This window comes from Syntrophomonas zehnderi OL-4 (genome assembly GCF_000983115.1).
Lineage (GTDB): Bacteria > Bacillota > Syntrophomonadia > Syntrophomonadales > Syntrophomonadaceae > Syntrophomonas_B > Syntrophomonas_B zehnderi.
Map to the genome: position 1 here is coordinate 1 of NZ_CGIH01000031.1, position 57,671 is coordinate 57,671.

The following is a 57,671-nucleotide window of genomic DNA, read 5'->3' on the forward strand; positions in this document are numbered from 1 at the left end:
CATCCGCATTCAGGCCAAACTAACAGCCCTGGCGGTAAACTTAAAGCGGATAGCCAAACTGATATCCGCTTCAAAAGGGTTATCTTCGTTTATTTTGAGGTTTTTATTCTGTCGGGTACAGATTAACCTACCTGATGGGCTGTGGGTAGCCGCCAGGGCGGCTTAAAAGGGTTGCTTTTTCAGTGATCTCGAACCGTCCCCTTGACACCCTGTCAAAGGTCTCGAACGATCCTCTTGACACCGCTTGATTTTACCGAAATCCTTTCTCCGTCACTAAGGAAAATAACCGCCCCGTCTTGATCGGTACGCAGGATCTTGATGTTTTCCTGTTGCAGCGCAGCTAAAACATTAGGGTGAGGATGGCCGAATAGGTTGTCGGCGCCAACTGATATTATTGCGTACCGCGGCAGCGATTGCCGGTAGAATTCAGGCAACAAGGATCCTTGGCTGCCATGGTGGGGAACCTTCACCACCGTAGTTGCGGCAAAGGGTTCACGCGCCAGTATGGACTCCATAGCTTCTGCTTCAATATCTCCCGTAAGCAGCATGGAAAACGCCCCATAACTGACTTTTAACACTACTGATTGGTTGTTGTTATTATTCTTGACATAGGTTTCTCCCCCAGGATGCAAAACCTTAATACTCAGCCCTGGTTCTATGTTTACAGTCTGTCCAGCCTCCAGGCCAACGATTGGAATACGGTTGTTAACAGCGGTTTTCCTTAAGGTGCTGTATTCCCGGCAATCCAGCAAACTTTTCGGCAGAGCAAGGTTCTTAACTGAAATTTCCTCCGCCACCCTTTCTACTCCCTGCAAATGATCGTTATCAGGATGGGTGTTAACCAGCAGCACCAGTTCCCGTATACCCCGCCGGTGCAGGTATGGCAGCACCGTAGTCTTACCCACATCATAGAAGGTGTTGCCGCCCCCGTCTATTAACATGAATTTTCCCTGAGGAGTTTTGAGCAAAATTGCATCACCTTGACCCACATCGATAAAATCAACTTCCAGCCAGCCGCGATTATATACGCTGCCAGGCAAAAGCAGCCCAATCAAAAAAAACAGCACAAGACCTGCAGCGAATCCCGACCATTTATTTTTACCGTTTTGGGTTATCCCTAATAGGCCGCTTAAAATGCCGGTGTAGTAAAGGATTATGATTATAACCGGCGGGGTAGCTACCCAAATATAGGCATAAGGCAAGATCTGTACCCATTTGGTTATAAACAAAATCAGCTCAATAAATAACCCGGCCGGATATAAAAACAAACCGGTCAGGCCAGGAAGCAAATTAGCCAGCAACAGGCTTAGAAAGCCTAGTATTACTGCCGCACCGGAAAAATATGCGACCAGGATATTGGTCAGGATGGAAACCGGTGTTAATATATTAAAATAGTAGGCGACGAGCGGCAATACAGCCAGTTCCGCGGCCAAAGGCAATGCTATTAGATCCCAGGCCCGGCCCTTAAACGGTGGGGCAGTGCGCAGGCGGGGGAATATATATATAAGTCCCCAGGTAGCTATGAACGTCAGTTGAAATGATATGGTAAACAAAGCGGCCGGGTTTATAATCAGGGTAATTATCCCGGCAATCGCCCAGGCGTTCAGTAAACTGTTTTCCCGCCCGGAATAATAAGCCAACAAACCAATAATTCCCATCATAACTGAACGCATGACAGACACCGGCCAGGCAATCATAGTTCCATATATCAGGAGAGTTATGGTACCGACCCAAAACCGGCTGCGATTAGATAAGGAAAGCAGCGATGAAATCCATCCCATCAAGAGAAGCAAAAATCCCACATGCAATCCGGATACGGAAAAAAGGTGTATAATCCCGGTTTTCTGAAAATCTTCATACTGCTGTTCATCAATGCCTTCCCGACTGCCCAAAAGCATACCCAAAAGTATGGCGGCTTCATTATCCGGCAGGGTCTGTTTAATAATCTTTTCCCCCTGCCTCCTAAAATCATCCACTAGCCTCAGGAGGCCTTGCTGCTGCGAAACCAAGCTCAGGTCAGACGGTTTTTTAACGGTCATATTGTAATAGATACCACTATGGGATAAGTAGAGTGGATAATTAAACTCGCCTGGATTACCTGGACGGCGCGGCGGTTTAAGGTTACCCCGGATGGTGACCGTATCCCCCCGGGAAAAATTGGCCGGAAAATAACAGACCACCCGGATTTTCTTCTCCCAGGGTGAGGAATAAACGGTTTTTAATATAAAAGTCGTCTTGTCGCCGTCCGTGCTTGGAAAATCCTGTACCGTTCCTGTGCGGCTGGTTCCCTGGACAACCGGCAAATCATGAGGTATATCCCTAATTGAGAGCCCTGCATAAAATAGGCCCCCCAACAGCACCAGCAAACATAAAAAAGCTTGCCGATAAAATCTCTTGCACATCAATACGCTCAAAAAGAGAGCAATTATGACTAGCACATTAAGTATCCAAATATGATAATAAGCCAGTACAATTCCGGCGGCAAAAGAAGCAGCCGCGAGCGGCCATGTTTTGACCATATAATCTGCCTTCACTCTTTTTTATCATTATATGGAATATTTTGTAAATCAGAAAGGCTTTTCGGTAGTCTTGGGCACCGGTTGGACTTACGCAGGAGGTTAAAACCCACACTTTTATTAAAAAAATTATATAGGATACCTTTTAACGAAGCCGGATTCCATATTAAGCGGCAGATAAGAGCACTGCTGCGGCGAGTAAGCATAGCTTTTTTGATAATGTTTGATATTTTGAGCAATTTTTTTCAGATATTTCACCAGGATATCTATTTCCGCATGGGTATTATAAGGTGCCAGGCTTATGCGCACCATGCCTGGCAGCCGGTGTATTTCCTTCTTTTTGTAGGCCGATAGATATTTTATGTCTTCTTTTTCTCCCAGAAGTTTTCTGACATAACCCTGGGCACAAAAGCAGCCGTTGCGCACCCCCATGCCGGCTTCGTAACAGAGAATGGCTCCTAGCAGGGCATGGTTAATTCCTTTTATGTTAAAACTGATTACTCCTACCCGCGGTTTTGACCCGTATATAGAAATCCCGGGAACTTTTTTTAATTCCTGAAGGGCGTAGGTTACTAATTCTCCTTCATAACTTGATAAATGCTCCATACCGATTTCATCAATATATTGTAAGGTTTTAGCCAGAGCAAAAGCCCCCATCAGATTGGGTGAGCCTGCTTCCTCCCGATCCGGCAAATCTGACCAGAATACATTTTCGCGGGTAACCATATTTACAGTCCCTCCCCCTACATATTCCGGTTCACCGGCCAGGAATGTATCGCGCGGACCTATTAATACTCCGACCCCAAAAGGGGCGTATATCTTATGACCGGAAAATGCAATATAGTCAATATGCGCAGGATCATGGTTTTCTTTTATTTCTATCTGCTGATGCGGGATTAATTGGGCCGCGTCCACCATGATTCGAGCCTTGAAGGCATGAGCCAGCTCAGCCAGATAGTGAATGTCATTGATATGCCCGGTTACGTTTGATGCCCCGGTAACAGTCAAGAGCTTTACCCGCGGATAATTCTGCTTAAGTTTCTTCTCGATATCAGCTATGTCCAGTTGCCCTTTTTCATCCACTTCGGCATATTTAACTACAGCTTGTTTGCGCCAAGGCAGATCATTGGAATGATGTTCCATCACAGTACTGATAACGATATCTTTAGCTGATAGGGAAAGTCGGTAAGCTAACTTGTTAATAGCCTCGGTAGTGTTTTTCAGTAGGATAACAGCATTTTTATCCAAATCCGCCTTTACATACCGACCGATTATTTGGTGACAATCATCGTATACCTGGGTTGATAACAACGATTTATAGCCGGTTCCCCGGTGCACACCGGCATACCATCCCATAAATTCTTGCAGCTCCTTAAGAACCGGCATGAGGGCAGGAGTGCTGGCCGCATTGTCAAAATTGATGTAGCGCACTTTCTTTTTGTGGATGGTGGGTACTTCATGGTTAATCCCGACTATGTTTTTACGGAATTCCGCAAGCTTTTTTGTGGGTATTTTTATAATAAAAACACTACCTTTTGTTTACGTTTTTATCTATATACTATGTATGCCAGGTTTTTTTGCCACAAAAAGTTCCGGTATCGAAAACATCCTGTCATAATCCGTTGGGATTTGGTTTAAGCTATGCTATAACCCTTTTTAAGGAGGTCTCTGTTATGAGCGACAAACATTTGAATCTACTTATGTTTAGTGGTGATTATGATAAAGCTTTGGCAGCTTTAATCATTGCCAATGGAGCGAGAGATATGGGAACGAGTGTGACTATGTTTTTTGCTTTTTGGGGTCTTTTACTTTTAAGAGATCCAACGAAAATGTCCCTTGAGGATAAAACTGCCTGGGAAAAGATGTTTTCCACCATGGCCCCCCGCGGGCCTGAACAATTACCCCTTTCCAAAATGAATTTCAGCGGAATTGGTAAAAATATGCTCCTGGAAATGATGGATAATAACAAAGCCCCAAGTCTGAGCGATTTTTTACGCGGAGCCAGAAAGAAGGGGGTCAAGTTCTGTGCCTGCAAACTTTCCTTGGAAATAATGGGTTTTAAAACAGAAGAACTGATTCCTGAAGTTGAGGTTATGGATGTTCATAAATACCTCGCAGATGCCATGCAGGCAAATATGCAGCTTTTTATATAATAGGACGGTTACGATCTTTTTAATCATCGTACCGTTATCAGGTCTTTCAAGGCAGCGAACTTTTTCTCACCTATGCCGCTGACGTTGTTGATATCATCGATGGTCGCAAAAGGACCGTTAGCGGTTCGGTAGTCAATAATACGCTGGGCCAAGGCAGGGCCGATTCCAGGAAGCCCATCAAGTTCCTGGGCTGAGGCAGTGTTGATATTAACTAAGCCAGTCCCGGCGGGTGAAGCAATGGTCGGCGGGCGGCCCGGCAGGCTCGGTTTGTCCGCTGAGCTATTAACATCGCTCTCTCCCTCGGCCAGCAGTTCTATAGTCTCTCCATCCTGTAATTTACGTGCCGGCTGGACTGTTTTTAAGTCGGCCGCAGGCAAAATCCCGGCCATCATCAAGGCATCATAGACCCGGGCGCCATCCTTTAGTTTATATACTCCCGGGTTTTCTACTTCCCCACAGATATATACCTTGACTTCGCTGACTTCCGGTGCTTCCCTTTCACCCGCTGGGTTTGCAGTCACTATGCTTTCCCCGTCTATATCCTTATTTTTATGATCCCCATATTTTAACCCTGCGAAAAAAGCCATCAGCAGTATCAAAATCAGAGCCGCCATCCAATAACGTCTATCAATATTTGCCACCATCTTTCACCCCTGGATATTATTTCTATTTATTTATGTTTTTCCCTTTAGATGTGACCAAAATATTGCCTACATGGTGAAAAAATTGCTTGTTAAACTAATTTTGTAAGTACACAGCGATTCCTTCATCCGAATCTAAAGATTCCGCTCAATGAGTCGTTTATAAAGCGCTTTTCTTCTTATAATTTGTTGACTTTATAAAAAAACTATCTTATAATTGCTATTGTCAATTGAACAAAGGGGCTTTGATCCGGAGTAGTAAACAATTTCCAGGTGTAAGAGAGCTGTCGTCTGGTGCAAGGCAGCATATATTGTTGAACTCGCCGGGGAGCATTGCAGGTGAAATGATTAGCCTGTGACGGGACAACCGTTATCTGTTCAAGAGGACAAGTCGTGGGGCTATAGCGAAGTTGGGATCGCGCCTGAATGGCATTCAGGAGGCCGTGGGTTCGAGTCCCACTAGCTCCACCATAATTAATTTGTCAATAAGGGTGGTACCGCGGGAACAGCTCTCGTCCCTGTATAGGGATGAGAGCTTTTTGTATATAATAATACACGTTAGGCGTTTTAGGAGGTTTATATGGAGAACAGCTACCAGTTTAATCTTATTGAAAAGAAATGGCAGAAAATATGGGAAGAACAGCATGCTTTCCAAATCGGAGAAGATAGTAATCTGCCCAAATACTATGCTTTGGAGATGTTCCCCTACCCATCAGGGAATCTGCATATGGGTCATGTCCGCAATTACGCTATTGGAGATGTCATTGCCCGTTTTAAAAAGATGAACGGCTATAATGTCTTACATCCCATGGGCTGGGATTCTTTTGGCTTGCCGGCTGAGAATGCCGCCATAAAGCACGGAGCTCATCCTGCCAAATGGACGGCTGCCAATATTGAAAACATGAGAGAGCAGCTGAAAACCTTGGGGCTCAGCTATGATTGGGATCGAGAGTTGACTACCTCCCAGCCTGACTATTATAAATTTACCCAGTGGATGTTTCTTAAGCTTTATGAGAACGGCCTGGCCTACAAAAAAAATGCCGCTGTCAACTGGTGCCCTTCCTGCCAGACTGTTCTGGCCAACGAACAGGTGGTAGACGGTGCCTGTGAGCGTTGTGAAGCAACCGTGGAAAAGAAAAAACTTAGTCAGTGGTTTTTTAAGATTACCGACTATGCCCAGAGACTGCTAGATGACCTGGAAATGCTACCCGGCTGGCCGGAAAAGGTAAAGACCATGCAGCGCAATTGGATTGGACGCAGTGAAGGCTGCCAATTTGACCTGACTATTGAAGGCCATGATGAAACCATGACCGTTTTTACCACCCGACCGGATACGATATATGGAGTAACTTTTATGGTGTTGTCCCCCGAGCATCCTTTGGTGGAACAGCTTGCTGCCGGCACTGAGCAGGAGGCAGCCGTCAAGGAATTTGTGCACCGTATGCAGTTTGTCAGCGATGTCACCCGCACCTCCGCGGAAACAGAAAAGGAAGGGGTCTTTACCGGTGCTTACGCGATTAACCCTATGAATGATGAGAAAATCCCGGTATGGATAGCCAACTATGTGCTGATGGACTACGGTACAGGTGCTATTATGGCAGTTCCTGCGCATGATCAGCGCGATTTTGAGTTTGCCCGCAAGTACGATATTCCTATAAGAGTAGTTATCCAGGGTGAAGATACCCCGGCAGACGCAGACCAACTGACGCAGGCATCGACCGGCCCGGGTATAATGGTTAATTCCGGTAACTACAATGGCCTTAGTAATGAAGAAGGCCATAGACAAATCGTCTCCTACCTGACTTCCCAAGGAATCGGTGAGGCCACCATCAACTACCGCCTGCGGGACTGGCTGATATCCCGGCAGCGTTACTGGGGTGCGCCTATTCCTGTGATTTATTGTGATGATTGTGGGACGGTACCGATCCCGGAAAAGGATCTGCCGGTTCTTTTGCCGGAGGATATTGCTTTTAGGCCCAGTGGTGAATCTCCTTTGACTTATGTAAAAAGTTTTTATGAGACTACCTGCCCTGTATGCGGCAAAAAAGCACAACGGGAAACGGATACCATGGATACCTTTGTTTGTTCTTCCTGGTACTTTACCCGTTACCTGGATCCACATAATACCGAATTGCCCTTTGAAAAGAAGCCGGCCGATTACTGGATGTCGGTTGACCAATATATCGGCGGGGTAGAACATGCGATTTTACATCTGATGTATGCCCGTTTCTTTACTAAGTTCCTTTATGATATCAAGATGCTGTCTGTGCAGGAGCCCTTCATGAATCTCTTGACCCAGGGCATGGTATTAAAAGATGGCAGTAAAATGTCCAAAAGCAAGGGTAATATTGTCAGCCCGGAAGAGATCATTAAAACCTATGGGGCAGATACAGCCAGACTCTTTATCCTGTTTGCTTCTCCGCCGGAAAGAGATCTGGAGTGGAGCGACCAAGGTGTGGAAGGCTGCTATCGTTTCCTAAACCGGGTCTGGCGTATAGTCACCGAGTACGGCGATCTAATAAGGGAGGTTAATATTCCGCCCTCTTTTGCTGAACTGGAGCCGGCAGCTCGAAAATTACACTACAAGACCCATGCGACCATTAAAAAGGTCAGTGAGGATATAGAAGAACGGTTTAACTTTAATACGGCCATCAGTGCCGTTATGGAACTCTGTAATGCCCTATATGCATATCGGGATCAGGAAGAAAAGGATCTGGGCGTGCTCAAAGAAGCGGTTGATACCCTGCTCCTGTTGCTTTGCCCCTTTACCCCTCATATAGCGGAAGAATTATGGCAGCGCTGCGGTCATCAGGAAAGTGTTTATAGCCAAGCCTGGCCAAGATTTGATCCTGAAGCCCTGGTTCAGGATGAAATAGAAATCGCAGTGCAAATCCTGGGTAAGGTGCGTGAGCGTATTAAGGTGCCCAGTAGTTGTACCAAGGAGGATCTGGAGAAAGCGGCGCTTAGTAACCCCAAGATTCAAGAGTTGACCAAAGACAAGCAAATCGTGAAGGTAATAGTTGTTCCCGGCAAGCTGGTGAACATCGTAGTCAAATAAATGCAGCAGCGATTTTATGTCCAAAGGAACTTTCGGGTTCTTTTGGACATAAGCGCTTGTTGCAGGGATTGTCCCTGCGACGGGCAGAAGGACAGACGCACAAACCAATATGTTTTTGTAACTGCTTAAAATATGAACCGGGAAAATTATTGACTTTGTTTGACCCGTATGTCCTTGGCATCTCCCCATAATTTTTCCAAGCTGTAATAATCCCTTTCCTCCTGGGCAAAGATATGCACTATAATAGAGCCGTAATCCAGGACTATCCACTTGCCCTGCTCCATACCGTCCCGGCGCAGAGGCAATATTCCTTCCTTTTCCTTTAAAACCTCTTCCACATTGGCTGCTATGCTTTGAATCTGAATGGTACTTCTGCCATGACAAATCACAAAATAATCAGCGATGACAGTAAGTTCACCTACATCCAATATCACCAAATCAATAGCATTTTCTGCCGATGCCGCATCAGCTATCATCTTAACCAAGTGAGCCTCTTTACTCAATCAAAACCCTCCTAACACAGCTATATAAGCCCTTTAGGGGCGCGTTCTTATTCTTTAGTATATTGCAAAAACCTATTTCTTACCCTTATAGTTAGCGGATGCAGAATCCGTCCTTGTTCCAGGCAGTAGCGGATGGTCGAATCCAGCCCAAACAACATGGCGCGATCAAGATCCCTTTCGGCCAAGCACTGCAATCTCTGCAGACCTGGAAAATCCCGGCCGGGTTCAATCATATCGGCCAGAAAAATAATCTTGTCCAGGGCAGACATCTCCAAGGCACCCAGGGTATGCACCTTTACAGCCTGTAGTATCTCGGTGTCATCGATTCCCAGTTCCGTCTCCAGCAGATATGCACCAACGGGCGCGTGCAGCAAATCAGGTATGCAGGTGTCAACCTCATCCTCCAGTAAAAACTGCGCCCGGGCAATGGTCAACAACTCGGAACCATCCAAACCCTTGGCATAATCATGCAAAAGGCCGGTAATATAAGCCTTGTCAGGATCAACGCCGTAACCTGAGGCCAGTTCCCGAGCTACCCGGGCCACTTCCAAACTATGCTGCAAACGGCGGGAAGACAGTCGATTTTCCAGGCGGCTGATAATTTCTGCTTCATTCATATGTCTCACCGTTAATGTCCTGATATAAACAATTTTCCTTAATATATTTCTCAACCTGGGATGGCAGAAGATACTTTACGGTTTTGCCAACGGCAACCCGCCTGCGTATATCCGAAGAAGATATCTCCAGAGCCGGAATATACAAAAACTCGATTCGCTCCCATATTTCAGCCGGTACAGATTGAAAACAGGCGGCGTTTTTATCCAGCTCATACCCCGGTCGGGTTACAACTATAAACCGGCACAAGGTCAGCAGCCTGTCCAAATCCTTCCAGGTATAGATGATCTGGAGCGCATCTATGCCAATTATAAAATAAATCTTTATACCTGGATAGGTTTGCAGGTAGTGAGTAATGGTATCTACTGTGTAAGAATAACCAGCCCGTTCCAATTCAATCGGGGAAACGGAAAAATCCGGGTTATCCTCAATAGCCAGTTCCACCATCCGATACCGATGGTTGCTTTCCAATATCCCTTGCAGGTCTTTATGGGGAGGACGAGCCGCAGGGATAAAGATAAGCTCGTCCAATTTAAAATCCTCACGTGCCCATTCTGCAGCCAGCAAATGACCATTATGGATCGGATCAAACGTCCCACCCAGGATTCCGATTGTCCGGCCGGTTTCCATAAATGCCTCCTCTACCTAGTTAAGACTGATAAAAACCTAAAACTAATAATACCCATTGCCAATAGAAATTGCAAATAACTGTATAGTCATTGAATCAAAAGTCAAAATGGATTAAGCTTTTAGCTAGTGCTGCTAGTTCTATTAATCCGGTCAGGGAGGAGCCCCATGTCAAAAGAAATAACTCTGGTTTTTAACAATGAAGGTTTGCGCAGTTATATTGAAGTAGACCTCTGTGCTGAATGCCCCCGGCAGGATGATAAAGGCTGCTGTGGTTTCTATTCCCCGGTCTTTTATTCTGCTGATCTGGCTTATTTGATTATTAATAAACCCGATTTAATCGACCGGATTTTCAGCTTGGAACGATTGACCATCCTGGATCATTCGGTTACAGTCAACAACATTCCCGAAGGCAGAAGCTATTACTGCCGCTTTCACAGCAGAACTGAGGGCTGTTTGCTGGATCAGCCTTTAAGAGAGTCAATCTGCCGCCATTTTGTTTGTTCAGGAATAGCCTGGGAGGATGAAGAGGAACTGGTTGACTGGAAGAATTTTATCAAAGCATTGACTGATTATGAGATTAATTTAAATCAACGTCTGTCAGAGGCAATGGAGGCGCAGGGCCTGACCCTGCGTGACTCCCGGAGACGTAATTTATATTTGGAACGTCTGGTTCAGCTATACAGGCAAGAAACCGAACATCTGCCAGATTTTATCTCTAAAATGCCCCGCCAGGAGACATATAAACTGAAACGCACCTTACGTTTTGGGACGGATTGGGAGTTATAGACATATATTATACAAAGTTAATATATTCATTCAAAAATTGGTGGAGGGAATACGATGGATTGGACAAGAAATTGCCGGATACTTGATAATGTGCTGGAATCAATAGGTCAGACGCCTATGATTAATTTAAAAAGGCTTTATCCCGAACTTGATACCAAAATATGTGTAAAATTAGAGTATACTAACCCCAGCGGCAGTCTTAAGGATCGGGTCGTTTTTGAAATTGTGAGTCAAGCAGAGCGCCGAGGGCAGCTTAAACCCGGTATGATCCTGCTGGAAGGCACCACCGGCAATACAGGTATAGCTGCCGCCATGGTCGGAGCCACCAAAGGCTACCGGGTAATCATCGTGATGCCGGAAGGTATGAGCGAGGAAAGAAAAAAGACTATTCAGGCTTACGGAGCCGATCTGGTTTTAACTCCGGGGGCCGAAACCGATGTCGATCTGGTATTGAAGGAAGTTGCCAGCATTAAAGCTAAATACGGTGATCAGATTTTCGAGATAGGTCAATTTGCCCGCCAGGAAAACCTCCTGGCTCATTACGATCATACCGGTCCGGAAATATGGGAACAGACCCAGGGCGAGCTGGATGTCTTTATTATGAATCAAGGCACCGGCGGAACCGTAACCGGTACAGCCAAATACCTCAAACAGATGAACCCTAGTATTAAAATCTATGTTTCCGAACCGGCTGAATCACCCATACTGGCTTACGGGAAAATTGGCCGTCACAAAGTGCAGGGGATTGCTGACGGTTTAATACCGGAAATCCTTGATCTGCAATATATAGACGGCGTGGTTTTGGTTTCTTCAGATGAATGTATCGCTACCGCCCGGCAGATTGCCCGCCAGGAAGGTATCTTCTGCGGAATTTCATCCGGCTGCAATGTGGCGGCAGCCCGGAAGGTAGCTGCCACATATCCCGACACAAGGTTTATTGTCACCATGATCAACGACAACGGTCTGCGCTATCTTTCTACCCCTCTGGGCGGAAGTGAGGGCCAGCATCAGCAACTGGATCGGGTTTATGCCCTGAGTAAAGAAGATAAGGATAAACTGGCCAGATATGAATTAGAAATAATAAAATAGCAGCCAGACGATCCCAACATCCTGCGCGTAGCGCAAAGTAAACCCAGATAACACAAATCATCAGGATTCCCGCGGATTATCATTGAGGGTTTAGAATTGGGTTAATATTTTTTGTTATCTAATTTGACCATCGCCATAGATGACAAATTTGGTGGTGGTGAGTTCGCGTAATCCCATGGGACCCCGGGCATGCAGTTTTTGCGTGCTTATCCCCATCTCGGCCCCGAATCCAAAAACATTCCCATCGGTAAACCGTGTAGACGCATTGGCATATACGGCGGCGGCATCTACCCCGGCCATAAAACTGCGCACCGCATTGTAATTGTCACTGATAATCGCTTCACTATGCCCGGTTCCGTATTGATTGATATGGTCGATGGCTTCATCCAGACTGTCAACTATTTTCACGGCCATGATCAGATCCAGATATTCTGCCGACCAATCCTCTGGAGTCGCTTCTATTAGTCCAGGAACTATCCGGCGGGTTTTTTCGCAGCCTCTAATTTCTACTCCGGCTTCTTGGAGAGCTTTTATTATTCCCGGCAAATACGCCTGGGCTGCTGCCTGATGAACCAACAATTTTTCGGCTGCGTTACATACCGAGGGTCTTTGTACCTTGGCATTTAAGACGATGGGCAGAGCTTTCTCGTAATCGCCATATTCGTCAACATAAACGTGACAGTTGCCCATTCCAGTCATAATAACCGGCACCGTAGCATTATCCAGCACGGCTTTTTTTAAGCCTTGGCCTCCGCGCGGGATCAATACATCCAAATAATCATGCATCTTCATCATAAACACAGCCGCTTCGCGATCCTCACTGTCCACCAGTTGAATGGCACCATCCACAATACCGGCCTGCGTAGCTGCCGCCGAGATAATCCGGGCGATGATACGGTTGGAATTTAAGGCTTCTTCTCCCCCGCGCAGGATAATCGCATTCCCTGATTTCAGGCACAAACCAGCCGCATCAGCGGTAACATTGGGCCGGGATTCATAGATTATGCCGACAACCCCAATCGGTGTTCTGATTCGTCCGATATCCAGCCCGTTGGGGCGACGGGTCATCTCCAGCATTTCCCCTATCGGATCCGGCAGAGCCGCTATTTCCCTTAACCCTTGGGCCATATCATGGATACGGCTTTCATTTAAGGTAAGACGCTCCAGGAGCGCGCTGGTTAAACCCTGCTTGCGCCCTGCTTCCAGATCAATTTTATTGGCAGTAATAATTTCCTGCCCGTGCGCTTCCAATTGATCAGCCATTGCATACAGAGCTTCATTTTTTTTATGCGTTGGTGCTGTAGCCAGGAAGCGAGCCGCCCGCCTGGCCTTTCTGCCCTGGGCAATTAAAATAGTTTCCAACTCGGTTTGCATTTTTTACCTCCTTATCAATGTTTAACCCAAAGGTTATCTCTATGGATTACCTCATCATAGTCCTTCGATCCCAGCATCTGTTCAATTTCACCAGATTTTTTACCGGCAATCAGGCGAATTTCATCGGCACTGTAATTAGTTAATCCGCGGGCAATCTCCTGTCCATCAAGGGTTTCCACACCCACGACCGTACCCCGCTCAAAATCGCCCTCAACGGCGGCTATACCTGAGGAGAGCAGGCTTTTGCCCCGGTTTACCAAGGCTTGTTCAGCGCCCGCATCCACCTTAATCGTTCCATGCTGCATAGAACCAAATGCCAGCCACTTTTTACGGGCCTGCATTTTTTCTTCCCGAGGCACAAAAACCGTCCCCAGTTCTTCACTGGCAAAAATACGCCGAATTACATTTTTCTCAGCCGAGTTGGCAATCACCATCGGTATCCCAGCCGCCATACAGATGTCGGCGGCTTTTAATTTGGTAAGCATCCCGCCGCTGGCAAAGGTATTGCCGCGAGAAGCTGCGTTGACACGCATTTCAGGAGTTACCTCAAAAACTTCACTCATAAGGCAAGCCGATTTATGAACGCGCGGGTCACTATCGTACAAGCCGTCAACATCTGACAGGATGATTAACAAATCGGCGTTCACGATTCCCGCCACCATCGTAGAAAGCGTGTCATTATCACCGATTTTAATTTCCTCCACCACAACCGTATCATTTTCATTAATTATTGGGATAACCTTCATCTTCAAGATAGCCAAAAGGGTACTGGTAGCATTCAGATAGCGTATGCGCTCATCCAGATCCTCGCGGGTAAGCAAGACCTGAGCTACTGTCTTGCCATACTCAGCAAAGAATTTTTCATACATATGCAGCAGCCGTCCCTGCCCAATTGCTGCCAGGGCTTGCTTCTCCGGCAGGGTTTTCGGAATCCTTTTTAGCCCCATACTATTGGCTCCGGTTCCCACTGCCCCCGAGCTGACCAGAATAACTTCAATATCCCGGTTGTGCAAATCAGCCAGTTCCCTGACCAACCTTTCCATACGCTCCAGATTCAACTGTCCGTTGCCATATGTAAGGGTACTGGTTCCCACCTTAACCACTACCCGGCGACACTTTACAAAACTATCCCGTATATTCATAAACTCACCTCTAAATAAACAGCACAAGAGAACTGTCCCCTTGTGCGTCCCCCTTATGTCCTTGCGTTTTTTTTAACTACTGGCTGTATTCGAATTCCAGTTCACAGATTTTGACGGTGTCTCCATTTTTGATCCCCTTTTCCCGGAGGGCATCTTCCAGACCCATGCGTTCAATGGTGCGTTGGAATCTCTGCAAAGAGTCGTCCTGATCTAAATTGGCCATTTTGACCAGGTTTTCAATGCGTTTACCGGTCACCTCATAGATCCCGTTGACGATATTAATCTCAAAAGGCACTTCGTCATCGTAACGATGAATAACCTTGATATCAGTAAAAACCGGCTCTGGTTTTGGAATAAGCTTGAGCAGCTCATAGGTTTTATCCATTAATTCCTGCACACCATTGCCGGTTGCGGCAGATATTTTAAAAAAGCGCTCCTTATACTGTTCCTCTAGAACCCGGCAATTTTCTTCGGCCCCCGGAATATCCATCTTGTTAGCTACGACCAGAAAAGGTCTTTGGGCCAGTTCCGGATTATACAGGGCCAGCTCATTTTGCAGTGTATAAAGGTCTGACATCACGTCCCGGCCATCCACCTGGGCGGCATCCAAAATATACAGCAACAATCTGGTTCTTTCAATATGCCTTAAAAAATCATGCCCCAGACCTACACCTTGGTGAGCTCCTTCAATTAAACCGGGAATATCAGCTATAACAAAGGAATCATGATCCCGGGTTGATACCACCCCCAGATTGGGCACCAAGGTAGTAAAAGGATAGTCTGCAATTTTGGGGCGGGCAGCGGATACCTGGGAAATGAGCGTTGATTTACCCGCGTTAGGGAAACCCACCAATCCTACATCAGCCAGCAGTTTAAGCTCCATACTGATCCAGCGTTCCTGGCCTGGTTCCCCGTTTTCGGCCATGGCAGGGGCTTTATGGGTAGCATTGGCAAATCGGCTGTTGCCTTTGCCGCCGCGACCGCCTTTGGCAATAATCGCTTCCTGTCCGGCTGCGGTCAAATCAGCCAGTATCTCCCCATTATCATCGTCTTTTATAATCGTTCCTACCGGTACTTTTACGATCAGATCCTCACCCCAGGCACCATGCTGATTTTTACCTTTTCCGTGGGTACCGCGTTCGGCCTTAAAGTGTTTGCGGTATTTAAAATCCATCAAGGTGGTCAAGCCCTCATCGGCCACAAATATAACGTTGCCCCCCCGGCCTCCGTCTCCGCCAAAGGGACCTCCCATTGACACATACTTCTCGCGGCGAAAAGCCACACAGCCATTGCCGCCATCCCCGCCTTTTACATATATCTTGGCATGATCAATAAACATCGGTTCACTCCTTAGCTAAGCTGATCTTACGAGGGTTTTCCTCCCAGTCTTCACAGGAGAATAGGAGGTCAATCCCCGGGGCTTGCTCATAGATGGATAGATAAACGACCGTCTCATCATCACCCTTAAAATTCAGCTCGGTTTGCATTGCTGCTATACTATGGAAGGGCTCGTTATGTTCTTTCATCATTTCTAATGACGTAATTTCTAAATCTTCGTATGTAAGTATAATTCCCAAATCCTTAACCATTAAAAGCTGTTCATAAAAGTACAGCGCGGCTTCAGCATTAAGACTTTCAAAAATGATCCTCTCCTGGTTTAGCTCCGCGATTATTGCACTAACATACCCAGCCAGCCGTTTTTCCAGCCCCAGATCTATATAACCGCTTATTACCTGCAGGTGATTGGCAAAATCATGCCGCATCCTTCTAAGAAGGCCTACCATTTGTTCAGCATCCATAAACATTCCCCTTTAAGCTATTTTAGCTTCTTTCTGACCAGTCGTGGCCGGAGGTCACAACCTTAATAGCTGCCGCAAGTCAACATGTTGCCGCGTTATCCGCATCCCTTAGTTCTGCAAAATGGTTCTTATATAAGGTTGATTGCCCATCTGGCAAATATTTTATTAAAAAGTCTGTGTAAATCTGTCTGCCTGGGTTATCTGTGTCTATTAAAAATCAATTTTCTAACTAAATCATAACAAAAACCCCTGGATTACTCCAGGGGTAAGCTTTGACGATCAGTTCTGCAATTTACATAGTCAGGCTTTCTTCTAAAGGGTAAACACTAACCTGTTTTTTGGTTTTGCCTTTTCTTTCGAATTTAACCTTGCCATCTATTACTGCAAATAGGGTATCATCACGGCCAATCATAACGTTATTGCCGGGATGGATCTTGGTTCCTCTTTGGCGAACCAGTATGTTACCAGCTCTGACGACCTGACCATCGTATCTTTTAACACCCAGGCGCTTGGATTCGCTGTCGCGTCCGTTTTTGGAGCTTCCCACACCTTTTTTATGAGCAAAAAGCTGCAAATTAATCTTGTACATATTTCGCACCTCCCTGTATTACTTTAATATAGCGCGGATTGGTTTCCTGCAAAGACCTAAGCCCTGCCTCCATAGTGGTAAGTATAATCTGGGCATTGGCCATGTCCTCTTTTTTAATATCCAGAGGTAATTGGCATGATAACCAACCATCTTTCTCCTGGTATATGGGGGGATGGGTCAAGTGCTTCTGTAAGCCGATAAGGGCTGTACCGGTAATAGCCGATACGCCGGCACAATATATATCCCTGCCTGCCCGAGCATATCCCGCATGGCCTTCAGCCTTAAAACCCACTATATTTTCGCCATCGTAAATAATATTAACAGTGACCATTAACCTTCGATCTTTTCAATTAGAATCCTGGTATAGGGCTGGCGATGACCCTGTTTCTTACGCATATTCTTTCTTTTTTTGTACTTGTATACCGTAATTTTCTTGCCCCGGCCCTGTTCAACTACTTTGCCAACGATGCTGGCCCCGGCAACCAACGGATTGCCTATGCGGGTACCATTGTCATCCTTTAGCATTAGAACCTGATCCAGGGTAACTTTTTCTCCGACTTCGGCATTAAGTTTTTCTACTAATACCATTTGTCCAACGGCAACTTTATACTGCTTGCCGCCTGTTTGTACTATCGCGTACATCAATACACCTCCACATTTTATAAGACTCGCCGGTCATCAGGCAGGACTTGAGCCATTTGAAAGCCTGAACCGAGCGGTTGCAAAAACGCACAGCCCACGTTAGGTTAACATATTATTCAATTAGCGTCAAGGCTAGCTGCTATGCAGGTTATAGTCTTCCAGCTGCATCTCCTGTTTTGCAACCAATTTAATTCTTTTACCGGTTTTTTTCTTAATATAGTTTAAATTTTTTTCATCATTAGTTATATACTGCAAAAGCTCAGGGTGCGCCTCGCAAATGATTTCTTCGCCCTCCAGGTAATCCAAATTAGCCAGTTTCCTTTTTAATTCACAGGCCAGGGCAAAAACATTTATCGTTCTGCCTCGTCCATGACAGGCATTGCATTCATCGGTAAAAATTTCGGAGATTCCATAACGAGATTTCTTACGGGTCATTTCCAGAAATCCCAGACCAGACATACCCATAATCCGGGTATGGGCTTTGTCCTTTTCCAATTCCTGACGCAAGATAGAGATTACATTTTCCTCGTTGTACTTATCCTTCATGTCGATAAAGTCAATCAAAATAATCCCGCCTATACTGCGCAAACGAAGCTGACGGGGTATTTCCACAGCCGCTTCCAAATTGAGTCTATGTACCGTCTCCTCGAAATTATCCTTGCCGGTAAATTTTCCGCTGTTGACATCAATTACTGTCATAGCCTCAGTCTCATCAAATATCAGATACCCTCCGCTTTTAAGCCAGACTTTACGGCGCAGGGCTTTGCGGATATCTTTTTCCAGACCGTATTTTTCGAAAAGATCGCCTTTTACATACCTAATGTTTAGGTCATAGGACGTATTCTTGTTTTTGATAAACTGGTCGAATCTTTCTTTGAGCTTTAAGTTATTAATAATAACATGACGTATACCCCCGTCCAGGTAGTCCCGCAGGGTTCGTTCGATTACGTCTATATCCTCATAAATTACGCTGGGGGATTTGTTGTGTTGGTAACGTTTTTTAATCTTATGCCATACCTGAATAAGCTCATCCAATTCCGCTTTTATTTCGGCATCATCAGCTTCCAAGCAGGCGGTGCGCAGTATCACCCCTACATCTTCAGACTTATGCTCCTCAATTAAATTGCGCAGATAATTTCTTTTTTGATTGCCTACAATCTTGCGGGAAATTGAAATTTCCTTCTGCAGGGGCAACAACACCAATAGATGACCCGGAATAGTTAGATTTCCCGTTACCCGGGCTCCTTTTTCCGAAAAGGCTTCTTTTTTCACCTGTACCATAATATCCTGACCGCTTTTTAAATAATCGTAAATATTGGTTCCCTTGCGGTGCTCAGGAACGGCTACATCACCTACATATAAAAAGGCGTTTTTGGACAAACCAATATCAACAAAGGCACAGGACAGCCCCGGCAGGACGTCTTTTACCTTACCTTTATAAATCTTGCCCACATTTTCTTCCTGATTAGCCCAGAAAACTTCCACTAAGCGGTCATCTTCAATTATGGCTATCCTTGATTCCCAAGGATAGACCTCCGCAATAATATCTCTTACCATTGTTCTACACCTTCTCAAGCGGGGAATAATATTTGGATTCTTCTCTAATATAATTACCCCGACGGAAAAAATCCAGCAAATTTTCAGATTTTAGTCCGTTTTCTGCAAAAACAGCCAGCAGCTCATCAAATCTTATATTAAGCGGTTCGTTAACACTTACCATTACGGCCAACACCTCAAAGCCATCACCAGGCTCAACCTGCATATCATAAAGACCAGGGCGCAGATCCTTTAAAAGCTGCTTGTTTTTTCCCCGGCTTTGTACCAGGATTTTATCACAATCCAGCAGAGATGTGACCAAATATTCTGCATTTTGTCCCGGTTTTAGAATAAAATCATATTGGGCAGTATTTATAGTCTTCATCAGAGAAGCAGCCTGCATGGGCACAGCAATACATTGCTTGATTTGCATATCCGGCGGCAATACAACATTAATCCGGTTTTTAAAATCCTGCGGAGCCATTTCGTCAAGTTCCAGATCAAAATATTCGTTCTCTCCCCACAGACCAACCGGAAGAACCGTCCCCATGGATAGTTTGATATGGGGATTAAAACCTTCAGTCAGGCGATAAGGTATTTCTGCCCGCCGCAGAGCCCTTTCCAGCAGATGCATCATATCCAGATTACCCAGGAATTTTAAATTTGGGCCTACCCTATATTCTGCTCGCAACCTCATATCAGGCTTCCTCCTTGATATTTTCGGTCATGATATCCGCAGGCAGGTTTACGGGCTGGTTGGGCAGATGAAAAGGAGCCAGCCCAAAATGCGGGCACACACCGCAACCGACACAATCAGCCATACGACAATCAGGGGTAGATATCCCTTTTTTAGCACGTTCATTTTCCAGGCGCAGATAGGCTTGGCTTGCCCCCGTTGCAATGACATCCCACGGGAAAAGCTCACCATACTCTCTGGCCCGGGTATAAAAAGCAGGATCTATTTTAAAATTCGCAAAGGCCTCCATCCAGGTATCAAATTTAAAATATTCCGACCAGCCATCAAATTTGCATTCTTTTTGCCAGGCTAAATAAATAATATCTCCCAGTCTCCGGTCACCGCGGGCCAAAACCCCTTCCAGAAAACTGACGTGACTGTCATGAAAACTTACCTTTACATTTTTAATCTTATGTTTGAGCATATACTGGCGTTTGTCATCCAGCTCTGCAATGGTGGCCTGGGACTGCCACTGAAAGGGAGTATGCGCTTTAGGAACAAAGCAAGCCAAACTTGCCCTAATCTGCACCGGCCGATGAGAATAGCGGTTACCGATACCCTTTACCCGGTTTAATAAATCCAAAATTCCATCCAGGTCTTCATTGGTTTCGGTTGGCAACCCAAACATAAAATATAGCTTCAAACCCATCCAACCCGACTTAAAGGCTGACTCAGCCGCCTTGAACAGATCGTCCTCACTGATGTTTTTATTTATGACATCCCGCAAGCGCTGGGTACCGGCTTCCGGTGCCAGGGTCAGGGTGGTCTTGCGCACCTTTTGCACTTCATTGGCCAGATCAATGGAGAATGCGTCTACCCGCAGGGAAGGCAGGGAAACCCCAATCCCCTTGTCAGCATATGTTTCCACCAGGTGTTTGACCAGTTCATTGACCCCGGAATAATCCAGGGTGCTAAGGGATGCCAAGGAGACTTCATCAAAACCGGTATTTTTTAATTGGGCTTCTGCCTGCTTTTTTACTACCGCCACGCTCTTCTCCCGCAGAGGCCGATATACCATACCAGCATGGCAAAACCGGCAGGCCCGCTGGCAGCCACGCATGACTTCCAATACCGCCCGGTCATGGACGATATCCATGTAAGGAACAATCGGTTGGTCGGGATAATAAGAATTATCCAAGTCATGCACCAGACGTTTGCGTACCCGGGCGGGGATACCTTCCCTTATTGGCCGCATTTCTTTCAATGTGCCATCCTCACGGTAAGCAACCGTATATAGTGAAGGTACATACACTCCTTCAATCTCAGAAGCCAGTAGGTATAAAAGTTCTTCTCTGGGAAGATTTCTATGCTTGTACAGGCAATCCAAAAACTCAACGGTTATTTCTTCTCCGTCCCCGATCAGAAATGCATCAAAAAAATCCGTAAAAGGTTCCGGGTTAAATACGACCGGTCCACCCGCAATAACGATTGGATCTTGGGGGCCGCGTTCCTTACTCTTTACAGGAATCCCACCCAAATCCAGCATATTCAAAACATTGGTTATGGAGAGTTCATACTGCAAGGAAAAGCCTACCACATCAAAGTCACTCAGCGGCCGGAAAGATTCCAGCGCATAAAGGGGGATATTCTCCTGACGCATTAACCCTTCCATATCCGGCCAGGGGGCAAAACTGCGCTCCATTAAATGCGGGGTAGTTTCATTAATCAGTCCATACAGTATCTTGCCGCCGATATGGGACATCCCTATCTCATAAACATCCGGAAAAGCAAAAACCATCTTAATATGGCTTTGATCCCATTCCTTCTTGATCATATTCACTTCGTTGCCGATATAACGAACCGGTTTGGAAACCCGGGGCAGAATATCCCTAAAGAGCCTGTCCTTCATATTGCCTCCGCTTATTGAAAATCATAAGTATTATATTAGCACAAAAATCCCTACCAACGAAATCCAGGAAATAAACGGGAAGAAAACCCAATTATTATCGAATTGAATATTTGCACGTATTGTGCTACATTCGCATTGAGGTGAACAACTATGCAGCTAAGCAGTAGATTCCCGGTGGCTGTACAAATACTCATTATAATTGCCTGGTGCCCTGAAGATGTTAAGATAACCAGTGAGCTGATGGCACGCAGTGTGAATACAAATCCTGCCTTGATCCGCAGAATTTTGGGGTATTTAAAAAATGCCGGGCTGGTCAACGTTGCCGCCGGAACAGGTGGAACAACGCTAACGAGGGATGCCGAGAAAATAACTCTGCTTGATATTTACCGAGCAGTTGAATTAACGAATCAGAGCAGGTTGTTTGGCTTACATGAAACAACCAATTCTGAATGCCCGATTGGACGTAATATTAACGAAGTTCTTACGCCGCATCTGGAGCAAGCCAGAATGGCACTTGAAGCTTCCCTGGAGGAAGTGACCATCGAACAACTGAAAAAAGAATTTCCGCCATTTAATTTGGCATTTTGGAAAAATATTATGCCATCTGCGATTAATAGGTTGTGAGCATATGCGATGCTTAAGATAACGTTTAAAAAGACAAACTTCAGTGACTTTGGGTGTCCCCCGCCACTCAGCCCGACCTTAAACCGGGTTAGCGATAAATTGCCCTGCTGAGTGCCGGGCAGCTATTTAATTAATCCGTGAAATAAGCGTCTTTTATCTAAATCCCCCCTGAACGGGTGACACAACCACCTTGGAAAATAGTTGCGTGATACGAAACTTCCAAAGCTAGTCCCTGCAAATAATCGGCTCTGCTAATCTTTGTAACCTGTCTCTATTAAAATTTTTTTCTAATCTAATCCCAGCTATTATTTTCATCGATGAGTGCGCCTAGCCTACATATAGAAATTTATTTTTTAAAATGTAAAATACGCTTGACATTTACCCGTTCTTTAGTTAAATTATATGTAAAGCTTACTTTACTAAAGGTGGTGTACAATTGCAAAATCGCCTGCGTGAACTTCGAGAACAACATGAACTTACTCAAGAAGATCTGGCTGTACTGGTAGGTACTTCCCGCCAGACGATTATTTCGCTGGAAAAGGGAAAGTACAACCCATCAATTTTATTGGCCTATAAATTGGCCCGGGCTTTTAATTTGAAAATCGAAGAAGTATTTATCTTTGATGAGGAGGAGGACTAATATGACGAACGTACAAAGATCTGCCGTCTTTTTTATTACTATTGCTATTCTGGCTGGATTGGGAGTGTGGCAACTGCTTTATGTCAATCCCGGCTTGGGAGCAGGATTAATTGGCGCAACCATAGGCGCATCGGTTGCCCGCTATCTTAAACAAAAGAGAATCAAGGAATTGCAAGCTAAGGGGTTGAATCCCTATGATGAAAGAGCTTTTCATATTGCCGGTAAAGCATCATATGCTACCCTGGTTAGCGGTATATTATTGGCAGCCCTGGTTGTTCTCATCGGTTCAATTTTTGCTCCGGTAATGACGGTAAATCCCTTTGACCTGCTGGGTTATTGCATAGCTATAGTTGTACTTTTATATGTAGTATTTTACTATTACTACAATCGGAAACTATAGGAGATGATACTATGCTGAAAGAATTAAGCCGTTCACTGGGGAGTTTGTCTGTTTACCGCAATATTTTGCGTGATCCACTGGTTAGTGCTCTGCGTGATTGTCTTTCTGCTGCGGCCAGGGACTATGACGAACTGGAGATAACAGATGATTTTCACAGGTTTATGTTTACCTATTTTGCAACCGGTCAGGATTTTTCCGATTATTTAGTAAATTTGGTATTGCATGATGATAACCCGTTTAGTCGGGCTGCGGAAATTATGGACTTTAATGAAATAGACCCCCGCTTAATTCAGGCTGCAGAAAAAGATCTGCAAATATTGGGGTACATCAAAAATCTTGATATGGTTGACCTGGCAACCAACCTGGGGCTTAAACCGCTATGGAGAGAAACTGATTCCGGCAATAGAGCAACTGACGGCAGCGGGTACTCCTGGCCGGAATCAATCGAAGAACTGACGAGCTATTATGCCGCTAACTCTCGCGGAATGGTTTCTTCTTACCGGGCATTAAAGTGGGACCCTGAAAAAGGGCTATCCGGTATTAACTACCCGGATCCGGTGCAACTGGAGGATTTGATTGGCTGCGACTTACAAAAAGATCAACTGTGCCTTAATACCGAGAATTTTCTAACTACCGGTATTGCCAACAACGTACTGCTCTACGGCAGCCGGGGTACCGGTAAATCAAGTATGGTCAAGGCCCTTTTAAACCGCTATAAGAACCGTAATCTTAGCCTGGTGGAAGTAACCCGCGAGCAATTAAAAGACCTGCCTCGGCTGGTTAGCTATTTACGTGATTATCCTGCCAAGAAGTTTATAGTCTTTATAGATGATCTGTCTTTCGAAGATTACGAGACTGAGTACAAGGGGCTTAAGGCGGTAATGGAAGGGAGCCTGGAAGGGCGGGCACCCAATATATTGCTCTACGCTACTTCCAATCGCCGCCATCTGATACGGGAATACTTCTCCGACCGTTCGCATCAGGACGAGGAGATTCATGTCCGCGACACCATGGAAGAAAAATTGTCGCTGGCGGATCGTTTTGGCCTCAGGATTAATTTCCCGCCTCCAACCCAGACAGTTTACCTGGATATTGTGGAGAACCTGGCCGCCCAACGCGAAATACAAATAAATCCAGACCAATTGCGGCGGCAGGCGCTGGAATGGGAGCGTTCCCACCACGGCCCCTCCGGCCGAACCGCCCGCCAATTTATTGACTCCCTGGGATAATCTTATATGTATGCGAACCTCTTCGGTCAAAGGAAAAATAGCAGAATAATCTACTTGACAGAAATCTGCCATTTTGCTAGTGTTGTAACAGTATTAGTTACAACACTAGCAAGGCTAGTTTTAATGAGCGGGAGGTAGCGGAATTGCTAAAGAGCCTTCAATACAAAGATATTACGATTGGCCAGGGTGCATGTTCCCTTTTGGGGATGCAGATAATAATCTATCTCTACGTTGTAGACGGGCTTTTGATCGACTGCGGAGCCAAAAAGCTAAAACGTGAAGGAAGCCGGTTCTTTCTGGAACAACAAATTGAGCAAGTTGCCTTGTCACATCTCCACGAAGACCATTCTGGAATGGCCGCTTGGCTGCAAAAGGAAATGGGGGTGCCGGTTTACCTGCACGAAATGGCGCTGCCTGACGCTAGGGAGAAAGGTAAATACCCTTTTTATCGCCATCTGATGTGGGGGAATCGCCCGAGATTTGCCCCCGAACCGATTCCGGATGTAATCAAAACAGAAAAATACTCATTTGATATCATAGATAGCCCCGGACATACAAAATACCATAAAGTACTCCATGAAAAGAATCAAGGCTGGCTATTCAGCGGCGATCTTTTTGTCACCCCGAAACCGCTGGTGGCACTTTACGAAGAAGATATGCAAGACACTATCGCGTCACTGCAAAAGCTATTACAGCTCGATTTTGATACGGTATTTTGCGCCCATAAAGGGGTGGTTGAGAACGGAAAAGATGCGCTCCAACAAAAGCTTGATTTTCTCCTTAATCTACAGTTAAAAGTTGAAGAATTACGTCAGCAGGGTCTGACAGATCAGGATATTGATCGGAAGCTGTATCCGGAAATTCCATTGATAACCAAGGTATCCAAAGGCCAATGGTCATCGTACAATATCGTGAGCACGATATAGGAAATAATTTAAACAATAGCTCTCTTACGGCCATCTTTTTTAAAAGCCGGCCGATCACTTAGCTTGATGCGCCTTAGTTCTATAGTTAAACTAATCTTGCTTCCCACCGGAAACTTAAAGCATCCGCTACTGGTCTCTTAAAATAATGCCACGTTAAGCCGCGTCTATTTTTCTAATTAACAATCTTTCAGGCGGGTACGGGGGCCTTTTTCAAAGAGGCAATCGATGAGTTCGGCTTCACTGCGCAGGCCCAGCGGGCGGTGTTCTTCATCCAGGATGAGCACTATAGTATAAAAATTAGGACGGGTGGTGTCCAGTATAGATTTAATCAGGGCATCTTCCCCGCTCACGATTTGGCGCGAGGCCAGGAAGCCTTTGTGTGATAATTCGCTTTTTTTATGCACCAGATAGCGCATGAAGGCATAGTTTAACAGGTAGCCTTCACGGTGGGCGGCCCAAAACAACAACATGGCTATGAGCAAGAAATTAGCCCCGCTTTGTTGTTCGTAGAACAGGAACACCCCATAACCCGCAATCAGTACAGCGGCTAATTTCCCCAGCAGAGCGCTGCGGGCGGTGGCTTTTTTATAGCCTAGTAATCTGGAAAGGTAAGCCCTAAGTATCCGTCCCCCATCCAAAGGCAGGGCCGGCAGGAGGTTGAAAATACCCAGGAAAAGGTTAATCTGTATAAGCAACGGAGTTTTCGCCGAGTCAAGCACAGGCAGAAAATAAAAAACAGCCGCCAGACTCAAACTCATAATCGGTCCAGCCAGGGCTATATAAATTTCCTTATCCGGATCCAGGCCGGTGAAGTCCTCAATCTTAGCCTGACCTCCAAAAGGCAGTAATTCGATTTCAGCAACCTTGACCCTTAAAACAGCCGCCATGATAGTATGGGCCAATTCATGCAAAAGCACGAAGGTGAATATTACTAATATTTCCATCCCCAGGCCTACATAGGTATAAATCAGGCAAAGCAGTAAAAAAAGTATATTCACCCGAACCCGCACCCCGGCCAGCTTACCCAGCAGCATATTTATTTAAAAATACTCTGCGGATTTACCGGATCATCCTGGCTGCGCACTTCAAAATAAAACCGTTCCCCCGTTTTGCCCAAGGCCTGACCCTCAGCCAATCTGGTATTATTATCCACCATAATTTCTTTCAGCCCTCCATAAATAGACACCAGATTTCCTTCGTGTTTTATGCAAACTTTCCCATCAGCTTGGTCTTTTTGAACGTACTCCACCATTCCCGGAAGGATAGGTTTAACCAGGGTATTATCCGTTACCTTCAAATAAATTCCCGGGCAAAATTCCGTTCTCCCCGTTTGCTGGCTCCAATGCCAGCCGTAACTGCGCTCAATATCCACAAAATTGCAGGGCATTTTAATAACGTTTCCGGTCGTAACCGGCAGGTTTTCTATCCTATCCTCTCCGGGAAGGTTTATGTAAGGTGAAAAAACCTCTTTTATGTCATAGTCAGTATACATTATGTAATGTAATACCGGTTCCATTATCCTCTTGCTGCTATGTCCCGACTGCATGATCAGCCCTACCATGGCAGCTATTACTATAACCAGCAAAAATCTGATTTTAAAATTCCCCAACATCAACACTCACCACCTTTGTTTTTTAACAAATATATAGTAAGCCCGATTAATTTATGTCTGATTATCGACCGTCTGGTAATTTTGTCCATAAAAAAAGGTTGGCCTCTTTAACGCCAACCCAGTATAAAATATGCCTTATTCCATTTCATATTCCCCATTATTATTATCAGGAGGGGTCTCCCCTTATTTACTGACTACCTTGTCATATACCCCGCGGGGAAGAAAAAGCAAAACACAAACTCCCTAGCTGAAAATATCAGAAAACGATCTTTTTGCCTCGAATATTCACGCTTAGAACCAAACCCACCGCGATCATATTCGTAATCATGGCACTGCCCCCGTAGCTTAAAAACGGCAGAGGTATACCGGTAATCGGCATCACCCCTATGGACATGCCAATGTTTTCAAAGATATGAAAAAGCCACATGGCCGATATCCCCAACACCAGATAACTGCCATAAAGATCCTGGGCGTTAAAACTTATCACTACAGTTCTCCACAGGATTATGCCATATAATACTATAACCAAAGCAGCCCCGATAAAACCAAGTTCTTCCCCAATCACTGCATAAATAAAATCGGTATGGTGCTCCGGCAGAAAGTTTAGCTGTACCTGGGTTCCATGGAACAAACCTTTACCGGTCAAACCGCCCGAACCAATTGCCACCAGAGACTGGATAGTATTCCATCCGGCTCCGCGCCCCCCCTTGCCATCATTATATGGATCAGCAAATACGATTAAACGGTCTATCTGGTAATCATCCAGAGGCAGCCAGGTTCCAAATTGAAAATGCAAAAATAGAGCCAGGGCAATAACCCCCACTGCCGCTCCTATAATTTTAAGCAAAATACGCCAATTGGCTCCGGCGACAAACATCATCCCCAGGGTAAAAGCTATATAAACCAGGGCTGTACCCAGATCCGGCTGCGCCATTATAAGCAGGAAAGGGACTCCCATGAATATGAAACAGGGAAGCATCTCTCCCAGGGTATCCAATGCCCCCTTGCGTCTGGCCAAAAAATCAGCGAAAGCTAAAATTAATAATATCTTGGTAAACTCAGCCGGTTGTATCATGGGCAAGGGGCCTATAGCAATCCAGCCGGTGGTACCCCTTACTTCCTTTCCAAAGACCAGCACGGTCACAAGGATGATAACCGATATACCATATATGTATTTCCAATACCTCTCCAGTTGAGTATAATCATAACGGATTATCAATACCGCCAAAAAAGTCCCCGCCGCCAGCCATAAAATCTGCTTTTTAACATAGTAAAAGGAATCATTGCAGATAGCACTGCTGGCACTCAGCAGAACCACCAACCCCAGAGTAATTATTAGTACAATAGCAACAATAAATGTTTTATCAATAAACTTGAGCCTTTTTATATTCAATGTTAAAACCCCCTGCTCCATTATAGGGGTATAAAAAATATTATGTCCAGCAAGTAAATTAAGGATGTTCGGACGCGGGGCTTATAAAAACTTTTGGGAAGAATGGCTCGTCAATCTCCGGCGGCCCTTTTTAAACCTTTAATCGGAATATTGGCAACCAGGGCCACCGAGTTGTCCTCGCCTTCAATACTAACCAACAGACCCTCCATGTCGATATCCATATATTGCTGGATAACCTTTATCAGATCCTCCTTTAAGGCATTTATGAATTCAGGAGATGCTACGCTGCGATCGTGTACCAGCACCAGCCGCAGTCTTTCACGGGCTATATCTTTGCTGGATGTCGATTCTTTGCCAAAGAGTCTGGCTAATAAATCTAACAATTCCAACCCTCCTTACCTGGCCAATTTAAGCATTTTTTTAAACCTGTCTACCAGATTGGATGTGTCCTCCTGGGCATTAATGGGTACTTCTTCCCCTAATAAACGTCGGGCCACCCTGCGATAAGCTTCACCGGCCCGGGAACTGTTTTCCAATACAGCCGGTTCACCCCGATTGGTTGAAACGACAATCGTTTCATCCTCGGGTACAACCCCCAATAAATCAATAGATAATATATCCAAAATATCCTCAATATCCATCATATCGCCTCTTTTAACCATTTTATTGCGGAGGCGGTTAATTATCAGTTTTGAGTTGCTTAAACCGGCTGCTTCCAGTAATCCAATGATACGATCCGCATCCCTTACCGAAGAAACCTCTGGCGTAGCTACCACAATCGCATCATCAGCCCCGGATATGGCGTTTTTAAAACCCTGTTCAATTCCGGCCGGACAATCCACCAGGATAAAATCAAAGTCTTTACGCAGTTCATTGGTGAGGTTTTTCATTTGATGAGGTGTAACCGCACTCTTATCCTTAGTTTGGGCGGCAGGAAGCAGACACAGCCCTTCAAACCGTTTGTCCCTGATTAAAGCCTGTTTAATCTTACAGTTGCCATTAACCACATCTACAATGTCAAATACGATGCGATTCTCCAGACCCATTACAACATCCAGGTTTCTTAAGCCAATATCTGTATCCAGCATAACCACTTTTTTGCCTTGCATAGCCAATGCTGTGCCCAGGTTGGCGGTTGTTGTAGTTTTACCAACACCACCCTTTCCGGAAGTAATCACCAATACCCTACTTTTCATCTTTTAGCCTCCAATCATATTTTTAGCTTTTCGATAACTACTTTGCCAGCCCGGATTTTAGCTAATTCAGGGTTATTAACAACAATCGATTCCCCATCGGGAGGGCGAGTAATATGGTTGGCAATCCGCAACTGGGTGGGACTAAGACGAAAAGCGGCTATAATAGCTTTTTCGTCGCCCAAAGCACCGGCATGAGCCAGACCCCTTAATGCCCCCATGACCAAGATATTGCCGCCGGCTATCACCTCAGCACCCGGATTGACATCACCAAGTATTACCATATTGCCTTTGTTAAATATTTTTTGTCCTGAACGCAGGTTACGGCATATCAGAACTGTATCTGCACTATCAAGGATTTCTGCGTTATTCTTGTTGATGGAGATGCGATTTTGTCCTTGGGCAGAATGGTTGTTAATCAGGTCTTTAAAGTGAAAGCCATGATCCAGTAAAATATCCTCCATTTCCCTAAGCTGTCTTTCGCTAATACTTTTGCTGCCTACATCAATGCTGATAAAACTACCCATTAAATAATTGTCTATGGCATGCAGGTTCTTTTCCAGTTCAGCCTTCATATCCGCGAAACTGTCCCAGGCCGTAAGGTCAATAACCAGTTCGGTGTCCACTCCTGCCGCCATTATCTCCACAGACATCCCCCAGCCCCCCATCTGTCCTGCCATAAGCATATTCTATATTTATGGTTCTGTTTTTTACATTTTTTACCTCTAAAGAAAAACAAAAAAAAAGAGGTTTTACCCTCATATTTCCTCTTTTCTAGTCGTCCGGAAGCAAGAAAATTAATTAATTATTCGTCATTAGCTTCGACTTTTTATGCTTATATTATTTCGTTAGCTAAATATCTTAACTATAATCCTCCCCCAACTTAAGGAGCTAAACCAGGTATCTCCTCGATAGCATCGGCTTTCTTCCTGTCTTCCTCGGCTTTAATGGCTGCATAATGATCAACAATACCAAAATATTGTTCAAAAACTGCCTTGGCCACCCATCCGGCAGATTCACTGCCATGCTGACCATATTCCACCACTCCGGCAAAGGCAATTTGAGGATTTTCTGCTGGAGCAAAGGCAATAAAAGTACCATGGTATTCCCTGTCTTTATGATCCCCGGCGCGCCCGGTTTCGGCGGTTCCTGTTTTTGCCGCCACATGGACTTCAGGCGGGAAATTGGTGAAAAGAAACGCAGCCGTTCCACCTCTTTGCGTAACTGCCATCATGGCTTGCCGGGTTAAAGCCAGAGTTCTTGCTGAAACGGATGTTTCGTGCATTACGCGAGGTTTTATTTCCTGCGTTTTTTTCTTGTCTGGGGTAGTGATGCTTTTTAACAGATGCGGTTGCATTAGATAGCCGCCATTAGCTATGGTAGCCGCATAATTGGCCAACTGAATAACAGTGTACTGGTTGCCGCCCTGACCGATGGACATATTAAAAGTGTCAAATGCCTGCCAGGTCGTTTCAAAATTATATTCAATCTTATACTGGGCTTCTAATCTGGCACGTTCGTTTTTTTCGGCTCTTTGGATTGACTTCTTTTTCTCCTCGTCAGCGGCATCGGCCAGCAGTTGAGCGTATTTTTCATCTAATTGCTTGCGCAGGTAATCATATTTTTGGTTAATTAACAAACTATTAAGTTCTTTTTTCCAGGCAGGGGTGGGTACCAGTCCGGTCGCTTCACCCGGCAGATCAATACCGGTTTTCTTACCTAAACCAAAGTCTTGAGCCACCTTGATAATGTTATCTTTTCCAGCACGGCGACCGGCTTCCTGAAAATAAGTATTGCAGGATACCGCCATACCTTTAAAGTAATCTAAATTTCCATGTACACCGGTACACTTGATGTAGGGGCTGATCCAATAGGCCCCTTTGCAGTTGACTTCTTGAGCGAATGGATCAATTGTACCAGATTCCAAAGCGGCCATTCCGGTTATCGGCTTAAAGGTTGAGCCGGGTGGATAGGTGGCCTGAATGGCACGATTGGTGGCGGCACCCGGCTGCAGCGGGTCATATCTATTCCCAGAGGGAAAATAATACGGTACAATATCGTTGTCCAATTGACCTTTGAAATCATCCGGCCTTAAGACAGGACTGCTGGTCATGGCTAAAACTTCACCGGATTTTACATCCAGCACAACCGCTGAACCCACCTTGGCTTTAGGATATTTTTTTTGCAGCCGGAGGAGATTATCTTCCATACTTTTTTCCATGACCTTCTGTAGTTTTAAATCCAGAGTCAAGGTAAGATTACTGCCCGGTTGCGGCTGCAGGGTTACCAGCTCACCGACCGGCCTTCCCTGGGCATCCACCTCTACCCGGCGAGCCCCATCTTTACCCCTTAATTCTTTTTCAAATTGTTTCTCAATTCCCGATTTTCCAATCAGACTGTTGATACTGTACTGGTTTTCATTTTCAGCCAGTTCTTCGGCATTAATGGAGTGAATATAGCCCAGGATATGGCCGGCAGCGGTATCCTGGGGATAGACTCTAAGCGGCTCGGTATTAACAGTTACCCCGGGCAGATGCTGGCGATTCTCTTCTATCTTTACCACCAGATCCCAGGGAATATCGCGCATCACAACGACCGGTTCAAATAGGCGAAATTTCTGCAGTTCAATCTTTTCCTTGATCAGATCAGCCGTAACATCAGGATAATACGGAGACAAAATGTTAATCAGATTTTCGATCATGGCGTCTTGACCTTCCTTACCCAGGTAAGTAAGGCTTAAAGTATAAACCAATTCATTGGCGGCCAGCGGAGTACCATCGCGAGTATAAATCTCCCCGCGGGATGCTTTTATTGGAACCAAACGGATGCGGTTTTCGCTGGCCTTGATCTGGTATTGATCGGTATAAAAAATCTGCACAACCGCCAACCGAATCAGCAATATGCACAGCAATCCCATCACAAAATATGTATAAACTTTCATGGCGGACTTAAACTGACCTTGTTTCATTTGTATCTCCTATATCTCCCCTGTACCTTTTAACAGCCCCCGTCTGGAAGATTGATAAAACCAGATATAAATCGGCGCTGCCACCAGGGCATTATAAAGAGTCTGATACAACATATCCATAAATAGAAGTTCGTTAACGTTAAAAGCGGAAAAGTTAAGCAATACTAAGACTAACAGCAGACCGGCATTAATAATAGAACCTAGTATAACACCTATTATCCCCACGATTACATTTTCTTCAAAGACTCTCCCCTGCAGAATTCCTATAACGTATGCGGTAATTGCTTTAGCAATAGCATTAATGCCGATGAACCGGCCGATAAAGAGATCCTCGAGCAGTCCGCAGCACAAACCGTAATATGCACCTTTTCGGCCGCCATTTAACAAGGCGTAAAAAATAACAAAAACCAGTACAATATCAGGTACTGCACCCTTTATACTATAGCTATTGAAGAATGTCGATTGCAAAAAGATTGCCAGAAAAGGCAGAATTGCCAACAGAAAGTAGCGCACCGGGTTTACTCCCCTTCATTAATTCCGGATTCAGATACAGGATTGTACTTGGCAATCACCATCACTTCCTCCAGTTTATCGAATTGAACAGCTGGTTTTACGGTAGCAGATAACAATAAGCCGTTGGACTCCCTTTTGACTGATTGGATAGTACCGATTTGAATCCCTTTGGGATAAAACTCAGACAATCCTGAAGTGATAACCTTCTCTCCTTTTTTAACTTTGGCATAATAGGGGATGTTTATCATAGCCAAACTGTAAGAATCCCCGGTTCCTTCAATAATACCCCGGGTTTCCCGGGAATCCTGCAATATAACTCCTACTGCCATTTCACGATCGGTTATAAGCGTGACCTGGGCTGAATGTTGACTGGTATTGCTGATCCTGCCGACCAGCCCATCAGGACTGATAACCGGCATTCCTTGGGCGATGCCATCCTCTGCCCCTTTATCAATCGTAATTACTTTAAACCAGTTATTAGGACTGCGGGCAATAACCCGGGCATACTCCAAACCAAACTGCTCCTTGTTTTCTTCTCCAAAATTGAGCAGTTTTCGCAATCTTAGGGTTTCCGCTTCGTATTCTTGAAGACGCTGGTTTTCCATAGTGAGTTGGGCCTTTTCGCGGTTAAGTTGTTTAATTTTGGCGTTCATATTCTTTTTTTCAGCAAAATGCAACCCGAGCCCATTAATACCCCTTCTCATTTCGTTCAGGCCGCTCTGAAGAGGCGCGTAGCTATCCCGGAGCAGTTTTTCCGCCACCGTAATTTCAGCCCTGGTACTGGAGGTATATCGCATGGTTGCTAAAAGCACGATGGTTACTCCTAAAACAATCCAAAAACTCTTTTTTTTTATTAACTTAATCAAGTTTCTCACCTGGTTATAGTGTTTTTTTCATGGAAACCAGCATCTTTTTTAGTTCTTCAATGTTTTCCAGCACGGCTCCAGTTCCGCGGGCAACCGCCAATAAAGGATCATCACATACGTATACCGGCATATGGGTTTCCTGGCTGATTATTTTATCCAGACCGCGCAAAAGGGCTCCTCCGCCGGCCATGACGATTCCGCGATCCATGATGTCGGCCGCTAGTTCCGGCGGGGTTTTTTCCAGACATACCTTAATTCCGTCCAGTATTTGGTCAACCGTTTCCTTGAGTGCCATTTGAATTTCCTCAGAAGAAACCTCTATAGTTTTAGGCAGACCGGATACCAAATCCCGTCCCCGCACATCATAATACTCTTCGGTTCCTTCCCACAGTGCCGATCCAATGCTCGTTTTAATGTTTTCAGCAGTTCGTTCCCCAATCAGCAGGTTATAGGTCTTTTTTAAATGATTAATAATGGCATTATCCATATTGTCTCCGGCTACCCGTACTGATTTGGCTGTTACTACGCCTCCCAGGGAAATTACTGCCACCTCGGTAGTACCGCCGCCAATGTCAACGATCATGTTGCCGGTTGGTTCATGAACCGGTAGACCCGCACCAATAGCAGCGGCCATAGGTTCCTCAATCAGATAAGCTTCCTTGGCTCCCCCCGCAAGAGCCGCTTCCCGAACTGCCCTTTCCTCCACCGTGGTACATCCGGTAGGTATACTAATAACCACCCGCGGTTTGACAAAGGGGCTTTTAGACTCCAGGGCTTTATTAATAAAGTACTTCAACATAGCCTGGGTGACATCAAAATCAGCGATTACACCATCCTTCATGGGACGAATGGCCACGATATTGCCCGGTGTTCTGCCAATCATCTGTTTGGCTTCTTCCCCGACTGATAAGACCTTTCCGGTATTATTCTGTATCGCTACAACGGAAGGTTCTCTTAATACCACCCCTTTACCTTTAACATGCACCAGGGTATTAGCTGTTCCTAAATCTATGCCCATATCTTTTCCAAAAACCACTGTTTTGTGTCCTCCTTAGATTAAATTAAACCCTTTTCTTTCAGGCTGCAGTATTTATCCTGCCCGATGATTAAATGATCAAGTACATCAATTCCCATTATATTGCCTGCTTCAACCAGGCGACGCGTGATATCTACATCTTCGCGGCTGGGAGTCGGATCACCACTGGGATGGTTGTGAACTAATATTATGGAAGCTGCGCTGCATTTGACAGCCGTCTTAAAAACCTCCCGGGCATGAACGATAGAGCTTGACAGGCCACCGACCGACACCTCTTCCTTGATCAACAACCCACCTTTGCGATCCAGGTACATTGCACAAAAATGTTCCCGATCGTGGTAACGCATCTCTTCCATCAACAGCCGGCTCACATCTGCCGGAGAATTAACGTAATCACGGATTTTTACATCCATGGCTGTTCTGCGCCCCAGTTCAATAGCGGCTTTAATGCTTACGGCTTTAGCCGGCCCGATACCTTTAATCCTGGTTATATCCTCCAGACTGGCTTCTCTAAGATTGCGCAGGCCATCGTAAGTAACCAATAACTGCCGAGCCAGATCCAGGGCACTTAGGTTTTTAGTGCCATTGCCCAGAATAATTGCCAGCAGTTCTTCATCAGATATATATGCTTCTCCCCGAGCCTGCATTTTTTCCCGAGGGCGCATCCCGACTGGCATTTCTTTAATTCCAACCCTGTACTCCATTCGGCGCTTCCCCTCCCAGTAAATAAACGCCTTGTTTATACAAGAGCTGGTATAGTTTGCTTAAAGGTAGTCCAACTACATTAAAGTAACAGCCATCTATTTTTTCGATCAGCAAGGCTCCCAGTCCTTGTATACCATAACCTCCAGCTTTGTCCACCCATTCGCCGCAATCCAGGTAACCCTGAATTTCACCGTTTGACAGGTGGCGAAACCACACTTTGGTAACCTCAAATTCAGTTGAGTGACTTTCATTCTGCTGATTGACAACACAGATTCCCGTCATCACCTGGTGCTCCCTGCCGCTTAGCAGGGTTAGTTTTTGCCGGGCATCCTCCCGATCAAGTGGTTTTCCCATGATTACATCATCCAGAACAACCACGGTGTCGGCTGCTATAATGATATTCTGTTCAGTTCGCCCTGCCACCGCCTGGGCTTTTTGCCAGGCCAATTTTTTTACCAGATCCCCGGGATGAAGATTATAAAAGGCTTCCTCATCGACATCGGCTGTCATACAGCTGAATTCAAGCCCTACCTGTTCAAGTAATTGCTTGCGTCGCGGCGATGCCGAAGCCAGAATTATTTCCTGCATATGTTATCCCTCATAGTCTTTTTGCCACTGATTTACGCAGATAATTATGATTAGGCAATTTTCTTTTTTTATTATAAAAGCTTAATCATAAAAATCTGCGTCCTCTGGTCAAAATTTCCTTATTTTATTAAAGTCTTTTGTAAAACAACCATGCCAATATAAAACCCAGGATAGTAAAAAAATTAATATTTAACATGAAGCCAAAGCTTAATGTAAATACGTGCAAATCCATCGTAAAGGTAGGTAGTCCAACACTTTGCACCCTTCCTAATATGGAAAGGCCCGGCCATAATTTAATAATAGCGTCCCCTATCCAACCCCCAATAATTCCACCCAAAGCCAGAAGCAATAATAACAACTGCCAGCCGGGGTAAGTACGACTCCTATTCGTCAAAATACTACCTCCAGCATATATTTTTTCAAGTGTAGCATTCCCCTTGTTTAAAAACAAGGACGTCCCCCGGCATCCTAACTTAACTGTTAAGGGCCAGATTAAAACTCAAAACTTCCAAATTAACGGATAAATCAACATTGCGCAGGGTAACTTCATGCGGCACCCGCAGAACTTTAGGAGAAAAATTTAATATAGCGGTAACCCCGGCCGTAATTAACCTGTCGGTTACCTCCTGAGCCACCTGAGCCGGAACCGTAACAATGCCTACTTTAATATTATGCTCCTTAATCCTTTGATCCATCTGTTCCAGTGGTTCGATCGTTGTTTCACCAAGTTTTTGTCCGATTCTACCCGGGTCATTATCCAAAATAGCGCAGACCGAAAACCCACGGTCTTTAAATCCCTGATACAGCGCCAGTGCGGATCCTAATTTACCCGCCCCGACAATAATTACATTCCACTGCTGGTCAAGCCCCAGTATTTTAATTAAATAACCATAAAGTTCCTCCACTTTATAACCTACTCCGCGTGTTCCAAATTCTCCAAAATAAGCCAGATCTTTGCGCACTTGAGCAGAACCTACCCCAACCCCGGCAGCTATCTCACCAGACGATACCGTATCTACCCCTTCATCAATCAGTTGATGAAGGTAACGCGAGTAAATAGATAATCTCATTACCGTAGCTTCGGGAATCTTGTAGACCTTCAAAACTTCCAACTCCTTTTGGATCAGATAATCTACTTAACTATCAACACTTTCATTGCAAGTTTTCTTCTAATGCTGCAAATATTGTTTTTTATCTTAGAATAAAAGATTAAATCCATTATACATTACTTGTGAAAAATGCATCAAATATTTGCACATAAAAAACCCTTTTCCAACGAGTAAAAGGGCAAACAGGCAGGGGAGGATCTTTTGGTTTGATTTTTATGTAAGCTAAAGCCATCAATTAAACGTAAAAATCACTTTCTTACAGAATGAAACCTGCAATCAAGCGATAAAATACTACCGCTACCACCGCCGCTGAAGGAATGGTTACAAACCAGGCGATAATTATTTGGCGGGCAATATTCCAGCGTACACCTTTTAGCCTTTTGGCGGCACCGACACCCATAATCGAAGAAGATACAATATGGGTAGTGCTGACCGGAATACCTAATTTACTGGCTCCGAAAATAACCATGGCCGAGGTAAAATCCGCTGCGAATCCATTGATGGGTTCAATTCTGAATATCTTCCCTCCCATGGTACGGATGATTCTCCAGCCACCGAAAGCAGTACCCAGTGCCATCGCCAGGGCGCAGGCAATTTTAACCCACAGCGGAACTGAGAAGCTGCTAATCATGCCGGCACTAAAAAGACTCATGGTGATAATACCCATTGATTTCTGGGCATCGTTGGATCCGTGGGCAAACGAAGCCATACATGCGGTAACGATTTGTAAGTGTCTAAACTGGCGGTTGGTTTTGGCAGGTGAGGAGTTTTTAAAGAGCCAGAATAAAATGGTCATTACTACGCTTCCGGCTATAAGTCCGATAACAGGCGAAGCCAGTAAGCCGGAAAAAATCTTAAAAAAACCCAACCAATTTACTTCCTGAGGCCCAAAACCGGCAATCGCTGCGCCGATCAGACCGCCTATCAAGGCATGGGAAGAACTGCTCGGGATTCCAAAAAGCCATGTAAAGAGATTCCAGAATATAGCCCCAATCAAGGCAGCGACTATAACCTCAGGGGTAACCACCTCCGGATTTATAATTCCCTTGCCTATGGTTGCGGCGACTGCAGTGCCGCTTAAAGCACCCAGGAAATTAAGGACGGCAGCTATTACGATGGCTGTACGGGGGCTTAGTGCTTTGGTTGATACTGAGGTGGCGATGGCATTGGCGGTATCGTGGAATCCATTGATATAGTCAAAAGCCAATCCCAGCAAGACAATAGCAACTATCCAGTAGAAGCTAAACATATTTTACGGCGACTCCCTTAATGACGTTACTTACACTTTCACAATAATCCAGGGTAGTCTCCAAATGCTCATATATTTCTTTCCATTTGATTATCTCAACTACATTATCGGTCTTTTCGAAAAGACGGGCTATACCTGCCCGGTAGAGATCGTCGCCATCGTGCTCAAAAGCCCGAATCTTTTCACAGGATTCAATAATATCCTGGTGATTATCCCGGATGTCCCTCAAACATACTACTGCCGTCTTGATCTCTTCGGCAGCTTCTTCTAAAACATTGACCATTTCCAGCACAAACTTTTCCTTAGGCCGCCCGGCTTTATAAATAACTACTTTTTCCATGGTACCCTGGATATGATCCAGCACCCGGTTTAATTCCTGGGCGAGCTTTAAAATATCTTCACGGTCAAAGGGTGTTATGAACGAGCTGTTGATGCGTTCGATCGTTTTAACATAGATCCTATCTCCGTGATGTTCCACCTCGTTTATTCTGTCCAGATTCATAGCCGGATCTCCCTGATTCTCAAAGAATGCCTTGAGAATGTGAGCCGCTTCACATATAGCTTCGGCACTGTCTTCAAAATAATCAAAAAAACGTTCGTTTTGGGGCTTTAACTTGATGCCCAAACTTATTCCTCCTAATTGTATACGTATCTTCGTTTTAATTATAGCAATCTTTTTATTAGTGAATTGTTAATAAAATGTTAACTATTCGTGAAAAGGCTCCCGGCTTCATCAAGGACATAAAATGAACCTGTGATCAATAAATACTCTTCATTTTCCAATATTTCCAAACCCTTTCTGACTGCTGCGGTGATACTCTCAACTGCGTAAACGTTTGAGGAAGTATAAATCTGTCTTAATAAAGTCGCCGTTTGCTGCCAGTTCTGACTGCGTTCGCCCGCCGGTCTGGTCACAACCACTGCCCGGGTCTGATCTTTTAAAACACCTAGACTGGCTTCTATATCCTTGTCATCCAACATACCGCACACCAGAACTCTTTTTTGCTGCGGGCAAAGCTCCTGCAAAGATTTTGCCAAAGCCCGGGTTCCGTGAGGATTGTGGGCTGCATCGCCAATAACCAGAGGTTTTTTTTGGAGTATCTCCAAACGACCGGCCAGCTTAAAATGTGCCAGTGCTCTAACCAGGCATTTTTCTTCTACCCGGTAGCCCCGGTCGATTAATACTTCTATCGTGCTTATGGCAGCAGCCAGGTTATTAAGCTGGTAATCACCCAGCAAGGCAAAAAACTGTCTTTTTAGATTAAAATGCCGCGATTTTAGATTAATATACTGGCCTTGCAAGTCAGGCGGCTGGATTCTCGTAACCTGAACTTCATGGGACATAGTGATAGGAGCATCAAATCGGGCAGCCTGTTTCTTAACAACATCTTGGGCCGCTGCACATACTTCACCTAATACCACAGGCACACCCGGTTTGATGATCCCGGCTTTGTTCATAGCTATCTCTTCTATAGTATTACCGAGATAATCAGTATGATCATAATCTATGCTGGTTATTACTGCCACTTCCGGATTAACGATGTTAGTTGAGTCATATAAACCTCCCATGCCTACTTCCAAAACCGCTATATCTACCTGCTGATCTCGAAAGTAAAGGAAAGCCAGGGCAGTAAGGATTTCAAACTCGGTCGGCTGATCACCATTCTCCAGCAGTAGTATCGGAATTAAAGCTTCAATCTGATCCAGGTAATATTTTAAAGTACCCTGGGTAATCTCCTGTCCGTTAATTGCATAACGTTCTGTGTAGGAATGCAGATGGGGCGAATTAAATCGCCCCACCCGATAACCTGCTATACTTAAAATATCTGCAACCATCAGGGAAGTTGAACCTTTACCATTGGTGCCGGCAATATGTACCACCGGCAGGTTTTGTTGCGGTTGGGCCAGCAGACTTAAAAGATCGTTGATTCTTTTAAGGCCAGGCCTGCTGCCAGGTGCTGATATGCGCTGCAATTGCTCCGTAATTATGCCTGAAAGATCTGTAAACGTTGCTCTATACCTTCCTTCCTGCTAATTGCTTCCTGGGCCTTGGCCTTTTCTTTAGCTATCACGTCAGGCGGGGCTTTGGCTAAAAATGCCGAATTATTCAGTTTGCCTTCAGTTCTGGCCAGGTCAGCTTCTACTTGCTTAAGATCCTTTTTTAAACGGCCAATCTCCTTGCCAACATCGATTACCCCTTCCAGCGGAACATATATTTCGGCCACGTTAGTTAAAGCCGATACCGCTTGGCGGGGCTTTACATCCATATTGGCAACCATTTCCAGTTGCGTTTTGGCCATGGCTTCTATATATCGGCCATAGTTTTTAAACAAGTCCCAATTAGCAGCGTTTTCCACCAGCATAATAGTATTTATGGAAGCGGCCGGGCTGATGTTGAATTCGGCTCTGATATTGCGTAAGGCACGGGTTACAGCCATAATTGCCTGCATTCCCTCCACCGCCTCCGGCCAGATCTGTTTTTCGTCCTTAAGCGGCCAGGGATCAATCATGATGCTTTCTTGATGACCCGGCAGCTGTTGATATATTTCTTCAGTTATAAAAGGCATAAATGGATGCAGTAATCTTAATATCCCCATATGCACATCACGCAAAACCTTTTGGGCTACCTGTTTTTCACGCAGGCTGGCGGAGTTGGTCAGCCGGGGCTTGGTCAGTTCGATATACCAGTCACAATACTCATCCCAGATAAATTCATACAAACCCTTGGCTGCTTCACCTAGGTCATAACGCTCCAACAAGCGGGTGGTTTCTTCAGCTTTTAGGTTGAAGCGGGATAGAATCCAGCGATCCGCCAAGGTAAGCTCATCGGCATTAATTTCGATTGCTGCCATGCCTTCCAGATTCATCAGCACAAAACGGGAAGCGTTCCAGATCTTATTGGCAAAATTGCGGCTGTTTTCCACCTTGTCCCAGTGGAAACGTACGTCATTGCCGGGGGTCACCCCAGTTATCATGGAAAAGCGCAGGGTATCCGCCCCATATTTTTCGATGACTTCAATGGGATCAATCCCATTGCCCAACGATTTGCTCATCTTGCGTCCCTGACCATCCAGGATCAAGCCATGGATATTGACTTCATGAAAAGGAACCTGTCCGGTGTGTTCAATCCCGGAGAAGATCATCCGGGCCACCCAGAAGAATATAATATCACGTCCGGTTACCAACACACTGGTTGGGTAAAAATCTGCCATATCATCTGTGTCCTCTGGCCAGCCCAGGGTAGAGAAAGGCCAAAGGGCACTCGAGAACCAGGTGTCCAGAACATCTTCATCCTGCTGAAGTTGACTGGAGGAACAGGCCGGACATATATCCGGGTCAGCCTTGCTGCAGATAATCTCACCGCAATCCTGACAATACCAGACCGGAATCCGGTGTCCCCACCATAACTGGCGGGAAATACACCAATCCCGAATGTTTTCCATCCAGCTAACGTAGATTTTGGTAAACCGTTCCGGGACGAAACGAATCTCTCCATTTAAAACTTTTTCAACGGCCGGTTTAACCAGGGGTTTCATCTTAACAAACCACTGCTTGGAAATCAAAGGCTCAATAACGGTATCACAGCGTTGGCAATGCCCCACCGCGTGGCGATGATCATCGATTTTTAGCAGGCTGCCATCAGCCTTAAGCCTCTCGACAATCTCCTTACGGCAAGCATAGCGATCCATGCCTGCAAATGGACCGGTTGCTGCACTCATGGTACCGTCCGGATTTATTACCACCAACTGTTCCAGGTGATGGCGCAGACCCATATCAAAGTCATTAGGGTCATGGGCCGGGGTTACTTTAACCGCCCCGGTGCCAAATTCACGATCCACGTATTCATCAGCAAAAACCGGTATTTTACGCCCGACTAAAGGCAGTACAACATTTTTGCCCAGCAAATGAGTGTAGCGTTCATCATCAGGATGCACGGCCACACCGGTATCCCCCAGCATAGTTTCCGGCCGGGTGGTGGCTATGACCAGATACTCGTCTGAATCCTCCACCGGGTATTTGATATGCCACAGGTAGCCGTCACTATCCTCGTGTTCCACCTCAATATCTGAAATAGCCGTTTGGCATTTGGGACACCAATTAGTTATATAATTGCCCTGATAGATCAAACCTTTTTCAAACAGATTCACGAAGACTTCCCTTACCGCCCGGGAACAAGCCTCATCCATCGTAAAACGCTCCCGGCTCCAGTCGCAGGATGACCCCATTAAGCTGAGCTGCTGGGTAATACGACCGCCATATAAATGTTTCCATTCCCAGACCCTATCCAAAAATTTCTCCCGCCCGAGATCATGGCGACTTAAACCTTCCTGTGCTAACGCTTCTTCCACCTTGGCTTGGGTTGCAATTCCGGCGTGATCGGTTCCGGGCAGCCATAGAGTTCGATAGCCCTGCATCCTGCGCCAGCGAGTCAGGATATCCTGCAGGGTATTATCCAACGCATGCCCCAGGTGTAATTGTCCGGTTACATTGGGGGGCGGCATTACAATTGTAAAGGTTTCTTTGCTTCTATCATTATCAGGGGCAAAATAGTTGCGGCTTTTCCAGAATGAATACCATTTTGCCTCCACGTCCTTAGGATCATACACACTAGGCAAACTATTTATCGACACAGGCTGACCTCCTTAATATATGTATCTTAAAACTGAGACGATAACGATTTAATCTAGATCTAATTCTACTTAATAAGGACAACAAAGTGCAAGTCCTGCCATCTCTAACTGCAAATATGTCCCTTCGGTCGGTTGCCAAAATGTCCCTAGACGATTAAACTTAATATGTGATATATATCGCAATATGGCTGGCCACAGGGGGGGTTTTATGCCAAACGAAGAACTAACAACGTATAATCAGATAACCCGCATCGATGAACTCCGCACCATCATTGATTTCGTAAGTGATGGGGTTTTAGTAACCGATGAACAAAGCAACGTCATCATGATTAACAAAAGTCATGCCCTGCTCGAGTTTGCTACACCCGATGAAATAATCGGCAAGAGCATCCCCAGGTTGGTTGATGAGGGCTACTACGTTGAATTAAAGCCCATCGAACTTACAGAATTAAAGGAATTCCTGCTAAGCAAACAATCCGTTAATTTCGAAATGATCACCCGATTACGCCGCCGACTTTTTATTACTACCAAACCTATTCTCAATGCTCAAGGGGAAATCAAGTATATCGTCTATACCTCCCGGGATATAACCGAAATGAAACGGCTGAGAAATGAGCTGGAAAAGGAGGCCTACCTGCGTAATCTCTATCAACAACAATTAACCAAAAAAATTGAAACAAACGTGTACTATTCCCAAAACTCCCAAATGAAATACGTCTTTGATATGGTGAAAAAGGTAAGCCAGGTTGACAGTGCCGTTTTTATAACCGGCAAATCCGGGGTGGGCAAAGGATTAGTTGCCAGCAAGATTCATGAATTAGGAATAAGAGCTCCACATCCTTTTATCCAGATTAATTGCGCAGCTATACCGGATAACCTGTTCGAATCGGAGATATTTGGTTATGAAGAAGGTGCCTTTACCGGAGCCAGGAAGCAGGGCAAACCGGGTTTGTTGGAATTAGCCGGCGAAGGCAGTGTTTTTTTAGATGAAATTACTGAACTGCCTATATCTCTTCAGGCAAAGTTCCTGCAGATACTGCAGGAAGGAGAATTCCGCCGGGTAGGAGGCACATCAACGATTCACCTTAAGTGCCGGATAATCTCGGCTACTAATCAACCCATCGATGAACTGCTCAAACAAGGCAAATTCCGCGAGGATTTATACTACCGGCTTTGTGTCGTGCCTATCCATGTGCCCTCCTTAAGTGAACGCCGGGACGAAATCTTGCCACTGGCGGAGATATTCCTGCGAAGGTTTAATACCAAATACGGGTTAAACAAACAGTTTAGTCTGGAAGTTAAAAAATGGCTCCATGATTACGATTGGCCGGGAAACGTTAGAGAACTACAAAATATGGTGGAACGAATGGCAATCGTGTCTGATTCAGAATTCATTGAAATTAGTGACGTAACCCATGTTGAACATACCTCTACAAGCGGCGGCTACTACGTTAGCCTGGAACCAGATATAACGTTAAGAGAAGCCAATGAGAAAATTGAGAAAATGTTAATTGACAGGGCCAGCCAAAAATATAAAAATTCCCGGGAGGCCGCAGAGGCGTTAGGGGTAAGTCAGGCCACGTATTTGCGCAAAGCCGGAAAATATGCCGCAGATTAAATAGACGCAGATAGCGCGGATTTAATCAGCAACCTTAATTGTGACCCGGCCATTTGTGGGAGCGACCTTTGGTCGTTTGAATTATTCTTTAACTAACAATACGATATCTACAGCATCATCACATATGCTTGAGAAAACCCGGTAACTTGGACTGGGATCTTTTGGTAAAACAGCCGTAGCGGCAACCCTAATTATGAACGAAGTCCATATTATCAGTACCCGATAGGGTAAAGCTTTAGCTTCCGGTGGGAAGCAGGGAATCCCCATCCTCCTCACCCCTTACTCCTTACTTTTTTCGCAGTTGTGCCCTGTGGGCCAGGGGAAATGGCAGTCAGCCGGAGTGCTGGGTCAAGGAAACGACCACATTCCCCCTGTCAGGGCAGGCTGTTGGAAAGGAGTATATAAATGGGAATAACTAAACGATAATACAGTTTTTAAGAGTGATTAAGCATTATAGTTATAAAAACCTCGACCGGTTTTTTTACCCAGATATCCGGCCCGCACCTGGTTTTTCAATACCGAGCTGGCTCGATATTTAGGATCACCGGTTTCATTATAAAGGGTATCGCAGATCGCTAAAGTGACATCGGCCCCGACCAGATCGCATAGGGCAAAAGGCCCCATCGGCCAGTTGGCACCCAACTTCATGGCCGTATCGATATCCTCTACAGTGGCTAGCCCTTCCTGGAGGATAAAGGCTGCCTCATTCATACCCGGTATCAAGATCCGGTTTACGACAAAACCCGGACCTTCTTTAACCCGTATGGGCTTTTTCCCTGTCTTAACACATAGTTCCATGATCGCCTGGACTACTTCTTCGCTGGTTTGCAATGCCGGAATGACCTCTACCAGCTGCATAACCTGAGCCGGATTGAAAAAATGCATGCCTACAACTTGCTGGGGCCGGGCGGTGGCGGCGGCAATCTCAGTCAAACTAAGAGATGAACTATTTGAAGCCAGGATCGTTTCCGGTTTACAGGTGACATCCAATTGCTGATAGACCTTTTTTTTGATCTCCATATTTTCAATTATAGCTTCAATAACCAAATCGCAATCGGCCACATCCTGTAAATTAGCCGTGGTTTTGATCCTTGATAAAATGATCTTGTCTGAGCCTTCCGGGGCCTTACCTTTTTCAATATTACGGGCGGCAAGTTTTCCGATCTTAACGACCGCCTTATCGGCAATGGCTTTGTCAATTTCGTATAAAACTACATCATAGCCGCTCTGGGCCATAACCTGGGCAATACCTAAACCCATTGTCCCTGCTCCTAAAACGGCAACTTTTTTAAATTCCATCCTAACTACCTCCTTAGTTTAGGCGCTAATAATTGCGATTAATTTTTTTAGGTTCTAAGCCTTGGCAACCTGTTTTTTTCCGCACTGGCCGGATCAAATTGATGAACTAAATGAACCCTCGACTCGGTTGCTCCTTCTCCAGATATTCATCTGTTCGGCCTCTTTAATCAATTCCTCCCGGAAATCAGGGTGTGCTATGGAAATCAATGCTTCCGCCCTTTCCCAGGTACTCTTGCCCTTCATATTAGCAACCCCAAATTCTGTCACGAGCATATGTACAGCCGTTCTAGGGTCGGTAACGATAGCACCGGGGCTTAAAATAGGTTTGATCCTTGATTTCACCTCACCATTTACGGTAATGGTGGAGGGCAGACAAATAAAACTTTGTCCATTTTTAGATTTGTATGCCCCTTCCACAAAGTCAAGCTGTCCTCCGGTACCGCTAATATGCCGGGTGCCTACACTTTCAGCACATACTTGGCCAAATAGGTCGACCTCTATGCAGGCATTAATGGAAACGAAATCATCGATTTGAGCTATAATACGCGGATCATTCGTATAATCAACCGAATAGGCGGCTAACCCAGGGTTATCATCGATGTAATCATATAGTTCCTGGCTGCCCATGGCAAACGAGTAAACCTGCTTGTATTTATCAATATTTTTGCGGGAACCGTTGATTTTACCTGCTTTAGCCATCTTAACATAAGCATCGACATACATTTCGGTATGAACGCCTAAGTCCTTGAGATCGGATTCTGCTACCATGCTGCCCACGGCATTCGGGGTTCCCCCGATCCCCAACTGCACACAGTTACCGTCATACATGCGATTTAATATGTGGGCAGCGATTTTGACTTCCACCTCATTAGGCTCAGATGATTCCAAGACCATTATGGGGTTATTTTGGCTCTCCACTACATAATCCACTTGGGAAATATGCACACATTCCTGGTTGCCCCCCAGACAACGGGGGATATTTTGGTTTACTTCTACGATAATATACTGGGCTTTTTCCATGGCTGCCCAGGTAGAGGGCGCCCCGGCTCCGAAGTTAAAGTAGCCATGCCTGTCCATAGGACTTACCATAACTACCAATACGTTAGGAGGTGCTGCATCCCGCCGGGTAATCATAGGGTTTTCGTGAAATTTCATCGGAACGTAGTACAGGTTTTTGCCAATGAATTTTTTGTCCTGAGCGGCTACATGCCAACTATTCCAAACAAAATGCTCCCCGCTGGGGTCAGCTTCCGCGGTATAATGCCGGTAAGCCCCGATATCACAACGTATCTTCACATCCCGAAGCTCATCTTTGCGTTGGGCTAAAGCAGCATCAACCTCATTGGCACAACAGACCCCAAAGGCATACTCCACCCAATCTCCAGATTTAATACACTTAACTGCTTCAGCGGCAGTAGCTAATTTTTCTTGGTATTCATCCATCCAAACTTGATTCATACAATCATCCCTTTGCGTCTAATATTGTAGCAACAGGCCCTTTTACTGGCCTTTCTCCAGAAAGAAGTTTGGAAATACAGTATATATCAGGGGACAACGAGGCGAACGCCTTCCATAATCATATAGCTTGGCTATAAACGTTCCACGATCATGGCAGCTCCCATGCCGCCTCCTATACATAGAGTTGCAAGCCCTAATTTGGATTGCCTTTTTTGCATTTCATATAACAGTGTAACCAGTATACGGGCTCCCGAAGAACCGATCGGGTGGCCCAAAGCTATAGCACCGCCATTGACATTGACCCGCTCCATTTTATCGGCAAACCCCAAATCCCGAGCCACAGCTATGGACTGAGCCGCAAAGGCTTCATTGGCTTCAATAAGATCGATATCATCTATAGTCAAACCCGCCTTAGCTAGTGCTTTACGGCTGGCCGGTATCGGGCCTAAACCCATAACCTTGGGATCGACTCCGCCGGAAGCATAGCTGATAATCTTCGCCAAGGGCTTGATCCCTAACTCATCAGCTTTTTCCTTCGACATCACAACGAGTGCCGCGGCGCTGTCGTTTATACCGGAAGCATTGGCTGCCGTTACACTGCCTTCTTTTTTAAAAGCCGGCTTTAAAGATGCCATTTTATCCAGGGTGGTCTGTTTAGGATATTCATCGGTATCAAAAACGACCTCACCCTTTTTCGTTTTAATAACCACGGGAACGATTTCATCTTTGAAGCGTCCTGCAGCTATAGCGGCGGCTGCTTTTTGCTGGCTGCTGAATCCGAATTCGTCCTGTTCGGCCCGGGTAATACCATACTGTTCATTGATGTTTTCCGCTGTTATACCCATGTGATAATTGTTAAAGGCTTCCCACAGACCGTCTTTAATCATGCAGTCAATGAGTTTGCCTTCCCCCATCCGGTATCCGTAGCGAGCCTTGTCTAAAGCAAAAGGTGCCGAGCTCATGTTTTCCATGCCACCGGCTAAAATAACATCGGCATCCCCGGCCTTGATAATCTGGGCGGCCAAACTTACGGAGCGCAGTCCGGAAGCACAGACCTTGTTAATGGTAAAACCGGTAATTTCTTGGGGGATACCAGCCTTAATCATGGCTTGGCGGGTCACGTTTTGTCCTTGGGCTGCCTGAAGGACACAGCCGAAGATAACTTCGTCAAGTTGTTCACCTTTTAACCCGGCTCTTTTTAATGCCTCTTGCATAACGATACTGCCTAACTCTACCACCGGGGTATCTTTTAAAGTTCCACCAAATGATCCTATGGCTGTCCGGCAAGCACTCGCGATAACTACTTCCTGCATACTATTACCACCTCTCCATTTTTTGTTCTTTCACTTGCTTAGCTTCTATATTTCATGGATTTCTACATTCTTATGAAACCTTAGTAAATAGAATCTGCATTTAGGCGGGATTCAGAGCAAAGGGGCCTAACAAATCAAGTTTTTTTTGATTTCGGCTTATCTTTGCCGATAGAAAACCACCTTATCATATGGTAACAAACTTCTTCCCCATTATCAAAAGGACTATCTAAGTATACTATTGGCGATAACTACCCTTTGAATTTCGTTGGTTCCCTCATAAATCTGCGTTATCTTGGCATCACGCATCATTCTTTCCACAGGATACTCCCGGGTATAACCATATCCCCCCAAGATTTGCACCGCTTCGGTCGTGACTGCCATAGCGGTATCACCGGCAAACACTTTCGCCATGGCACTGGCTTTCCCGTAAGGAATATCGTTGGATTCCATATAAGCCGCCTGGTAGACCAGCAGACGAGCGGCTTCAATCTGGGTGGCCATATCGGCTAGCTTAAAACGCACCGATTGAAGCTCGGAAATAGGTTTGCCAAACTGCACCCTTTGCCGGGCATAATCCAAGGCATACTCATAAGCACCCTGGGCAATACCCAAAGCCTGGGCGGCGATGCCGGTGCGACCGCCATCTAATATCATCATGCCGATTTTAAAACCTTCCCCCTCCTTACCCAGCAGATTTTCCGCAGGAATACGGCAATCTTCAAAAACCAGCTCATAGGTGGCGGAAGATTTTATCCCCATCTTCTTTTCCTTTTTTCCGAAACTAAATCCCGGGGTATCTTTTTCAACTATGAAGGCACTGATACCTTTGGAACCCAACTCTTTCGGCCCGGTACGGGCGATTACTATATAGGTATCGGCATAAAAAGCATTGGTTATAAATATCTTGGTTCCGTTTAGGATATAGCTGTTGCCATCTTTTTTAGCGGTGCATTTTGTACCGCCGGCATCAGAACCAGCCGAAGGTTCGGTTATTCCGAAGGCACCCAGTTGAATTCCTTCAGCCAGGGGTTTTAAATATTTCATTTTTTGTTCATGCGTTCCAAAGCGGTAAATCGGCCAACTGCACAAGGAGGTATGAGCAGACAGGGTAACACCGGTAGAGGCACAAACCCGGGAGAGTTCCTCAACAGCTATGGCATAGAAGATATAATCGGCACCTGCACCGCCATATTCTTCGTCCCAAGGTATACCGCAAATCCCCAGTTCACCCATCTGATAAAATATTTCCATATCAAAACGTTCTTCTTCATCCCTAGTGGCGGCACTGGGGGCTACTTCATTTTCGGCAAAATCACGTACCATTTTGCGAAACATAATCTGTTCATCATTTAATTCAAAATTCATATTTGGCACCTCCGTATGATATTGTAAAATCTTTATGCTCTAATATAATCAACACTTATACAGGATAATTATTGACCCGTGTAGTTGGGGGAACGTTTTTCCAGGAAGGCGGTCATACCTTCCGTTTGATCATGGGTAGAAAAACACAGCCCGAATAAATCAGCCTCTAAGGTCATAGCCCGGTCGATATCTGTCTGCATGCCTTCATTGATGGCTAATTTTGCGTAGCGCACCGCTTGAGGAGCATGGCGGATGATCTTTTGGGCCAGGGTGAAGGAATAGTCGATCAAGGTTGCGGCCGGCACTACCTGATTTACTAAACCGATACGTAATGCTTCCTGAGCATCGATGTTGGCACCTGTATAAATTAGTTGTTTAGCCATACCGGCCCCAACCAGGCGGGGCAAACGTTGGGTTCCCCCAAATCCGGGAATAATACCTAAGCCAACTTCCGGTTGCCCGAAAACCGCCTGCGGTACTGCAATACGAAAATCACAACACATAGCTAATTCGCAGCCCCCACCTAAGGCAAATCCGTTCACAGCCGCTATTACCGGTTTTTCCATAGTTTCAATACTGCGAAAAACCTCCTGCCCCAAAGCTCCGAAGGCCCGTCCCTCTACAGGCGTTAGGTTTTGCATATAAGCGATATCAGCACCGGCCACAAAGGCCTTCTCTCCCGTCCCACTGATAATTAGTACCTGTATTTCCGGATCGGTTTGAGCAGTCATAACAGCACTACGAATCTCATTTAAGGTATCTTTATTAAGAGCATTAAGGGCCTGGGGACGGTTAATATACAGGCTGGCTATAGCCGCTTCTTTATTGAAAACAATATTCTCATAGGTCATGTTTATCCTCCTCCTAAGCCAGGGTGCGGCGTATATCTGTACGACAAACGTTGCTCCGGTTTAGTCCAATGCTGGGTAAGCCTTTTCACCTCCCTTATAATTAATAACCCCAAAGTCTTCAGTTGCCCTTACTTAAAGCAATATAGATGCCATTTTTTTGCGGGTTAGGGGTGATGCATTTATGAATCATTGTTAAGAGTTGCAATTCCATCCGCGTTTGCAAAAAAAAATCAGTTTTGCTTCAAAACTGAAATTATGAAATGGGATTATAAATATAAAAACAAATGGATATTGTATAAAATAATGGCATAAATTATCGAAAATGATTCAGGCTGGTTACAAAGATAATTAGATGCTTCTCAAATTCCCTATTTAATGCGCTTTTGCACCATCAAGGAGTGCTCCATTTTTGAAACACTGCTTAGATTCTTAGATTGAGGATGATATTTTCTTGGTCGTCTTTAAGGCTATAATAAAAAGAAAGACAAGGAGAATTATTTATGCTATCCGAACTTGAACGAATTCATCTAGGGGAATTTCCGACTCCCTTGCATGAATTAAAGAATTTATCTTCCTATTTAAAGGGGCCGCGGATTTATATCAAACGTGATGATCTGACCGGGCTGGCCCTGGGTGGCAACAAGGTACGCAAGCTGGAATATATCCTGGCCGATGCCTTGGCACAAAAAGCCGAGGTAATCATCACCATAGGGGCAGTAAGCTCCAATCATGCCCGACAAACAGCCGCCGCAGCTGCTGTTTTGGGCCTTGAGTGTCAGTTGGTTTTGATCGGCCCTGAACCAGAACAGATGCAGGGGAATTATCTGCTCGATCACCTGCTGGGGGCTGACTGTTATTGTGTCAGGAATCGGGATGTGGAAACTGCAGTAGCCCGTCTGATAGAGGAAAACCATCGTCGCGGCAAGGTCTCCTATGTTATCCCGGCGGGGGGACATACACCTTTGGGAGCTATCGCCTATATGCAAGCCTACTCGGAAATTAAAGCCCAGAGTCCGCAGGATTTTGCGGCGGTAGTAACTGCGGTTGGAACCGGCACTACCTATGCCGGTCTGCATCTGGGACAGAAGAACAATCCGGATGATACCAGGGTGATTGGCATCAGTGTAGGGGGAGATTTGGCATGGTGCCATAGGGAAATACTCAAAGTCGTTAATGAGGTGGAAGAACAACTGGAATGGACGGCTTCCCGGCCGGAGGATTTTAATATTTTTACGGACTATATCGGGGAAGGCTATACCATTGTTTACCCGCGGGTGCAGGAAGTTATTAAACTTTTAGCCCGTAAGGAAGGTGTCCTGCTCGATCCGGTATACACCGGCAAAGCTATGGTCGGTTTAATTGATCTGATTACAAAAGGGTTTTTCAGGCCGGATCAGAATGTACTGTTCCTGCATACCGGTGGCACCCCGGAATTGTTCAGCCTATAGGGCCAACAGACCAACAAACGTCAGGCTGTGTTAAAGTCCGGTTTACCGTATGATTCCCCGTTACCGCTAATATACCCACTATTGAGCCTTTTCAGGTAAATAGTGGGTACAATTATGCGGCGGCTTACTTCTTTTCAGCCCGGCGAAGATCCTTGGTCGGCCTGATCTTCGCTTATTTTTGGAAATCGGCCAGGGTTTTGCCCAGATCGCAGGCCATTTCATATAGATGGGTGCAGCCCAGGGAGCCACCCAGCCAACCGGCTATCTCTTTTTTACTGGCTGCGGACAAATTTTGCCCTTTAAGTTGGGACAGCAGTTCCAAGGTCTTATAGCATATCTTATCAGGACTGCGCATAAAACTGCCCGAACACTCTGTAATTAGTCCCTGTTCATTAAGGGTAGTTACCATAGCTATTTCATGAAATGTATCAACGAAGCTGGCAGTCGTTAATAAACTGTTATCAGGCTGGCTGAAAATGGTATAATTCTTATGCCGGTAGAATAAATCCTTATCCCGAGCATAGGAATGTTCACCCATGTACTCTGACCAGGGCATCTCCAATAGATCTAAATTACTGTAATAATAGCAGGAGTCTATGCCAATTTCACAACAATACTCATCGAATTGTTCTGGTGAAGAAAAGCCCCGTTCCTTGATAATAAAGGCCTCGGCCTGCCCTATCCCTCTTATGCATTCCGTTATTAATTCCAGGGGTATGCCGTTCATTGCCTGGCCCACCGTCTGACGGATCTGGCTGCCGGAATAAAAATAAGCTTCAACCCCATTTAATTCCGGTATGTCCTGGGATATCAGCGTATATCCGGCCGGGGTTCTATAGATGTCCCAACCCACGTGGTTAATTTTAAAATTATAGATGTCAACGGCAAGCTGGGCACTGGCCTCATAGTCGGTACTGATAAGGGCACATCTGGTTATAAGTTCTGTTCCCTTCCTATCCACTGTACAGGAATAAGTAGCGTGATAGACAGCATTCATTTCTAAAACCCACTCCCCCATAAAGTAATTAATAAGCAGATATAGTCTCTGCTTAGGCTAAAGTCCAGTATTAAATATTATAGCACATTATTATCGGGCTTAGCCGGAGTACCTCCCTACCCAATTAAAAGGCGACCTTTTCCAGGATCGGTGATGGCTGGGGGCTTAAAAATAAAAATTCCGGGCAGCCTGCTTGAATAGCAGTCGGTATAATAGGTATGATAAGTTATATTAAATCCTGTCGAGGGGGAAAAGTGAAGCGTGAGGGATGGGCTTGCCTGCTGAGGCTAAAGCATCACCCTATCGGATACCACTGATATGAACTGCGTTCATAATTAGGGTTGCCGTTACGACTATTTCGGCAATACTCCTAGTCCAAATTACCGGGTTTTGGCAAGCATATGCGATGATGCTGTTGCTGGCGTTTTGTTAATTAAAGATAAAATCCGTGTTAATCTGTGCCCGCAGGGTCTGTGTTATCTGTGTCTGTTAAATCACCCTACGGGTACTACTGATATGAACTGCGTTCATAATCAAGGTTGCCGCGAAGATCCGCGTAGACCGCGTAATCTGCGTCTTTTTTTACAATGCGAGTCAAAATAACCGTTAAGGAGGCTATATTTAATGAGTAAAGCTAAAATTGGCCGCAATGATCCTTGCCCCTGCGGCAGCGGCAAGAAATTTAAAAACTGCTGCATCGATCTTAATTACGGCACGGGAGGCGATCTTTTTTCCCGTTACAGCCAAACGATTACCGAGATAAAGTTAAAACTCGAAGCAATCTACCAGCGGGAAATTAAAAAAATCAGTTCAGACTTAGAGCAGCGTTTCCTGAGCTATTCTACAGAAGATAACCTTAAAACCGATCATGAATCCCTTTTCTCTGATTGGCTATGGTTTGATATGACCGACAATTCAGGACTCACCCTGGCCCAGGATTACTGGCAGGCTCATGCTGATTATATGCCCCAACCCCTGAAGGAATGCCTTCAGGCCCTATCCCAATCGTATCTTTCGGTTTATGAAGCGATCGACAGCAGGGATACCAGACTTGTGGTACGGGATCTTTTTACCGGTCAGGAATATAGCATTATACTTAAGGAAACGTTTGCGGCAGATCTTAACGCCAACCCTTTGTTGTTGCTGGGACGATTGGTTGCACTGACTGAGGGCAATGTATTTTCGGGCATGGTCTTAATAATTCCTAATAATGACGGGCAGGCTGAATATCTTAGCTCCCACTTTAGCTACCTGCAAAAACTCATACCGGGATCAACAACAGAATTGCTTAAAGCTAACGCTGACCTGCTCTATGGACTGTTTGACCATTGCCAGCATAAGAGACATATCCACATTAACGACATAAGAACCTTTAAACTGGATACAGCCCAACGGCTTTCCCTCCAGAACGAATTGGCTGCTTCAGATCGTTTGACATTCGTGCATGACATAGAGGATGTCTGCTGGTACGAGGATATACTAAACCCCGCACCTTATAAACGCATCGGTCTGGGTGAAGATTATGCAGTCACCTTTGTAAGTACCCTTGCAGATTTGGATAATTGGGATGGCATAGGGGGCGATTATTTTCCCGGTTTAAAAGATTGGCCTTTGGTTAACAGCCGGTTTCTCCGTAAGGCTCCCCCGCCCGAATATCTGGAAATCTGGTACAATGCCGTCCGGGATCAGGAAACCGAACGCTGGCTGCATACCCCTCATCATGAACTCGATGATAAAACTCCACTGGAGCTGCTCCAGGAAGAAAACGGAGGCCAGCAAGTCTTAGAACTTCTGGATCGTTTTTCCGACCGCCTGGAAGGAGTCCGGGAAGGCAGAAGTTTGCTGGACTATATGCGGCAGCGGATTATAGAGTTAATCGAATAGTTTAAAATAGTGAACGAAGTTCACATCAGTAGTGGCGCAGGTGCTACCTTCCCCATCCGTATCGCGCAACTATTTTCATGGGTGGTAGCACCCTGCGGGTACTACATATGTTACCTTTCGAAAACTATTAAGATTGTGGCCTGCGGACATGGGGGTAGTAAATCATTAATTATTCGGCAAGTATTTCTTCTATAGCGGCCTTTACTTCCTCTACCCCTTCACCGGTAACGGCCGAAAAGGTAATAAGCGGTTGCTCGGGGGACAGATTAAAGGTTTTTTTAATCACAGCCAGGTTCTTTTGCTTTTCATTGCGGGAAACCTTATCGGCTTTGGTGGCTACAAGCAAAATGGGCATTTGATAATGATTAAGCCATTCCTTCATTAGAATGTCGTTTTGGGTAGGCGGATGGCGGATATCCAGGAGCTGGATTACACCCCGCAGCGGCTCCCGGCCGCTGAGATATTTTTCTATCATCCGGCCCCATTTTTCCTTTTCAGTTTTCGATACCTTGGCAAAACCGTATCCAGGCAGATCAACCATATACCAACTGTCGTTGATACAATAATAGTTTATAGTGCGGGTTTTTCCGGGGGTAGAGCTGGATTTGGCTAAATTTTTGCGATTTACTATTTTATTAATCAGGGATGATTTGCCGACATTGGATCTGCCGACTAAAGCAATTTCCGGCAACTGGTTGTCGGGCAGGCTTTTCATATCTACAAAACAGCTCACAAACTCAGCCTTTTTTATCGGTAAAGGATCAATCATTATCCGTCATTCCTCCGGTATTTATTCATGACATCTTCTTAACCACCCATATCCGCAAGGCCCACAACCTTAATAGTTACCACAAGGTAACATGTGTAGTACCTGAACGGTGCAACCACCTATTACGTGATATGGTGGGGAAGCTTTAGCTCCCCACCGGAAGCTAAAGCTTCCGCTACCAGGGCGGGCGGCCAAAGTTCGCCCCTACAAATAATTGCCGCGCAAATCACCCTGAGGGTACTAAGGATGCTCCCTAACGGTCGCTATTAGGGTTTCTCCGCGTAAATCTATAAACCCCTTCCGGTTAAATGGGAAGGGATTTATAAAATCTATTGGAAGTCGGTTGCAGGCAGCAAAGCCTCGGCTAAGACCTCGTCCATATGATCGACCAGAATGAATTGCATCTTTTTCTTGATCTGAGCCGGGATGTCATCCATATCCTTTTTGTTTTCCGCTGGGATGATAATGGTATTAATACCAGCTCGGTGAGCGGCCAGGGATTTTTCTTTAAGCCCGCCGATGGGTAAGACCCTGCCGCGCAGGGTAATTTCACCGGTCATGGCAATATCATTGCGTACCGGGCGTGCAGACATGGCCGATGCCAGGGAAGTAGCCATGGTAATACCCGCCGATGGTCCGTCCTTAGGTATGGCACCTTCCGGAATGTGTATATGGATATCGTTTTCCTCCAACTGTTCAAAAGGTATTCCTAACTCATCGGCCTTTGATCTTACATAAGTCAAACCGGCTTGAGCGGATTCTTTCATTACATCTCCCAGTTTACCGGTTAAGAGTAATTTGCCTTTGCCTTTAACCAGCGCAACCTCTATAGATAAAATATCCCCGCCGGTTTCCGTCCAGGCCAGCCCGGTAGTTACACCCACCTGGCTTTCTTTTTCGGCTGTACCGTAGTGATATCTCTCCACACCCAGGTATTTATTAATACTGTTGGCGGTTACATTGACACTCGTATCCTTGTCTTTAACGACTTCTCGAGCCACTTTCCGGCAAATAGAAGCGATTTGCCGCTCCAGGCTTCTGACCCCTGCTTCCCGGGTATATTCACGTATTATTTTACGGATTGACCCTTCGGAAAAGCTTATTTGGGTGGGTTTTAAGCCGTGCTCCTTGATTTGTTTGGGAACCAGGTAGTCCAGGGCAATCGGTACTTTATCTTCTTCAGTATAGCTGGAAAGCTCAATCACTTCCATACGGTCCAGCAAAGGTTTGGGGATATTGTAAACAGAGTTGGCCGTAGTTATAAACATTACCTTGGACAGATCAAAAGCCGTTTCCAGATAATGATCGCTAAAGGTTGAATTCTGTTCG

Annotated in this window: 54 protein-coding genes, 1 tRNA gene, 1 pseudogene and 1 other annotated feature (1 of these 57 running past the window's edge); of the genes and pseudogenes, 14 read left to right on the forward strand and 42 right to left on the reverse strand. The window is 45.4% G+C overall.

Annotated features, from left to right (window positions below; all coding sequences use genetic code 11):
- A pseudogene (locus AAV90_RS15410) lies at positions 1-166 on the forward strand (IS5/IS1182 family transposase); the annotation flags it as partial.
- A gap of 46 nt (positions 167-212) precedes the next feature.
- Here the strand turns inward: AAV90_RS15410 and AAV90_RS09175 are convergent.
- Positions 213-2,519, reverse strand: a complete 2,307-nt coding sequence (locus tag AAV90_RS09175) for a DNA internalization-related competence protein ComEC/Rec2 (protein WP_046498108.1) — start codon at positions 2,517-2,519, stop codon at positions 213-215.
- A gap of 126 nt (positions 2,520-2,645) precedes the next feature.
- A complete protein-coding gene (locus AAV90_RS09180) occupies positions 2,646-3,947 on the reverse strand; it encodes an aminotransferase class V-fold PLP-dependent enzyme (protein WP_242847521.1) in 1,302 nt (433 codons plus the stop codon).
- 242 nt (positions 3,948-4,189) lie between these two features.
- On the opposite strand from AAV90_RS09180, the gene AAV90_RS09185 reads away from it, so the two are divergent.
- Positions 4,190-4,669, forward strand: coding sequence for a DsrE/DsrF/DrsH-like family protein (locus AAV90_RS09185; protein ID WP_046498116.1), 480 nt, complete (start codon positions 4,190-4,192; stop codon positions 4,667-4,669).
- Positions 4,670-4,692: 23 nt separating this feature from the next.
- Here AAV90_RS09185 and AAV90_RS09190 read toward each other — a convergent pair whose 3' ends face one another.
- Entirely contained in the window at positions 4,693-5,313 is a 621-nt protein-coding gene (locus AAV90_RS09190; protein ID WP_052729705.1) for a ComEA family DNA-binding protein, read from the reverse strand.
- A 392-nt stretch (positions 5,314-5,705) separates the two neighbouring features.
- On the opposite strand from AAV90_RS09190, the gene AAV90_RS09195 reads away from it, so the two are divergent.
- Together AAV90_RS09195 and leuS are read left to right on the forward strand one after the other, a co-directional pair.
- Positions 5,706-5,781, forward strand: a tRNA-Ala gene (locus AAV90_RS09195).
- 109 nt (positions 5,782-5,890) lie between these two features.
- Positions 5,891-8,368, forward strand: a complete 2,478-nt coding sequence (leuS, locus tag AAV90_RS09200) for a leucine--tRNA ligase (RefSeq protein WP_046498118.1) — start codon at positions 5,891-5,893, stop codon at positions 8,366-8,368.
- A gap of 146 nt (positions 8,369-8,514) precedes the next feature.
- On the opposite strand, the gene rsfS is transcribed toward leuS, so the two are convergent.
- Genes rsfS through nadD form a run of 3 tightly spaced genes read right to left on the reverse strand, consistent with a single transcriptional unit; the run spans position 8,515 to position 10,116 of the window.
- Complete coding sequence (gene rsfS / locus AAV90_RS09205) at positions 8,515-8,871, reverse strand: ribosome silencing factor (protein ID WP_242847522.1); 357 nt, start codon at positions 8,869-8,871, stop codon at positions 8,515-8,517.
- Between the two features lie 47 nt (positions 8,872-8,918).
- Positions 8,919-9,488, reverse strand: a complete 570-nt coding sequence (gene yqeK, locus AAV90_RS09210; protein WP_046498121.1) for a bis(5'-nucleosyl)-tetraphosphatase (symmetrical) YqeK — start codon at positions 9,486-9,488, stop codon at positions 8,919-8,921.
- Complete coding sequence (nadD, locus tag AAV90_RS09215; protein WP_046498123.1) at positions 9,481-10,116, reverse strand: nicotinate-nucleotide adenylyltransferase; 636 nt, start codon at positions 10,114-10,116, stop codon at positions 9,481-9,483. The genes yqeK and nadD overlap by 8 nt, the downstream gene beginning before the upstream one ends.
- A gap of 165 nt (positions 10,117-10,281) precedes the next feature.
- On the opposite strand from nadD, the gene AAV90_RS09220 reads away from it, so the two are divergent.
- Both AAV90_RS09220 and AAV90_RS09225 read left to right on the forward strand, forming a co-directional pair.
- Complete coding sequence (locus tag AAV90_RS09220) at positions 10,282-10,902, forward strand: hypothetical protein (RefSeq protein ID WP_046498126.1); 621 nt, start codon at positions 10,282-10,284, stop codon at positions 10,900-10,902.
- 54 nt (positions 10,903-10,956) lie between these two features.
- Positions 10,957-11,991 carry a PLP-dependent cysteine synthase family protein gene (locus AAV90_RS09225; RefSeq protein ID WP_046498128.1) on the forward strand — a complete coding sequence of 345 codons (1,035 nt, stop codon included), beginning with the start codon at positions 10,957-10,959 and terminating at the stop codon, positions 11,989-11,991.
- Between the two features lie 114 nt (positions 11,992-12,105).
- Here AAV90_RS09225 and AAV90_RS09230 read toward each other — a convergent pair whose 3' ends face one another.
- The 10 genes from AAV90_RS09230 to AAV90_RS09275 all read right to left on the reverse strand — a co-directional run bounded on the left by AAV90_RS09230 (position 12,106) and on the right by AAV90_RS09275 (position 21,658).
- Entirely contained in the window at positions 12,106-13,365 is a 1,260-nt protein-coding gene (locus AAV90_RS09230) for a glutamate-5-semialdehyde dehydrogenase (RefSeq protein WP_046498132.1), read from the reverse strand.
- A gap of 14 nt (positions 13,366-13,379) precedes the next feature.
- Positions 13,380-14,507 (reverse strand): glutamate 5-kinase, encoded by a 1,128-nt coding sequence (proB, locus tag AAV90_RS09235; protein ID WP_046498135.1) that lies wholly within the window; start codon positions 14,505-14,507, stop codon positions 13,380-13,382.
- A gap of 76 nt (positions 14,508-14,583) precedes the next feature.
- Complete coding sequence (gene obgE / locus AAV90_RS09240) at positions 14,584-15,846, reverse strand: GTPase ObgE (RefSeq protein ID WP_046498137.1); 1,263 nt, start codon at positions 15,844-15,846, stop codon at positions 14,584-14,586.
- A gap of 4 nt (positions 15,847-15,850) precedes the next feature.
- Positions 15,851-16,306 carry a Spo0B domain-containing protein gene (locus tag AAV90_RS09245; RefSeq protein WP_046498140.1) on the reverse strand — a complete coding sequence of 152 codons (456 nt, stop codon included), beginning with the start codon at positions 16,304-16,306 and terminating at the stop codon, positions 15,851-15,853.
- A 292-nt stretch (positions 16,307-16,598) separates the two neighbouring features.
- Positions 16,599-16,895 carry a 50S ribosomal protein L27 gene (rpmA, locus tag AAV90_RS09250; RefSeq protein WP_046498145.1) on the reverse strand — a complete coding sequence of 99 codons (297 nt, stop codon included), beginning with the start codon at positions 16,893-16,895 and terminating at the stop codon, positions 16,599-16,601.
- Complete coding sequence (locus AAV90_RS09255) at positions 16,882-17,226, reverse strand: ribosomal-processing cysteine protease Prp (RefSeq protein ID WP_046498148.1); 345 nt, start codon at positions 17,224-17,226, stop codon at positions 16,882-16,884. The genes rpmA and AAV90_RS09255 overlap by 14 nt, the downstream gene beginning before the upstream one ends.
- Entirely contained in the window at positions 17,226-17,537 is a 312-nt protein-coding gene (gene rplU, locus AAV90_RS09260) for a 50S ribosomal protein L21 (RefSeq protein ID WP_046498151.1), read from the reverse strand. The genes AAV90_RS09255 and rplU overlap by 1 nt, the downstream gene beginning before the upstream one ends.
- 12 nt (positions 17,538-17,549) lie before the next feature.
- Positions 17,550-17,626 (reverse strand) — a sequence feature (ribosomal protein L21 leader region).
- 43 nt (positions 17,627-17,669) lie between these two features.
- Positions 17,670-19,094: an Rne/Rng family ribonuclease gene (locus AAV90_RS09265; protein WP_046498154.1), complete on the reverse strand. Its 1,425-nt coding sequence runs from the start codon at positions 19,092-19,094 to the stop codon at positions 17,670-17,672.
- Between the two features lie 4 nt (positions 19,095-19,098).
- Positions 19,099-19,770 carry a TIGR03936 family radical SAM-associated protein gene (locus AAV90_RS14130; protein WP_052729706.1) on the reverse strand — a complete coding sequence of 224 codons (672 nt, stop codon included), beginning with the start codon at positions 19,768-19,770 and terminating at the stop codon, positions 19,099-19,101.
- Position 19,771: 1 nt separating this feature from the next.
- On the reverse strand, positions 19,772-21,658 hold the full coding sequence (locus AAV90_RS09275; protein WP_046498158.1) for a TIGR03960 family B12-binding radical SAM protein: 1,887 nt from the start codon (positions 21,656-21,658) through the stop codon (positions 19,772-19,774).
- 150 nt (positions 21,659-21,808) lie between these two features.
- Here AAV90_RS09275 and AAV90_RS09280 point away from each other — a divergent pair, with 150 nt between their 5' ends.
- The 5 genes from AAV90_RS09280 (at position 21,809) to AAV90_RS09300 (ending at position 25,477) form a co-directional block, all read left to right on the forward strand.
- Positions 21,809-22,282, forward strand: a complete 474-nt coding sequence (locus AAV90_RS09280; RefSeq protein WP_046498160.1) for an Rrf2 family transcriptional regulator — start codon at positions 21,809-21,811, stop codon at positions 22,280-22,282.
- 436 nt (positions 22,283-22,718) lie between these two features.
- A complete protein-coding gene (locus AAV90_RS09285; RefSeq protein ID WP_046498162.1) occupies positions 22,719-22,922 on the forward strand; it encodes a helix-turn-helix transcriptional regulator in 204 nt (67 codons plus the stop codon).
- A 1-nt stretch (position 22,923) separates the two neighbouring features.
- On the forward strand, positions 22,924-23,322 hold the full coding sequence (locus tag AAV90_RS09290; protein ID WP_052729707.1) for a DUF2178 domain-containing protein: 399 nt from the start codon (positions 22,924-22,926) through the stop codon (positions 23,320-23,322).
- Positions 23,323-23,333: 11 nt separating this feature from the next.
- Positions 23,334-24,551, forward strand: a complete 1,218-nt coding sequence (locus AAV90_RS09295) for an ATP-binding protein (RefSeq protein WP_046498165.1) — start codon at positions 23,334-23,336, stop codon at positions 24,549-24,551.
- A 143-nt stretch (positions 24,552-24,694) separates the two neighbouring features.
- Entirely contained in the window at positions 24,695-25,477 is a 783-nt protein-coding gene (locus AAV90_RS09300; protein ID WP_046498168.1) for an MBL fold metallo-hydrolase, read from the forward strand.
- A 176-nt stretch (positions 25,478-25,653) separates the two neighbouring features.
- Here AAV90_RS09300 and AAV90_RS09305 read toward each other — a convergent pair whose 3' ends face one another.
- From AAV90_RS09305 to AAV90_RS09390, 18 genes are all read right to left on the reverse strand, one after another.
- The gene (locus AAV90_RS09305) at positions 25,654-26,511 is read right to left on the reverse strand and encodes a M50 family metallopeptidase (RefSeq protein ID WP_046498170.1); all 858 of its coding nucleotides are present in this window, start codon (positions 26,509-26,511) and stop codon (positions 25,654-25,656) included.
- Positions 26,512-26,513: 2 nt separating this feature from the next.
- A complete protein-coding gene (locus tag AAV90_RS09310; RefSeq protein ID WP_046498173.1) occupies positions 26,514-27,089 on the reverse strand; it encodes a M23 family metallopeptidase in 576 nt (191 codons plus the stop codon).
- A 256-nt stretch (positions 27,090-27,345) separates the two neighbouring features.
- A complete protein-coding gene (rodA, locus tag AAV90_RS09315; RefSeq protein WP_242847523.1) occupies positions 27,346-28,482 on the reverse strand; it encodes a rod shape-determining protein RodA in 1,137 nt (378 codons plus the stop codon).
- 110 nt (positions 28,483-28,592) lie between these two features.
- Positions 28,593-28,865 carry a cell division topological specificity factor MinE gene (gene minE / locus AAV90_RS09320; RefSeq protein WP_046498178.1) on the reverse strand — a complete coding sequence of 91 codons (273 nt, stop codon included), beginning with the start codon at positions 28,863-28,865 and terminating at the stop codon, positions 28,593-28,595.
- 12 nt (positions 28,866-28,877) lie between these two features.
- Entirely contained in the window at positions 28,878-29,678 is an 801-nt protein-coding gene (minD, locus tag AAV90_RS09325) for a septum site-determining protein MinD (RefSeq protein WP_046498180.1), read from the reverse strand.
- Between the two features lie 14 nt (positions 29,679-29,692).
- Positions 29,693-30,328, reverse strand: coding sequence for a septum site-determining protein MinC (gene minC / locus AAV90_RS09330; RefSeq protein WP_341363017.1), 636 nt, complete (start codon positions 30,326-30,328; stop codon positions 29,693-29,695).
- Between the two features lie 230 nt (positions 30,329-30,558).
- Positions 30,559-32,643, reverse strand: a complete 2,085-nt coding sequence (locus AAV90_RS09335) for a penicillin-binding protein 2 (RefSeq protein ID WP_046498182.1) — start codon at positions 32,641-32,643, stop codon at positions 30,559-30,561.
- A 9-nt stretch (positions 32,644-32,652) separates the two neighbouring features.
- Positions 32,653-33,156 (reverse strand): rod shape-determining protein MreD, encoded by a 504-nt coding sequence (gene mreD / locus AAV90_RS09340; RefSeq protein ID WP_046498185.1) that lies wholly within the window; start codon positions 33,154-33,156, stop codon positions 32,653-32,655.
- Positions 33,157-33,161: 5 nt separating this feature from the next.
- Positions 33,162-34,022 carry a rod shape-determining protein MreC gene (gene mreC, locus AAV90_RS09345; RefSeq protein ID WP_157609534.1) on the reverse strand — a complete coding sequence of 287 codons (861 nt, stop codon included), beginning with the start codon at positions 34,020-34,022 and terminating at the stop codon, positions 33,162-33,164.
- A 13-nt stretch (positions 34,023-34,035) separates the two neighbouring features.
- Positions 34,036-35,058 (reverse strand): rod shape-determining protein, encoded by a 1,023-nt coding sequence (locus tag AAV90_RS09350; RefSeq protein ID WP_278279302.1) that lies wholly within the window; start codon positions 35,056-35,058, stop codon positions 34,036-34,038.
- 20 nt (positions 35,059-35,078) lie between these two features.
- Positions 35,079-35,762 carry a RadC family protein gene (radC, locus tag AAV90_RS09355; RefSeq protein WP_046498187.1) on the reverse strand — a complete coding sequence of 228 codons (684 nt, stop codon included), beginning with the start codon at positions 35,760-35,762 and terminating at the stop codon, positions 35,079-35,081.
- Positions 35,740-36,351 carry a Maf family protein gene (locus AAV90_RS09360; RefSeq protein WP_046498189.1) on the reverse strand — a complete coding sequence of 204 codons (612 nt, stop codon included), beginning with the start codon at positions 36,349-36,351 and terminating at the stop codon, positions 35,740-35,742. The genes radC and AAV90_RS09360 overlap by 23 nt, the downstream gene beginning before the upstream one ends.
- 127 nt (positions 36,352-36,478) lie before the next feature.
- Positions 36,479-36,745: a DUF4321 domain-containing protein gene (locus AAV90_RS09365; RefSeq protein ID WP_242847524.1), complete on the reverse strand. Its 267-nt coding sequence runs from the start codon at positions 36,743-36,745 to the stop codon at positions 36,479-36,481.
- 79 nt (positions 36,746-36,824) lie between these two features.
- Positions 36,825-37,454 (reverse strand): redox-sensing transcriptional repressor Rex, encoded by a 630-nt coding sequence (locus tag AAV90_RS09370; protein ID WP_046498192.1) that lies wholly within the window; start codon positions 37,452-37,454, stop codon positions 36,825-36,827.
- 262 nt (positions 37,455-37,716) lie between these two features.
- Positions 37,717-38,709 (reverse strand): inorganic phosphate transporter, encoded by a 993-nt coding sequence (locus AAV90_RS09375; protein ID WP_046498195.1) that lies wholly within the window; start codon positions 38,707-38,709, stop codon positions 37,717-37,719.
- Entirely contained in the window at positions 38,702-39,334 is a 633-nt protein-coding gene (locus AAV90_RS09380) for a DUF47 domain-containing protein (RefSeq protein ID WP_046498197.1), read from the reverse strand. Before AAV90_RS09380 ends, AAV90_RS09375 begins: the two co-directional genes overlap by 8 nt.
- A 77-nt stretch (positions 39,335-39,411) precedes the next feature.
- Positions 39,412-40,683 carry a bifunctional folylpolyglutamate synthase/dihydrofolate synthase gene (locus AAV90_RS09385; protein WP_052729709.1) on the reverse strand — a complete coding sequence of 424 codons (1,272 nt, stop codon included), beginning with the start codon at positions 40,681-40,683 and terminating at the stop codon, positions 39,412-39,414.
- Positions 40,684-40,694: 11 nt separating this feature from the next.
- Complete coding sequence (locus AAV90_RS09390; RefSeq protein ID WP_046498202.1) at positions 40,695-43,340, reverse strand: valine--tRNA ligase; 2,646 nt, start codon at positions 43,338-43,340, stop codon at positions 40,695-40,697.
- Between the two features lie 208 nt (positions 43,341-43,548).
- Between AAV90_RS09390 and AAV90_RS09395 the strand changes: the two genes are divergently transcribed.
- On the forward strand, positions 43,549-44,958 hold the full coding sequence (locus tag AAV90_RS09395; RefSeq protein ID WP_046498204.1) for a sigma-54 interaction domain-containing protein: 1,410 nt from the start codon (positions 43,549-43,551) through the stop codon (positions 44,956-44,958).
- A 444-nt stretch (positions 44,959-45,402) separates the two neighbouring features.
- Here AAV90_RS09395 and AAV90_RS09405 read toward each other — a convergent pair whose 3' ends face one another.
- The 5 genes from AAV90_RS09405 to AAV90_RS09425 all read right to left on the reverse strand — a co-directional run bounded on the left by AAV90_RS09405 (position 45,403) and on the right by AAV90_RS09425 (position 51,244).
- Positions 45,403-46,257, reverse strand: coding sequence for a 3-hydroxyacyl-CoA dehydrogenase family protein (locus AAV90_RS09405; RefSeq protein ID WP_046498209.1), 855 nt, complete (start codon positions 46,255-46,257; stop codon positions 45,403-45,405).
- 93 nt (positions 46,258-46,350) lie between these two features.
- On the reverse strand, positions 46,351-47,715 hold the full coding sequence (locus AAV90_RS09410; protein WP_242847525.1) for an acetyl-CoA hydrolase/transferase family protein: 1,365 nt from the start codon (positions 47,713-47,715) through the stop codon (positions 46,351-46,353).
- A gap of 131 nt (positions 47,716-47,846) precedes the next feature.
- Entirely contained in the window at positions 47,847-49,028 is a 1,182-nt protein-coding gene (locus AAV90_RS09415) for an acetyl-CoA C-acetyltransferase (protein WP_046498212.1), read from the reverse strand.
- Positions 49,029-49,250: 222 nt separating this feature from the next.
- Positions 49,251-50,393, reverse strand: coding sequence for an acyl-CoA dehydrogenase (locus tag AAV90_RS09420; protein ID WP_046498215.1), 1,143 nt, complete (start codon positions 50,391-50,393; stop codon positions 49,251-49,253).
- A gap of 68 nt (positions 50,394-50,461) precedes the next feature.
- Positions 50,462-51,244, reverse strand: a complete 783-nt coding sequence (locus tag AAV90_RS09425; protein WP_046498217.1) for an enoyl-CoA hydratase-related protein — start codon at positions 51,242-51,244, stop codon at positions 50,462-50,464.
- A 500-nt stretch (positions 51,245-51,744) separates the two neighbouring features.
- Here AAV90_RS09425 and AAV90_RS09430 point away from each other — a divergent pair, with 500 nt between their 5' ends.
- Positions 51,745-52,692: a 1-aminocyclopropane-1-carboxylate deaminase/D-cysteine desulfhydrase gene (locus AAV90_RS09430; protein ID WP_046498220.1), complete on the forward strand. Its 948-nt coding sequence runs from the start codon at positions 51,745-51,747 to the stop codon at positions 52,690-52,692.
- 172 nt (positions 52,693-52,864) lie between these two features.
- Here the strand turns inward: AAV90_RS09430 and AAV90_RS09435 are convergent, their stop codons facing one another.
- Positions 52,865-53,710, reverse strand: coding sequence for a DUF2889 domain-containing protein (locus AAV90_RS09435; protein WP_084691540.1), 846 nt, complete (start codon positions 53,708-53,710; stop codon positions 52,865-52,867).
- Positions 53,711-54,313: 603 nt separating this feature from the next.
- Between AAV90_RS09435 and AAV90_RS15415 the strand changes: the two genes are divergently transcribed.
- Positions 54,314-55,573 carry an MbcA/ParS/Xre antitoxin family protein gene (locus AAV90_RS15415; protein WP_046498225.1) on the forward strand — a complete coding sequence of 420 codons (1,260 nt, stop codon included), beginning with the start codon at positions 54,314-54,316 and terminating at the stop codon, positions 55,571-55,573.
- A gap of 169 nt (positions 55,574-55,742) precedes the next feature.
- Here the strand turns inward: AAV90_RS15415 and yihA are convergent, their stop codons facing one another.
- Positions 55,743-56,342: a ribosome biogenesis GTP-binding protein YihA/YsxC gene (gene yihA / locus AAV90_RS09445; protein ID WP_046498228.1), complete on the reverse strand. Its 600-nt coding sequence runs from the start codon at positions 56,340-56,342 to the stop codon at positions 55,743-55,745.
- A 329-nt stretch (positions 56,343-56,671) separates the two neighbouring features.
- A protein-coding gene (gene lon / locus AAV90_RS09450) for an endopeptidase La (protein ID WP_046498328.1) crosses the window boundary here: on the reverse strand, positions 56,672-57,671 show its 3' end. The gene runs 1,304 nt beyond the window's last position; 1,000 of the gene's 2,304 nt are visible here — the last part of the coding sequence; the start codon falls outside the window, past its right edge — the gene reads right to left on this strand; it ends in the stop codon at positions 56,672-56,674.

Excerpts from the sequence above, each read along its gene's own strand:
- AAV90_RS09175 (WP_046498108.1), bottom strand. The coding sequence starts at position 2,519 with ATGGTCAAAACATGGCCGCTCGCGGCTGCTTCTTTTGCCGCCGGAATT.
- AAV90_RS09185 (WP_046498116.1), top strand. The coding sequence starts at position 4,190 with ATGAGCGACAAACATTTGAATCTACTTATGTTTAGTGGTGATTATGAT.
- AAV90_RS09190 (WP_052729705.1), bottom strand. The coding sequence starts at position 5,313 with ATGGTGGCAAATATTGATAGACGTTATTGGATGGCGGCTCTGATTTTG.
- leuS (WP_046498118.1), top strand. The coding sequence starts at position 5,891 with ATGGAGAACAGCTACCAGTTTAATCTTATTGAAAAGAAATGGCAGAAA.
- yqeK (WP_046498121.1), bottom strand. The coding sequence starts at position 9,488 with ATGAATGAAGCAGAAATTATCAGCCGCCTGGAAAATCGACTGTCTTCC.
- nadD (WP_046498123.1), bottom strand. The coding sequence starts at position 10,116 with ATGGAAACCGGCCGGACAATCGGAATCCTGGGTGGGACGTTTGATCCG.
- AAV90_RS09220 (WP_046498126.1), top strand. The coding sequence starts at position 10,282 with ATGTCAAAAGAAATAACTCTGGTTTTTAACAATGAAGGTTTGCGCAGT.
- AAV90_RS09225 (WP_046498128.1), top strand. The coding sequence starts at position 10,957 with ATGGATTGGACAAGAAATTGCCGGATACTTGATAATGTGCTGGAATCA.
- AAV90_RS09230 (WP_046498132.1), bottom strand. The coding sequence starts at position 13,365 with ATGCAAACCGAGTTGGAAACTATTTTAATTGCCCAGGGCAGAAAGGCC.
- proB (WP_046498135.1), bottom strand. The coding sequence starts at position 14,507 with ATGAATATACGGGATAGTTTTGTAAAGTGTCGCCGGGTAGTGGTTAAG.
- obgE (WP_046498137.1), bottom strand. The coding sequence starts at position 15,846 with ATGTTTATTGATCATGCCAAGATATATGTAAAAGGCGGGGATGGCGGC.
- AAV90_RS09245 (WP_046498140.1), bottom strand. The coding sequence starts at position 16,306 with ATGGATGCTGAACAAATGGTAGGCCTTCTTAGAAGGATGCGGCATGAT.
- rpmA (WP_046498145.1), bottom strand. The coding sequence starts at position 16,895 with ATGTACAAGATTAATTTGCAGCTTTTTGCTCATAAAAAAGGTGTGGGA.
- AAV90_RS09255 (WP_046498148.1), bottom strand. The coding sequence starts at position 17,226 with ATGGTCACTGTTAATATTATTTACGATGGCGAAAATATAGTGGGTTTT.
- rplU (WP_046498151.1), bottom strand. The coding sequence starts at position 17,537 with ATGTACGCGATAGTACAAACAGGCGGCAAGCAGTATAAAGTTGCCGTT.
- AAV90_RS09265 (WP_046498154.1), bottom strand. The coding sequence starts at position 19,094 with ATGGTAAGAGATATTATTGCGGAGGTCTATCCTTGGGAATCAAGGATA.
- AAV90_RS14130 (WP_052729706.1), bottom strand. The coding sequence starts at position 19,770 with ATGAGGTTGCGAGCAGAATATAGGGTAGGCCCAAATTTAAAATTCCTG.
- AAV90_RS09275 (WP_046498158.1), bottom strand. The coding sequence starts at position 21,658 with ATGAAGGACAGGCTCTTTAGGGATATTCTGCCCCGGGTTTCCAAACCG.
- AAV90_RS09280 (WP_046498160.1), top strand. The coding sequence starts at position 21,809 with ATGCAGCTAAGCAGTAGATTCCCGGTGGCTGTACAAATACTCATTATA.
- AAV90_RS09290 (WP_052729707.1), top strand. The coding sequence starts at position 22,924 with ATGACGAACGTACAAAGATCTGCCGTCTTTTTTATTACTATTGCTATT.
- AAV90_RS09295 (WP_046498165.1), top strand. The coding sequence starts at position 23,334 with ATGCTGAAAGAATTAAGCCGTTCACTGGGGAGTTTGTCTGTTTACCGC.
- AAV90_RS09305 (WP_046498170.1), bottom strand. The coding sequence starts at position 26,511 with ATGCTGCTGGGTAAGCTGGCCGGGGTGCGGGTTCGGGTGAATATACTT.
- AAV90_RS09310 (WP_046498173.1), bottom strand. The coding sequence starts at position 27,089 with ATGTTGGGGAATTTTAAAATCAGATTTTTGCTGGTTATAGTAATAGCT.
- minD (WP_046498180.1), bottom strand. The coding sequence starts at position 29,678 with ATGAAAAGTAGGGTATTGGTGATTACTTCCGGAAAGGGTGGTGTTGGT.
- minC (WP_341363017.1), bottom strand. The coding sequence starts at position 30,328 with ATGTCTGTGGAGATAATGGCGGCAGGAGTGGACACCGAACTGGTTATT.
- AAV90_RS09335 (WP_046498182.1), bottom strand. The coding sequence starts at position 32,643 with ATGAAACAAGGTCAGTTTAAGTCCGCCATGAAAGTTTATACATATTTT.
- radC (WP_046498187.1), bottom strand. The coding sequence starts at position 35,762 with ATGGAGTACAGGGTTGGAATTAAAGAAATGCCAGTCGGGATGCGCCCT.
- AAV90_RS09360 (WP_046498189.1), bottom strand. The coding sequence starts at position 36,351 with ATGCAGGAAATAATTCTGGCTTCGGCATCGCCGCGACGCAAGCAATTA.
- AAV90_RS09375 (WP_046498195.1), bottom strand. The coding sequence starts at position 38,709 with ATGTTTAGCTTCTACTGGATAGTTGCTATTGTCTTGCTGGGATTGGCT.
- AAV90_RS09395 (WP_046498204.1), top strand. The coding sequence starts at position 43,549 with ATGCCAAACGAAGAACTAACAACGTATAATCAGATAACCCGCATCGAT.
- AAV90_RS09405 (WP_046498209.1), bottom strand. The coding sequence starts at position 46,257 with ATGGAATTTAAAAAAGTTGCCGTTTTAGGAGCAGGGACAATGGGTTTA.
- AAV90_RS09410 (WP_242847525.1), bottom strand. The coding sequence starts at position 47,715 with ATGAATCAAGTTTGGATGGATGAATACCAAGAAAAATTAGCTACTGCC.
- AAV90_RS09415 (WP_046498212.1), bottom strand. The coding sequence starts at position 49,028 with ATGCAGGAAGTAGTTATCGCGAGTGCTTGCCGGACAGCCATAGGATCA.
- AAV90_RS09420 (WP_046498215.1), bottom strand. The coding sequence starts at position 50,393 with ATGAATTTTGAATTAAATGATGAACAGATTATGTTTCGCAAAATGGTA.
- AAV90_RS09425 (WP_046498217.1), bottom strand. The coding sequence starts at position 51,244 with ATGACCTATGAGAATATTGTTTTCAATAAAGAAGCGGCTATAGCCAGC.
- AAV90_RS09430 (WP_046498220.1), top strand. The coding sequence starts at position 51,745 with ATGCTATCCGAACTTGAACGAATTCATCTAGGGGAATTTCCGACTCCC.
- AAV90_RS09435 (WP_084691540.1), bottom strand. The coding sequence starts at position 53,710 with ATGGGGGAGTGGGTTTTAGAAATGAATGCTGTCTATCACGCTACTTAT.
- AAV90_RS15415 (WP_046498225.1), top strand. The coding sequence starts at position 54,314 with ATGAGTAAAGCTAAAATTGGCCGCAATGATCCTTGCCCCTGCGGCAGC.
- yihA (WP_046498228.1), bottom strand. The coding sequence starts at position 56,342 with ATGATTGATCCTTTACCGATAAAAAAGGCTGAGTTTGTGAGCTGTTTT.